Origin of the sequence: Campylobacter sp. VBCF_06 NA8, from assembly GCF_027737825.1 — a bacterium.
In the GTDB taxonomy this organism is placed as follows: Bacteria; Campylobacterota; Campylobacteria; order Campylobacterales; family Campylobacteraceae; genus Campylobacter_B.
In genome coordinates this window covers 1-57,671 of record NZ_JAOVUB010000007.1, presented here as the reverse complement: position 1 = coordinate 57,671, position 57,671 = coordinate 1, and the positions used below count along the sequence as shown (strand labels likewise).

Here is a 57,671-nt window from a genome sequence, read left to right as displayed (position 1 = left end):
ACAAGAAGATCCAAGCTTCCGCGTAGCAACTGACGAAGAGAGCGGTCAAACAATCATTAGCGGTATGGGTGAGCTTCACCTTGAAATCATTGTCGATCGTATGCTTCGCGAATTCAAAGTCGATGCAGAGGTTGGACAACCACAAGTTGCTTACCGCGAGACTATCCGCAAATCTGTCGAGCAAGAATACAAATACGCTAAACAATCAGGCGGTCGCGGTCAATACGGCCATGTATATTTGCGCTTAGAGCCATTAGAGCCGGGTAGCGGATATGAGTTTGTCAATGACATCAAAGGTGGTGCGATTCCAAAAGAATATATCCCAGCTGTCGATAAAGGCTGCCAAGAAGCTATGCAAAGCGGTGTTTTAGCTGGATATCCAGTAGAAGATGTCAAAGTTACCGTATATGACGGAAGCTACCACGAAGTCGATAGCTCTGAAATGGCGTTTAAACTAGCCGCTTCAATGGGCTTTAAAGAGGGCGCACGCAAAGCAGGCGCAGTTATCTTAGAGCCTATGATGAAAGTCGAAGTTGAAACCCCAGAAGAGTATATGGGCGATGTCATCGGCGATCTAAACAAACGCCGTGGCCAAGTAAATAATATGGGTGAGCGTGGCGGTAACAAAATCATCGACGCTTTCTGCCCGCTTTCAGAGATGTTTGGTTACTCAACTGACCTTCGTTCTCAAACACAAGGTCGCGCTACATACTCAATGGAATTTGACCACTACGATGAAGTTCCAAAAAATGTAAGCGAAGAAATCATCAAAAAACGCAACGGCTAAAATTTAGCCCGTTTGATACTTCACACAGGGATTTGGCGAATTTGCCAAACCCCTTTTTTATTTCTGTAAATTTACCCTTTGAAATTTTAAACTCGTAGATTAACTTCGCTTTCTACGAAAGTTAGCAATGACAAAAAATGTGTCATTGCGAGAAAACGAAGTTTTCGAAGCAATCCAGTAAAATTTAAAAGCGAATTTAAAATTTAAAATTTAAATTTTTATGCTTTCCATTGTCATTGCGAGGCGACGCAGTCGCCGTGGCAATCTACGAATTTAAAATTTAAAGTCAGTATTTTTGCAAATTTAAACAAAAAACAGGTAAAATTCGGCGAATTTTAAAAAAGGAAATTTTATGAGTTTCAAATTTAACGAGCCAGATATAAAAGCCTTAGATAGCGTTTTAAAGCCGTTTAGTAGCATAGGAAAAGAGTGGATGCTAGTTAGCAGCGGCACTAGCGAAAAATACCCACACTACAACACAATGACCGCTTCATGGGGCGGATTTGGCTATCTTTGGGAAAAGCCAGTGGCGCACATTTACATCCGCCCGCAACGCCACACCTTCAAATTCAGCGAAAAAGGCGAGCTTATGAGCCTTTCGTTTTTTGAGCCTGGACACAAAAAGGCTCTGGCGTATTGTGGCAAAATCAGTGGAAAAGACGAGGATAAGGCTACAAACTGCGGGTTAAAATCGGTTTTGTTAGAGCGGGATTTAATCGGTTTTGAAGAGGCAAATTTGATACTAAAATGCAAAAAACTCTACACTTCGTATTTTAAAGAAGAGAATTTCGTAAGCTCGCAAGAGCCTGAAATGTGGTACTCTAACAAGGATTTTCATAGAATTTACATTTGCGAAATTTTGGGATTTTACACAAAATAAATTTTAAAATTTAAAGCTAAAAGTGGCGAGATTTCGCCACTTTGATTAAAATTGCGCCACTAAATTTCGCGGCGCAGTATTTAAAAAGGCGCGCAAAATTTTAAAATTTCGCGGCGCAGTATCCCACAAACCAGATAAATTTACGCCAAATTTGGCTTTATTTGCTCCACCCATGCGCTAATTCTAGAATCCGTCAAATCGCTTTGGTTGTCGTTATCTAGGGCAAGGCCTACGAATTTGCCATCTTTTACGGCGTTGCTAGCGTCAAACTCATACCCCTCAGTGCTCACCGCGCCCACGATTACGGCGCCTTTTGCGACGAAATTTTCGTATAATTCCGCCATTGCGTTGCAGTAGGCGTCCGAGTAGCTAGCGCTATCGCCCATGCCAAAGATCGCCACGGTTTTGCCCGTAACTTCAAGAGCGCTAAAATCGAAGCTCGCCCAATCGTCCTGCAATTCGCCGTCGTTCCAAGTCGAGCTTCCTACGATGAGCGAGCTGTATTTGCCAAGCTCGCTAGGGGCGATATCGGCGACATTTACGACCTCATTTTCTATGCCAAGTTGTGCTGAAATCGCCTTTGCGGCGTCCTCTGTGTTGCCCATAGAGCTACCAAAAATAATTCCTACCATATTTTATCCTTTCAAAAAAATTTTATTATTTATGCTGTAAGGGACGAGTTTGAGAGTGAAATCCGGCGCGAAAGAGTGGGATTTGACCTCGATATGACGGCGAAAATGCTCGCTTCTAGGATAGACGAGATATAGCGTGTCTAGATTTAGGTGCGAATTTTGCGAGATTGCAAGGGCGATGTCGCTTTGAATACCTGCGCCGTTTGCGTCGCCAACCTGCCTAAAAAAGGGCAAAATTCCAAGACGAAATTCGCCCTTTTGTATGACGATAACCTCGCCATTTAGCGAGATTTGGCAGTTTTTGTTTTTGTATGAAATTTTGTCAAACACGAAATTTTTAAATCCGCTTGAAGCGTCGAAATTAATGCCAAATTCGCCGTTGTTTTGGAGTAGGGCGATGATTTTGGCGACTTTGAGTTTTGGCAAGCTCGCGCAAAGTGGAGCCTTTTTGCCCTGTAAAAATGAGTAAATGATTAAATTTGAAGTAAGGCAAAATTTGGTTGTTTTTTTGAAATTTAGGCTGTTTTTGGCGAGTGAAAATTTGATAAATTTATCAAAAATTTGACGAATTTTGGTGCAATTACGGCTAAATTTATGCGGGATTTGATAAGCACTACCAAGATTTGCGTTATACAGCGTCAAAAAAATTTGGCAAACTTGCTCTTTGCAAAATTCTTTAAAAATATCTGGCACGAAATCTTTGTTTCCAGCAAAGCCGAAAATTTCGCTATTTGGTGTGAAATTTTTCATCGCTAACCTTTTATATTTTGATATTTGATATTATTATAGTGGATTGTAGATTAAATTTAACTGATACCAAATATCATAAAAGCAAAAATTTCACACTAAATTTTGAAATTTCACGCAAATTTTAGAGTTTGACGACCTTGCTTCCAAAACCCCCTTCATTCGGGGCTCCGTCGCGGAAATCTTTCACGCTTGGGTGTGATTTGAGAAACTCTTTTACGGCGTAGGCTAGTTTGCCAGTGCCGATTCCATGCTTTACGATAACCTCGTCAAAGCCCATTACGAGGCTTTGGCTGATGAATTTATCAAGGCGCGTTATCGCCTCATCGGCGCGCAGTCCGTGCAAATCTAGCACGAGCGAGGCTTCGCGCGGTTTTTCGACCTTTATGCTGATTTTATTTGGCGCTGGGGCTGGTTGATTTCCGCTTAGTTTTAGCATATCGCGTGGCACACGAAGCCTTATTTCGTCGCTTTCAATCATCGCCATAGTTTTGTTTAGGCTTACGATTTCGCCCTTGATTTTGCCGTATTTTACGCGATCGCCGACCTTGAAATCCACAGGCTCGCTCACACTTATCTCAGGTTTAGAAATCGCCTTAACTAGCTCGTTTGCGTGGTTTATAGCGCGTTGCTTTTCTTTGGTATCATTTAGTCTAACTGTGCGTTTGGCCTCGTTTATAGCGTGGTAATACTCGTTTTCTAGCCTAGAAATCGTGGCAGCTAGCTCGTTTTGTGCGTTTTCTTTTTGCTCTTTTAGTGTGGCGGTTAGGGCGTCTAGTTTGCGCTCTTTTTGCTCGGTGGCGATTAGTTTTTGCTTTAATTCTAGCTCTAAATTTATCGCTTTTGAGATTGCTTCGTTTAAATTCTCTTTATTTTCGCCGTAATTTTGGCGCGCAGCTGCGACTAAATTTTGCGCTATGCCATATCGTAGTGCTGTCTCAAAAGCGTATGATTTGCCGATAATTCCCTTTAAAAATTCGTATTTTGGGACGCTGTTTTTCTCATCATATAGCGCGGCGATTAGTTCGACATTGGCGTCTTTTGCCAAAAGCATTGCGAGGCGTTTGTGGTGGGTGGTGATGACCATTTTGATATCGTTTTGCATGAGGCGCTCTATCATCGCACTATACAGGCTCGCAGCCTCCTCGAAATCAGTTCCAAGCTCGATTTCATCGACGCCTACAATCATATCTTTGCGCCCAAAAAGCTTGCTAAATGCGACCATACGCCCAGCAAATGTGGAGATATCGTTTTTGGCATTTTGCGGATCTTCCATGATTAGCTCAAATTCTTTAAACGAGCCAATCTTGCTCTTTTGGGCGCAAATTCGCATTGGAAGTAGGTATTTGCCTAGCAAGCACGCACTCATTATGCTTTTTAAAAGCATTGACTTTCCGCCGGCATTTACGCCAGTAATCAGCAAAATTTTGCCCCTAAATTCCACGCTGATTTTTTTAGGATTTTTTAGCGCAGGGTGGGCAAATTCGCTAATTACTATATCTTTTGAGCTATCAGCTAGCACGATTTCGTAGTCATTGGCTCTCATCATTTGCGCTCTTGCGATAAGTCCGTCAATCTCATCGAAAGCTAAGTTTATAAATTTCAAAAACGGCAAATTTTTGGTGAAATTTGAACTAATTATTTTACAATGCTCGAAAATGATTTCTTCTTTTTTATCTAAAATCGCACTTTGAGCCGATTTGAGCGCGGTTACAGCATCGGGTGCGACATAAAAATACCCATTGGCTGAGCGCCCCAAAACTGCGCCTTTTAGCGCGTGGTTAAATCCGCCTCGCACCAAAAGCGTCTCGCTGTCGTTGATATAGTGAATCTGCGTGTCGGCTAGGTAGGGCGAAATGGATTTTGTGTAGATTAACTTTTTTAGGGTTTGATTAATCTCTTCGCGCTTGATTTTGTAAGCCTCATTTAGCGCGATGAAACGCTCATCGACGCTGTCTTTGAAGGCGCCGTTTTCGTCAAAATAGTCTTTTATGGCTTTTATGCTATCTGGAATTTCGATTTTATCGAGATACGCGCGCAGTTTTCCTTCGAAATTTTGCCTTTTTAGATACAAAAAATATCGGATAATCTTGCTAAATTCGTAAATTTCGCTTATGTGAAGCACGGCGTGTTTGCCAAGGCGCATTAGCGCGTCATCGAGATTTGCGATAGTTTCGCAAGGATTTATGTCAAATTTAGCGAATTCATTTATTTTTTCGAAATTTATCTTGCTATCGCCGTGCAAAAATAGTGGTTTTTCGCGCGCCAAATATGAGTTAAATTTCGCCAAATACTCGCTTAAATCGAGTTTTTTAAACAGCTCGTCTATGTTCATAATTCGCACTCTTTAATCTCGTAAATTTTGCCGTTGTATGGGTGTGGGGCGTCTTTTTTGGCGATGAAGGAATTTAGCGAAAACGAGTAGGTAAAATGCGCGCTCTCCACGCTCTCGCCACGGCATTTCACGCTTTTTCCAGCGTTAAAGGCATTTACGATTTGCTGGGAATTTTTAGCAAAATTTGCGCTAAAATTTTCGTAAAAATAGGCGCTACCTCCCACGCATAAAATAATCGCAGTAAGCAAAATTTTAAATTTTGCATTTAAAATTTTATTATCCACGAAAAAAATCGCCACTATGAATAAAAAAGCAAAAATAAAAATCAAAAATCGCACAACTTTTCCTTAAAATTCGCCACGCAACTGATATGTGATATCGCCTGCGCCAAAGCCGATTACTAGGCCGTCATTGATGATATGGCGCACGCCAAAAATATCGCTGAATTCGATCTTTTCGCCGTTTCTAAATACTCTCTCGGCAAAAAGCGGATTAAGAGCTTTAAATTCCTCTTTTAAATCCACGCCGTTTGGGTTCTCGCCGGCTGCATACACGGGCAAAATCACCAAATCTACGCCTTCTCCAAAGCACTCTTTAAACCCGGCTAAATTTGCCTTTAACCTGCTGTATCTGTGTGGCTGGAAAATCGCCGTAATCTTGCTAATGCCTAGCAAGGCGGCGTATTCTTTCGCGCTTTTTAGCGTAGCGGCGATCTCTGTGGGGTGATGACCATAGTCGTCGATTAGGACGAAATTTGGATTAGCGCAGAGTATGTCGAAACGCTTTTTAATGCCTTTGTAGTTTAATAAATTTTGGCGTATGTTTTCTAGCCCCGTCTCGCACGCAGCGGCTAAAATTGCAAGCGATGCGTCGATTGCAATATGCTCGCCAATCCCAAAAACCTCGAATCTGCCAAGCTCTTTGAGATTGAAGCTAAGATAGGGTTGATTATCGCGTAAAACCATTTTTAGATCCGTGATATCGCGCGAAGGGTAGAGTTTAATCGCGCTTAAATTTAACGAGCCTAAAAATTCGTCCTCGGCGTTGATAACGCGAATTTTAGCCCTTTCTAAAAATCCGCGATATGCGGCGTGAAATTTGTCTAAATCATTATCATAATGATCCATGTGCTCTGGCTCAGCGTTGGTTACCACGGCGACATAGGGGTTGGAGTTAAGAAAGCTAGAATCGCTCTCGTCGGCTTCAAAAATGATATTTTCGCTGTTTTCGTATTTCATATTTGAGCCAAACTGCTTACTAATCGCGCCGATGATAACCGAGCCATTTATCAGCGATGAGGCAATCGCGCTCGTGGTGCTTTTGCCATGCGCCCCAGCCACGGCAAATACATGCTTGTCTTTTAGCACATAAGGCAGGGCTTCTTTGCGCGATAGGCATTTGATACCGCGTCTTTTGGCTTCTACTAGCTCGACATTATCCTCTTTGATGGCGGCTGAATACACAACGACCTCTTGATCTTTTATCGCCTCTGCGCTGTGTGGGGTGTTGATATCCATACCGCTTTCGCGTAGTTTTATCGTAGTGGGGCTTTCTGAAATATCAGAGCCTGAAATCGTGTAGTTTCGCTCCTGCAAAAATCTAGCCAGTGCGCTGATTCCGATACCGCCAATGCCTATGAAATGAACCTTTTTCACTATTTTTCCTTTTAAATTTATATATTCGTGCGCCCGTTGATTGCCTTCATAAGCGAAAGCATATCTATATTATCCAAACTTACGCCAGTTGGCACGCCTTGGGCAAGCTTGCTAAAACGCAAATTTAAATCAGAGAGTTTATCCTCGACATAGAGCATAATCCCGTCTGAATTTATACTAGGCGTTAGCGCAAAAATCAGCTCATTTGCGCCATTTTGGACTATCATGGCGCGAAGTTTGTCGATGATTTCTTCGCTAGCGTCTTCTAAGACAAAATATTTGCCATTAAAAATTTTATTACTCTCAAAGATAAAAATATCTTTCGGGCTTTCTACAATGGCGATTTTCTCGCTCTCTCGCTCCTCATCGGCGCAGTATTCGCAGATCTCGTCCTCGCAAATCGCACCGCAAATTTCACATTTTTTTAGTCCCCGCACAGCTTCTTCGATATTGTGAGCTAAATTTAGCCCGAGGGTTGAGTTTTGCACGCTGACATAATACGCAAAACGCAAAGCCGACTTTTTGCCCACGCCCGGGAGCTTTTCGAAGCTAGCAACTAGCTCTTCAAATTTATCATTTGCACTCATTTTTTACTGCCTGGATTGTTGAAAATTATAGAAAAATAATGTGTATTATCTGAATAATTATAAGTAAAACTAAATTTGTGAAGTTCGCAAATTTTATCTATGATATACAGCCCAAGCCCCATGCCAGTGGCCTTTTCGTTTTTGTTACGAATAAAGGCTTGTTTGTAGTGCTCGAAGGATTTTTCGAGCGCGGCTCCGTGGTTGGCTACGCTGATTTTATTCTCGTCGCAAATCACGCTGACATGGTGATCGCTGGAATATTTTAGGCCATTGTCGATTAAATTTTTAATCGCCAAGGCAAAAAGCCCAAAATCGACATTGATAATGGCGTCATCTTCGATATTTTCGGCAACTAAGCTATCCCATTTATCTAGCATTGACATATCGCGAACCTGCTCTAAAATCAGGCTGAAATGGTATTTTTGGTAATTTAGCGTGTAGCTTTTCGATAGTAGTTGCTCGATTTTTGCAAATTCATTAATCAAAATTTCAAGCCGCTCAAAAACAGCCACAAGGCGCGTCTTTTGCGTCTCGTCATCGAGCATTTCAGTGATTAGTCTGCCTTTGCCAATCGGGGTTTTTAGCTCGTGCATTATGGTGCGTAAAAACAGCTGTCGAGAGCGGATAAGCTCTTGAATTTTAATAATCGCGTTGTTAAATTCATGCGCTACTTGGCCGATTTCGTCCTCTCTGCGAATTTGTTTTAAATCTATTTCTAAATTTCCTAAGGAAAATTGTTTTATGTTTTTGCTAAGCTTTTTTAGTGGGGCAAAACTGCGTAAAATCGAGAGATACAGCGAAAACAAAACCACAATAGTAATCAAAAATCCCACCCAGAGCGGATCGTTTAAATTTTTGGTGCCAATGCTCTCAAAAACCACGACCATTGAGTTGTTTTTGATATTTAAAAACAGAGTGTTGTTATACTCGATCGAGCTAATCTCGCCTATGGCAGTTTCTTGCGCGAAGTATTTTTTGCCTGAAATTAGGACATTTTGGACTAAATTTTTATCCTTGACAAGCTCCAAGCCAAAATTTGAAAAATAGCTTTCGATATCTTGTGGCGGGTTGTTTCGTTTGTAGGATTCTAGCAGGTAATTTACGGCGTTGATTTGGTTTGCTTGCATGCTACCTAGGGCTTTGTTCATTTGAATTCGCCCAAATGTGATAAACAGCACGCAAACCAAAATTATCGCAGTTACGAAAAATATCGTAATTTTCGTGATTAAAGAGTGCTTCATCCGATGAGCTTATATCCGATTCCGCGAACTGAAAAAATATGTTTTGGTGATTTTGAGTTGTCTCCAATTTTGGTGCGAAGGCGACCGATGATGACATCAAGGCTCTTTGAGTCTTTGTCTTTTAGGCTCTTGCAGTGATAGACTAGCTGCTCGCGAGAAACTGAAAAGCTGTGTTGTTTGATGAGATATTCTAAAATTTCATATTCAGCCGGAGTTAGCACGAGTGCCTCTTCGCCAAAGTAAATTTCATGGCGTTTTTCATCTATGCGAAATACGCTATCAGCGACGGTTTCTTCTTTTTCGATTGTTTTTTTATAGCGGCGAATTAGGCTCATAATTCGTGCGTGCATTTCCTTTGGATCGTAAGGTTTAGGCAGATAATCATCTGCTCCGATTTGCAGACCCACGACCTTGTCGCTGACATCAGATCTGGCCGAGCTAATGATGATTGGAATATCATATTTTTCGCGGATTTCTTTGCACACTTCCAGTCCGTCCATGCCAGGAAGAGTTAAATCCAAAATTAGCAAATCATAGTTTTTGATTCCGGCACTTAGTCCGATATATGGGTCTTCGTAGTTTGTAACATTGATATTAAATTTAGCCAAATATTCACTTAGCAAAGTAGCAAATTCGCTATCGTCTTCGATCATAAGCACATTTACCATGACGCGTCCTTTATAAAAATTTTGAAATTTTGCATTATATTGTAAAATAGTTAAATCTTAACTTGCATTTTAGCAAATTTAGATAAAATTGAGCCTTTTTAGTTTAGGAGAGATAATGGAAGAAGATTATTATGATATTTTAGGCGTGGCGCGCGACGCGGACGCTGAAACGATAAAAAAGGCATTTCGCAAACTAGCCTTGCAGCACCACCCAGACCGCAACCAAGGCAACAAAGAGAGCGAAGAGCAGTTTAAGAAAATAAACGAAGCTTACCAAGTCCTAGGCGATGAAGAAAAACGCAAAATGTATGATAGATACGGCAAAGAGGGCTTATCTGGCGGATTTGGCGGTGGTGGCAACGCAGGAGATGCCTTTGGGTTTGGTTCGATGTTTAGCGACTTTTTCGAGCAAGCCTTTGGCGGAGGCGGTAGCAGAGCCAAACGAAGTGTCGATCCGTATGGCATAGATACAGAATTAGCCGTTACTTTGGAATTTAAAGAAGCTCTACGCGGCGTGCATAAAGATGTCAAATACAAAATCAAAAAGCCATGCCCTACCTGCGACGCAACAGGCTCAAAAGACAAGAAAAAACACACCTGCCAAACATGCGGTGGTTCTGGGCGGATTATGGCAAGACGCGGATATATGAGCTTTATTCAGACTTGTAGCGCGTGTGGTGGAAGTGGAGAGAGCATAAAAGAAAAATGCAAAGATTGCGGTGGCAAGGCATGTATCGAGGAGGAAATCAGCGTCAAATTTGACATACCAGCTGGCATTGATGATGGACAAAGAATTCGTCTAGCTGGTAAGGGAAATGTCTCTAAAACAGGCGAGGTCGGCGATGTGTATGTGCTAGTAAGGGTGCGCGCTGATAGCCATTTCGAGCGCGACGGCGATGATTTATATATCGAAGTGCCTGTGTTTTTCACCCAAGCGATTTTGGGCGAGAGTATCGAAGTGCCAACCCCTGAGGGCAAGACTGAGTTAAAATTAAAAGTAGGAAGCAAAGACAAAGATAGATTTGTAATTCCCGGTGAGGGCGCGCCAAATATCAGAACGAAGCAAAAAGGCGATTTAATCGTGCAAATCAGCGTCCAAACTCCAAAGAAACTAAACGACAAACAAACCGAGCTTTTGCGCGAATTGCAAGCTAGCTTTGGCGAAAATGACGAGGGAATTTTAAGCAAAATCAAAAATTTCTTTAAATAATGAAATTTATGGAGAATTTATGCAAAGGCTAAACGAGGTAAAAATCGGCGCAAGTGTCAAGGTGGTCAAAATCCACGGAGACGGCGCTTTGAGGCGTCGGATTATGGATATGGGGATTACAAAAGGCATTGAGATAAAGCTAAAAAAAGCAGCCCCCTTAGGCGATCCTTTGGAGCTAGGCGTGAGAGGATACGAGCTCTCACTACGCAAGGCCGACGCGTCATTGATAGAGGTCGAAAATTTATAAAATTTGCAAATTTAATGAGTAAAAATGATAAAAATCGCACTTGTAGGAAACCCAAATTGTGGCAAAACGACATTTTTTAACGCCCTAACTGGCGCAAATGCCTTTGTGGGCAACTGGCCGGGCGTAACGGTCGAGAAAAAAGAGGGCTGTTTAATCGGCAAAGAAAATATCATAATCACCGATTTGCCGGGCATTTACTCGCTCTCGCCATACACGCCAGAAGAGATTGTGGCGCGCAATTATTTATTGCATGAAAATCCAGATGTGATTTTAAATATCATCGACGGCACGAATTTAGAGCGAAATTTATACCTTAGCACGCAACTTTTGGAGCTTGAAATTCCAATGGTGATCGCTGTGAATATGACCGATATTTTGCGCAAAAGAGGCGATAAAATTGATTTAAAACTTCTTAGCAAAACCCTTGGCGCGCCGTGCGTGGAGATTTCTGCGCTTAAAAATATCGGCACGAATTTATGCGTGGAGCTAGCAATCGAGGCTAGCAAAAACCCTGCCCCGCACCCAAAACACGATTTTTGTGGCCCAGCCGAACACGCGCTAGCGCATATCGAAGACGCTGTTTTAAAGGGCGAAAAGGGCGATAGGTGGTATGCGGTTAAAATTTTTGAGCGCGATGAGAGCGTGCTAAAAGAGCTAAAAATCGAAAAAGCCAAATTTAGCCTAATCGAGGAAAAAATCAAATCCTGTGAAACCGAGCTAGATGACGATAGCGTGGGGATTATCGCAAACGAGCGATACAACTATATCGCGCGTGTAAAAGACGCCTGTTTTATCAAAAACACAGATTTTGTCGCCAATGCCAGCGAAAATATTGACAAGGTTTTGACGCATAGAATTTTCGCTTTGCCAATTTTTGCGGTGATTATGTTTATCGTGTATTACACTTCGGTTACAGGCGTGGGCGGGCTGATGACGGACACCGTAAATGACGGGATTTTTGGCGACGGATTTTTCGTGGGAAGTGGCGAAAAATACGAGCAAGCTCTTAGCGAGCATTTGCAAAGCAAAATTTGCACGAGCGAATTTGTGGGCGCACTAGATATGATAAATCCTGAATTTAGCGCAGTTAGCGAAAATCTCAAAACCGCTTGCAATGAAGGCGATTTTGGCGCATTTAGCGAAAATTTTGACGCACTAAGCGGTGAAATTTCGCAAATTTCAAACGAAAATTTAAAAGAGCAAATTTCACTAGCTAGTGCGAATTTAGAGGCCGAAATTTTACCAAATCCTAGCGAGTATGGGCTGTATCTGCGCGGTTTGCCTGTGGTAATGGACGAGTTTTTGGAGCGCATAAACTGCGCGCAGTGGCTAAAAAGCCTCATTATCGACGGCGTTATTAGTGGGGTTGGAGCGGTGCTTGGCTTCGTGCCACAAATGGCGGTGCTTTTTATCTTTTTAGCGTTTTTGGAGGCGTGCGGATATATGACGCGCGTGGCTTTTGTCTTAGACCGCGCATTTCGTAAATTTGGGCTTAGTGGCAAGTCTTTTATCCCTATGCTAATCGGCACGGGCTGTGGCGTGCCTGGCGTGCTAGCCACGCGCACGATAGAGAGCGAAAAAGACCGCAAAATGGGCATTATGACGACCACATTTATGCCGTGTTCGGCGAAAATGCCGATGATTGCGCTCATTTCCGCTGCGCTTTTTGGCGGAGTGTGGTGGGTGGCACCTAGTGCGTATTTTCTAGGGATTTGCGCGATTGTGATTTCTGGGCTAATGCTCAAAAAAACGCCGATGTTTGCGGGCAAACCTGCGCCTTTTGTCTTGGAGCTTCCGCCATATCACATGCCAACCCTCAAAAACATTTACCGAAGCGTCAAAGAGCGTGTGAGCTCGTTTATCAAAAACGCCGGAACGATAATTTTCATCTCATCGGTGCTGATTTGGTGCGGATCGAGGTTTGGCTTCGCGGAGGGGGGCTTTGTCTTTGACATAGAGCTTGATTTAAACGATAGCTTTATCGGCAAAATCGGCGCGTTTGTGGCGCCTGTGTTTGCGCCACTGGGCTTTGGCGACGCGAAGTCTGCAATCGCTACGCTTATGGGCTTAGTAGCCAAAGAAGAGGTCGTGGCGGTCTTTGGGATACTCGATTTTTCGGGGCTTGACACGCTTAGTGGATATGCGTTTTTGGCTTTTAACCTGCTTTGCGCGCCTTGCATAGCGGCAATGGCGACAATCGCAAAAGAGATGAGAAGTGCGCGCTGGACGGCGTTTGCGCTTGTGTATCAGACGCTGTTTTCTTACGCGGTCGCGCTTATGATTTATCAATTTGGCAGATTTTTTAGTGGCGCGCAAGGCGCGGGAGTGTGGTTTTTCGTGGCGTGTGCGTGCGCTGCGCTGATAATTTTAATGCTAGCAAAACCTTATAAAGAGAAAATTTGATATGCAAACTTTAACACAAAATATCGGAACAATCGCGGTTTTAGTGGTGCTTGGCGGGCTTTTGTTTTTGGCAGCAAGAAGCTTTGCGAAAAACAAAAATTCCTGCAACAAATGCGAGGGCTGCGGCTGCAACAACCCGCAAGAGTGCAAAAAAGACGAGTGAGGGTGGTTTTGCCTTTGCAAGGCGCGCTTGGCGCGAACCTATGAACCCTGCGCCGATTTGCCGTTGCGCGGTAATCAAAGTGCAAATTTTGCTAAATCTGTCATTGCGAGAAATGCGAAGCAAAAATTCGTGGCAATCTACGACTTTAAAATTCCAAAATGCAAATTTCGTGTCATTGCGAAATTTTAGTAATAAAATTGAAGCGATAAATTCGCTAATTGCTACCATAGAAGCAAAATCAGAGCTACAAGCTCACATACTAAAATCAAATTTCACACTTAAAAAGCTTGGCTTAATCGCAGAGCAGAGTAAGAAGTGTGAGTGAGGGAGAGATGATGAAAAATGCAAATTTAAATTTTACTAGTTGCTTGAATTTCAAAATTCAGAAGTAAGTTTAAATTTGTGAATTTAAAAATTTTAGTATCACAGATACTGACCGAGATTTTATAAAAAGGATTGAATTTGGAAAACAGAAATTTTAAAAACGATATTTTTAATAAAAATAAGAATTTGAGGGATTACGATAAAGAGCCGTTGATTTTGCGTGATTATAGCAAAGGAATAAAATTACACGGTGTTTTAAATTTAATATTTTTCTTTATTGCTTTTCTTTTCATTTCGGCAATACAAAGTCATATTGAATTTGGCGAATTTGATGAATTGATAAAAAAAATTTTTATTTTATGTTTTATTTTTGTAGGATTTTTAACTATCTCCTATATGATAACTATAAATTCAAAAGAACGCTATGTCTCACTAACATCTGACATGAAAGCAATATATTATGATAATGATTTACAAATACGCAAAATTTACAGCTTGTTGGGAAATAAAGAATTTTCATCGTTTTTATATCAAATAAATAGGCTTAAAAATATTTTTGGCTTTATATTGATAGGAATTTTTTTATTTACATTAGATGCAGAAATTATTTTTATTTTTATATTTGTTTCATTTTTAGCGGTCATATATGATATTTTATTTCGTATGTTTGTTTATAGAAAATCTAATAAAAATCTTACGAATTTTTGGAAATATTCGCAAAAATTTGTAATTGATATAGGTTGGATTGACGATATAAGATTTGTTACCGCTGGTGCAACAATTTGCTTTTTTAATCAAAAAGACCATGATTTGTTAAAAGAATATTTTCTTTCACTTTTTCATATAAATTTAGATACAGATATAAAAGGTATTGAAGCTATAAAAATTTTCTAATTTTGCACGCGTAGATTGCTTCGCTTTCTACGAAAGCTCGCAATGACAAATCAGAGATTAGTGAATTTCCCTGGATTGCTTCGCTACGCTCGCAATGACAACAGGGGTGCAAATTATCTATTTTTCACCAGCTTAATTCGCTCTTTGAAATCAGGCATAATCCCAGCTATGAAGTCGTAAAATTCGCGCCTGTGGTGGGCGTAGATGAGGTGAGTTAGCTCGTGAAGCACGACATAATGGACAAAGCGCAAATCTTTTTCGACCAATTTTAGCGACAAATTTATGTAGCCCTTCGCGCTGTTGCAGCTGCCCCAGCGAGTTTTCATATCGCGCACGACTAGGCGATTGACACTCTTTTGCACGAACGGCAAATAGAGTTTAATCAAATCTTTGTATAAATTTAACGCCAAAAATTTCTTAAATTTCGCAAATTCTATCTCGCTTACGCAGTAAATTTTACTCTCCAAAACGGCGATTTTGCCGTTAAATTTCGCCAAATTTTGCGCCAAAATTTCGTTTGGCGTGGCTGGCGTGGCTGGCGTGGCTGGCGTGGCGGACTGGGCGTTCGTGGAGTTCGTGTTTGGCGTGGCGCTAGGCGCAGTATCACTTATAAAATTTGCGTCAAATTTTAGCGCACTATCACTCGCGCCACTCTCACAAAATTTCGGCGCAGTATCGCCACCACTAAAATTTTGCGCACTAAATTTCGGCGCAGTATTCCACAAATCCGCGAATTTCTCGCCAAATTTCAGCTCATAAATTTGCCCTAAAATTTCACTCTCATTTTCTTTTAACGCCAAATTTTCGTATTTTTCTAAGGTTTTTTTAATCCAAATTTCATGCGAGGCGATAAATTCTCTGGCTCGCTCCACGCTCCAAAACCACGGCACGCTAGCGCGCACGGCGCAATCAGGGCTAATGCGAATTCTGGCGTATTTGACGCGCTTGAAACTAGCCAAAACGCAAAATTCGCCCAAATTTAGACTAATCGTTTGCTCTGCCATTTTTTGCTAATCCACCGCCAAGTATTCGCCCCGCCTCTGAGCCACTCATCGCACAAAAACCCAATCCAAACGCCCAAAATCCCGATTCCAAGCGAAATGCCTAAAAAATACCCCACCGGAAGCGACACACCCCACATAAAGATTAACCCCATTAAAAACGGAAATCTCGCATCGCCGCTGGCGCGTAGAGCATTTACGAAAACGATATTAAATGTGCGCCCAAGCTCTAAGATTATCGTTAGATAAAACAGCGGCCGCATGATTTCTTTGTGCGTTTCGCCTAGATTTAGCGCGCTCATGATTAGCTCGCGCGCGAAAAATACGACCGCGATGAAAAACGCCGTGACGATTAGACCGATTTTTAGCGCGTGAAAGGTGTGCGAATACGCGCGCTCTGGCTCTTTTGCGCCCACTAGGCGGCCTACGATGACCTCGTTTGCCATGCTAATGGCACTTCCGCCAAAGAAAATAAAGCTTGAAATCTGAAAATAAATCGTCTGCACCGTAAGACTTGCCTCGCCCATACTCGCCACAAAGGCAAAAGCGACTAGATATTGCGTGATCCAAAGCAGATTTTCCCCAGCGCTCGGCAGTCCTACGGATAAAATTTTGCGTAAAATTTCAAATTTTATTTTCAAAAACATTGAAAAATAAAATTTTAGTTTTATGATTTTTACGGCAATTAGCGCGAAAAGTATCACGCCCACAATCCGCCCGATAATCGTGCTAATTCCCACGCCAAAAAGCCCATAAAATGGCAGTCCAAAGGGTTGGAAGAGTGCGATAAAATTTCCCACTAGTGTGATGATATTCATCGTTACAGAGATGATGATTATGTAGTTTGCATAGCCATACACGCGGATTATCGCGCTAAAAACTATCGCCACAGCGTCGATTGCAAAGACAATGCTAATGATTTTTAGATAAATCGTGCTATCAGCGAGAAGTTCGCTTGGCACTTGTAAGGCACGGAGCAAAAGCGTGGCGCACGAAAATACAAAAACCCCGCTAAGTCCGCCGATTAGGGCGTTAAAGGTAATGCTAGTATGTATTGCGCGCAGGGCTAAAATTTTATTCCTTGCCCCCAGAGCTTGGGCGACCACGACCGAGCAACCCACAGCCAAAAACCCAAAAACCGTGATAAAAAGCAAAAATACCTGATTGCCAGCGCCCAACGCGCCTACGAGCCTGACATCGACAAGGCTTATCATGTAGGTGTTAATCAGCGCGGTAACTAGGCGCAAAAACATATCTGCATAGATTGCTAGGCTTAGTTTTGTTAGTGAAATTTCCTTCATTAATTCTCTTTTTTTAAAATAAGAGGTGCATTTTAGCGAAAAATTCATAGATTAAATTTAGAAATTATTCAAATTTAATATTTTTTTTACTACAATCGACAAATTTTATCTATAAAGGCAAATTTTGGCATTAGTTGATTTGATTGATGTAGTTAAAAAATTCGGTTCAAACACTGTCCTTGACGGCGTGAATTTCAGCCTGAGCTCTGGCGAGAGAGTAGCAATCATCGGCAAAAATGGCGGCGGAAAATCTACGCTGATGAAAATCATCGCTGGTGAGTATGAAATCGACGGCGGTAGGGTAATCACGCAAAATGGCATAAATATCCAAATGCTAGAACAAAGCCCGAAATTTGACGATAATCTCTCTGTCAAAGACGCCCTAAAACGCGAACTCAAAGAAATTTACGATGCCATTGATGAATACAACCAAATTTTAGAACAAATCTCAAACGACCCCCAAAACGAAGCACTTCTAACCCGCCAAAATGAGCTAAATAAATTTATCGACGCCAAAGACGGCTGGAATATCGACAATAAAATCGAGCGAATTTTGGAGCATTTTGGGCTTAAAATTTACGAAAACCGCTCGGCTTGCACGCTAAGTGGGGGCGAAATTCGCCGCGTGGCACTTGGTGCGCTAGTGCTTAAAAAGCCAGATATTTTGCTACTTGATGAGCCGACAAACCACCTTGATGTCTATATGGTGAGATTTTTGGAGGATATGCTTTTAAATTCGAAGCAAACCATACTTTTCATCTCGCACGATCGCTATTTCATCGACAAACTTGCGACCAGAAGTATCGAGATAGAGGAGGGCAAACTAAGCTTTTTTGATGGCGGATACGAAAACTATCTAAGGCGCAAACAAGAAATTTTAGCTAGCTTGCAAAAATCCCACGAAACGCTTTTAAAACAGCTAAAATACGAAGAAGAGTGGCTTCATCGTGGCGTAAAAGCTAGGCTCAAACGCGACGAGGGTCGCAAAGCCCGCGTGCTAGCCATGAGAGAAGAAGCCAAAAAAAATCCGGGCGTGATAAGGCGCGTGAAATTGGAGCTTGAAAGGGCTAGTAAGAGTTTTAATGGCACAGGTGGCGAGAACCGCAAAAAAATGCTTTTCGAGTGCAAAAATGTAAGTAAAATTTTAAATGGAAAAGACCTTTTTAAGGGCTTTTCGGCTAGGGTTTTACAAGGGGAAAGGATTGGCATAGTCGGCGCAAACGGCGCAGGTAAATCCACACTAATAAAAATGCTGATTGGTAAAACCCGCATTGACGGGGGCGAGATCAAAAGGGGCGATATTAAAATCGGCTATTTTGATCAGGCTAGGTCTGAAATTTCAGGCGATAAGAGTTTGATTGAGATTTTTTGCCCAAATGGTGGTGATCACATTATGGTGCGCGGACATTATATGCATGTTTATGGCTATCTTAAAAATTTCTTATTCCCAAAAGAATTTTTGGATAAACCAGTCAGCGTGCTAAGTGGTGGCGAGAAAAACCGCGTCGCCCTTGCCAAGCTTTTTACCGAGCAATACGACTGCCTTATTTTAGACGAGCCGACGAACGATTTGGATATCGCTACAATCAACATTTTGGAAGATTATTTGCTAAGTTTTGAGGGGGCTGTCATCATTGTAAGCCACGATAGATATTTCATCGACAAAATCACAAACAAGCTCTGGGCGTTTGAAAAGGGCAAAATCGAGCAGATTTACATACCATACAGCGAGTATTTGGAGTATGAAGACGAGATAAAAGACCTTGAAATTTATGAAAGCGAAGTCGCTTCTAGCGTGGGAAATACTGCGCCCGAAATCAAAGAAAATAAAAAAGAAAAAACCGCCACGACTAAACTTAGTTATAAACAAAATAAAATTTTAGAAGAATACCCAGCCAAAATCGAAGAGCTTGAAGCTCGCATTAAGGAGCTAAATCATGCGCTTTCGACCCCTGAAATTTACCAGCAAATCGGGCTTCAACCGCTTTTTGAAGAGCTCGAAGAGAAAAAGGGCGCACTAAATCAAATGGAAAACGAATATTTCGAGGTGCTCTCGCTGGCTGAAAATTTAAAATAGGAAAATTTATGCTTTATTTTTTGATAATCATTTATATAATTTACACGATTTATAAAATTTCATTAGCCCTTTTACAGCTAAATTTCATCAAGGAAAACGCCAAAAAACCAGCCGTGATTTTAAGCGAAGCAGACTATCAAAAGGCTGGAATTGTTAGCATTACAAATCTGAAATTTGAAATTTTTAGCCTTGCGTTTGGGCTTTTGGTCGCGATTTTTTGGATTTGTTATGGTGCGGGTGCGTTGCAGGAATTTATCTATGCTAAATTTGGAGTGGGCGGCGCAAATTTGGAGGGCGGCGCGAGTATCTTTATCCAAAGCGTTTTTGTTTTGGCTTTCATTATACTTGGCGGGGTGATTGATTTGCCGTTTGAAATTTACGCCACTTTTGTCAAAGACAAAAAATTAGGATTTTCCACAATCACGCCTAAAATTTTCATCGCTGATAAGCTAAAAGCCCTTGCGCTAACGCTAATTTTTGGCTTTTTAGTGGTTTTTGCGCTAGTTTTTTGCGTGCAAAATTTGGGGCAGTTTTGGTGGGTGTATGGGTTTGGCTTTTCGTTTGGGCTGATTTTGCTGATAAATTTGATTTATCCTACACTCATCGCGCCGCTGTTTAACAAAATGTCGCCACTAGCTGAGGGTGAATTAAAATCGCAAATCGAGATTTTGCTAGGCAAATGTGGCTTTAAAAGTAGTGGGGTTTTCGTCATCGACGCAGGCAAGCGCGATAATCGCTTAAATGCGTATTTTGGCGGACTTGGGGCGAGCAAAAAGGTCGTGCTTTTTGACACGCTGATAAAAAAGCTAAGCCAGAGCGAAATTTTGGCAGTTTTGGGGCATGAACTAGGGCATTTCAAACACGGCGACATACTCAAAAATATCGCGCTTGGGGCGTTTATGCTGATTGTGATTTTTGGCGTGTTTGGAAATCTGGCTACAAAAGGGGTTTTTGACGCGCTAAATTTGGTGCGCGACGGCGGTGCGACGCTGATTTTTATCATGCTGTTTTTGCCGATTTTGCAGAGTTTTTTGGAGCCAGTAATGTCGAAATTTAGCCGTATGCACGAGTTTGGCGCAGACAGGTTCGGCGCAGATAATGCGAGTAAAAATGATATGATTAGCGCACTTAAAAAACTTGGTAGCGAAAACAAAACTTTTCCGATTTCTCACCCGCTTTACAGCGCGATTTACCACTCGCACCCGAGCCTGTATGAGCGTATCAAGGAGCTAGAATGAAAATTTTCGAGGCGTTAAAATGGGCGCACGGCAGGACAAATTCTAGGTATGTTTCAAGGGAGCTTTTGAAATTTAGCGAAAATTTAAGCAACGAAGAGTTTGTAATGCTCTTTAACCACGCTATGCGAAATGAGGAAAAATTTCGCCAAAGTGTCGAAATTTACGCTTCTGGCGTGCCACTTGAATACATCACAAATAAGTGCAAATTTTTCGATTTTGAGTTTTTCGTCGATGAGCGGGTGCTAATACCGCGCTTCGAGACTGAAATTTTGGTCGATAAAGCTTTTAGCGTGGCTCATCTTTTCAAAACTCCGCGCATTTGCGAGGTCGGCACTGGAAGCGGGATAATCTCGATTTGCCTTAAAAAATTTTTCCCAGACGCGCAAATTACCGCCACTGATATCAGCGAAAGTGCGCTTGAAGTAGCGCGCAAAAACGCCCAAAATTTGGGCGTGGATATTGAATTTGTGCATTGTGAATACCTAAGCGGGGTGCAGGGGGATTTCGATATCGTCGTATCAAATCCGCCATATATCGCCTCCTCGTATAAGCTCGATGAGCGGGTGCTAAAAGAGCCAAATTTGGCGCTAATCGGCGGCGAGAAGGGCGATGAGAAGCTAAAAAAACTAATCTTTTTAAGCGAAAATCGCACGAAATATCTGCTTTGCGAAATGGGGTATGACCAAAAGCAAAGCATGCAAGAAACGCTAAGCGAGCATGGATTTGCCTTTGAATTTTACAAAGATTTAGCCGGGTTTGATCGTGGCTTTGTCGCAAGGAAAATGAATTAATGCAGGGCTCGAAACTTCATAGATTGCTTTGCTATAAGGCGTTTGGTTACAGGTATATCGACGCTGGAATCCTTGCTAGTGGCGAGAGATTTTTTAGCGATATTGATAGCCTTTCGCATAGCGTGCAAAATTGCGCGCTGTGCGAACTATCCAAAACACGCACCCACGCCATGGTGCCTTATGGCGATAAGAACGCCAAAATAATGGTAATCTCTCAGTGCCCAACGCACGCAGAAGATGAGAGCGGTGAGCCATTTAGCGGGAATTTGGGCGAGAAATTTAGGGTTAGTTTGAAGGAGCTTTGCGGTTTGGAAATCGGCGAAATTTACGCGTCGTATCTGATAAAATGCGCCCTAAATTTAAATAAAAAACTCACCTCTGAAATCATACTTAAATGCGCTCCCTACGCTATCGACGAGATTAAAATAATTCGCCCCAAAGTCGTGCTATGCCTTGGCGAGCTGTGCGCTAAAATTTTGCTTAAAAACAACAACCTCCCAGATATCAGGTTGATTCACGGCACGCCATTTCGCGAGGGCGGGATTACCTTTATACCGACATTTGATCTAAATTTCCTAAGCCAAAACCCAAGCCAAATTCCACTTTTTCACGATGATTTGCGCAAGATAAAGGAATTTTTGTGAGAGCGATTTTTGCGCTTTTAATCGCTGTTTTTTGCTTGGCGCACGATGACGAAAATATTTCGCTAAAAGATCTAAATTTTACGATAAGCGATGATGAAAATTCTAGCACCCAGATTTTGTTTGAGGGCGAGGATTTTATCCAAAAAAGCCTAGATGAGGGATACACACTCTGGGATCCAGACAGCGAGAAAGGCGAGGTGTATAATCTCGTGGCAAATGCGATGAGTGCGACGATTGAAAATTCGCAAAATTCGGGCTTTAAAGTGGGTGTTTTAATGGCGCAAAATATCCTTGGCTCGCGCGCCGATAGCATTGCAAATGCGCTTTTGGCATTTGTGAGCGAGAAAAATTTGCAGGCAAATTTGCGCTTTTATTACATAGGAAATGAGAGCGAGGAGGGCATTATAGCGGCACTTGAAGCTATGGAGCGCGATAATGTCGCCCTAATAATCGCTCCCTTAAATAGATCTGGCGTGGATATCGTAGATGAAAACTCGCAGTATAGTAGTATGGTTTTTGTGCCGACGCTAAATCAAAATTTAAGTGGGTTCGTGTCGAATAATATATATTTTGGCGGTATTGATTACAGCGAGCAAATGCAGTATCTGCTGGGGCGCTTCGCTGAAAATTTATACGCTATCGGCGATGAGAGCGCGCTGTCGCAGGTGCTAAACGATATGGCGTTTGATAGTCGCAATATCGAGGAGTTTTACACGATTAAAAGCAACCGAAATGCGGTTTTTGATTTTGAGGGCGAACTGCCACAAAATGCGAATTTTATCCTAAATTTGCCTAGTTCTAAAATACTCTCCGTAATCGGCGAAATTTCGCACAAAAAGCTAAACACGCAAAACCTGCTTGCTACGCAAGTGGGCTTTGACGGCGAGATTATCGGTGCGCTTCCAAGCGCGATTGGTGGGAAATTTTACCTTGCAAACTCCATTTCGCCGGTTTCAAACTCGCTTCTTCATCGCGCGCTTAGCCTTGGCGTGGATTTGCGCTACGAGTGGATTGCATACAGCGCGCTTAGCGGGTTTGACTATTTTTATTCAAATTTCGCTTTAAACCGCTATGAACGGGCATTTAGCGAGGAATTTTACGATAACGGCCTTAGGTTTGATACCAAAATTTACGAGGTCGGCGAGGGTAAATTTCAAAAATTAAATTAAAATTTCAAATTTTTTTTAGAAAGGAATTGCATGAAAAAGTATTTCAAAACACTTTTTTTAGGGCTTTCGTTTTTGTTTTTGCTCGCTGGTTGTGCGAGTAATCAACCCGCGTTAAACCAACCTACGCTAGATCAAATCAAATCTCGCGGAACTATCCTAGTGGGCGCTACTGGGGATTATAAACCGCTAAGTGTGCGCGAGCAAAACGGCACACTATGGGGATTTGACATCGATATCGCAAAAGCTATCGCCGAGCGTCTTGGCGTGGAACCTGAGTTCGTCGCTACTAGCTGGCCGAGCCTGAGCGATGATACTATGGCAGAGCGCTTCGATATCGCTACTACCGGCATTACGATTAACGAAACACGCAAAAAAACTATGCTAATGAGCGATGGCTACCTTGCTAGCGGTAAGACGATTTTGTGCCGAAAAGGCGACGCAGCGAAATTCACAAGCTTAGAGAGTATCGATAAAAAGGGCGTTCGCGTGATGATAAACCCGGGCGGAACGAACGAGAAATTCGCGAGGGCAAATTTCAAAAACGCTAAAATCATCGTCCATAAGAAAAACGCCGAGATCCCAGCGCAAATCGCAAAAGGCGCAGCCGATGTGATGATCACAGAGACTACTGAGGCGCCGTATTATGTGGCAAACAACCCTAAACTAGCCGCTCCGCTGCTAGAAAGTCCATTTACGCGCGATGAAATCGGGGCTTTGATGTCGCAAAACAAGGGCGATTTGCAAAGCTTCGTAAATAAAGTAATCGCCGAAATGAAGGCAAACGGCGAGTTGAAAAAAATCACTGAAAAATATGGATTAGTTTATTCGTATTAAAATTTTAAAATTTCGGTTGTGAAAACTGCTTTTGGTTTTCGCAACCGCTTTTGAAATTCCATGCTGAGGCAATCTTGGATACTGCGCCGAAATTTTAGTTGTAGTGTGGCAAGTTGCCTAGCGAAAATTTTGGTAACATTATGGTGGGCAAGGTGCCCACCCTACGATACTTTTTCATTTTTTCGTTTTTTTGGTTTTTTGTGTTGTGGTTCATTTGAAATGAATTTTTCAGGTATCAAAGCCCAAATTATCACAGCAAAAGTAGAAATCCAGCTAAAAATGCAAAGGTAAAAAAATATTCCATTACTTTCAAAAATTGTAAGACAAGTTAAAATTATAAGAGATATTAAAATAAGACTTCCCCATTTAAAAATTTCTTTCAATTTTTTTTGTTCTTTCAATTCATCTTTTAAACAATCAACACTTATACGCAAAACAAATAAAACATATAAATTATAAAAAATATAATGAAATAATGCAAAATCACGCCTTAAAGCTATATCTATAAAAGCGTTTATGATACTACTCATTATTGTTTTCCTTATTTTGTTTTAAGCACCGCAGGGCGGGTATCCTTGCCCGCCGAATTTTATATTTTTATCAAATTTTATTTTAGCCCCTTTAATTTTTTAAAATTTCAGACAGATAAAAGCAAGTTTTTAGATTTTAAATTTGCAAAATTTAGCCCTGCCAAACCTCACAACCCCTTGAAAAACTCCACGATTTCGTCACTGAATTTCACAGGTTTGCCGTTTTGCAGGTATGCGACTCTGACATCTTGGGCGAAGATTAGCTCGTCAAATTCGCGCCCATTTATATCTTTTAGTTTGTAGATTTTTTGCGTCAGCACCGCGCTTGCGTTTTTTAGCTCTTTGAGCGTGGTTTTGATTTCTAGCTCGTCGCCCAGCACCGCAGAGCGCAGGAATTTCGCCTGCAAATCGCTCACCACGAAATGCGAGTGCTCGCCAAAAAAACTCACGCCCGCACGCATTAGCGCCTCGCTTCTAGCCCGCTCGCAAAATTTTATGTAGTTTGCGTGATAGACGATGCCCTGTGCGTCGGTATCGTCGTAATAAATCCTAAATTTCATTGCCTCTGCCTATGCGCAAGTTCGGCACCATTTTTAGGAAAAACAGCACCGTTTGCGCGATTATCATTAGTTTGGCGCACCACTCGCTGGCTTTGTGGATTTGGGCGAATTCGGCTGTTTGCGTGCCTGCTTCGCCTAGCTTTTGCGCGTCAAGGATAAATTCCGTGAAATACAGCACGAAAAGTGTCGCTAAAATGAGGTTTATGAGCGCTAACATGAGGGTTGAGAGTTTTAGGTTGAAGGGCTGAGATTTGTTGTTGTTGAAATTCACCATTTCAAAAATTAGGCAAATTATCGAAAACGGCATTAAAATGGCGTTGTATTTGACAAAAATCGCGCTCATCATCTGACCGCTTTGGAAGTGGCTAAGCACGCCCTCGCCAATGAGGCTTTGCGGGTAAAAAATCGTCGGAGCCACAAGCGCGCCAAGGCTAAGCTCGATACCGATGAGCGCGCCAAGAGCGAGGATATAAATCGAAAAAATCGCTTTCATAAAAATCCTTAAATTTGTAAATTTCGTAAATTTTGTAATTTCGCGCCATTATACCCTAAAATTTGTCTTTATTTGGAAATTTTGTGTAAATTTGACTGAAATTTAGCCGAATTTTTCAAATTTTATCATTATTTAAGCAATGTTTAAATAAAATAATTTTTCTTTTTTCGTGGTTGGATAGCTCAGTCGGTAGAGCAGCAGACTGAAAATCTGCGTGTCGGCAGTTCGATTCTGCCTCTAACCACCACTTTTATTCAAATTTAAATCCCAAAATCAGTGAAATTTAGAAAGTGGTATTTCGGACACTTTCACACAAATCGCAAAATAAATCGTAAATTTAGCTGTCTTTATAATGAAATCGAAAAGATAAATTTGAAGACAAGGGCGAATTTTGTGCCGAAATTTGCGAATTTGCCAGGCAGGGTTACAGAGGCGATAGCGAAATTTTATGATGAGCCAAAATTTGCGGGTGAGTTTTTGCAAATTTTAGATAACGCCTGCAAAAACGGCGAAATTTCACGCGCGTGCAAAGATGAAATTTATCATAGATTTTTAGCTGAGGAATTTTAGGTTAAATCTGAAAATTTGGGAAAATTTGCGCAAATTTCATGCAAATTTTAAACTAAATTTGCCAAATTTCGCTCCAAAATTCACGCTAAATTTCCCCAAATTCACCCAAATTTTACCCTGCAAATTCCTCGTTTAAAAACTCCCCGGTATATGAGCGCGTTTTTTTGTAGTTTTTCGCCAGCTGTTTTGGTGTGCCTTGCGCTACGATTTTTCCGCCACCATCGCCACCCTCTGGCCCCATGTCGATGAGATAGTCGCAGTTTTTGATGATGTCCATATTATGCTCGATGACAAAGACCGAATTACCCAAATCCACGAGGTGATGAAGCACTTGCACCAGCCTATCGACATCGGCGAAGTGCAGGCCAGTGGTCGGCTCATCGAGGATATAAAGTGTATTGCCAGTATCCGTGCGACTAAGCTCTTTTGCGAGTTTGACGCGCTGAGCCTCGCCCCCGCTTAGCGTGGTTGCAGGCTGACCTAGCGCGATATAGCCAAGGCCGACATCTTGGAGGGTTTTTAGCTTTTGGTGTATTTTTGGCACAGCTTTGAAAAACTCCAACGCCTCGTCGATACTCATCGCCAAAACCTCGGCGATATTTTTGTTTTTGTAGTAAATTTCAAGCGTCTGGGCGTTGTAGCGCGAACCACCGCATGCGTCGCAAACTACGCTAATATCGGGCAAAAAGTGCATTTCGATTTTGATTTCGCCCTCTCCTGCGCATTTTTCGCAACGCCCGCCCTTGACATTGAAGCTAAATCGCCCGATTTTATACCCCCTCATCATCGCCTCTTTTGTCTGCGCAAAGAGCGCGCGGATCTCGTCCATGACGCCAGTGTAAGTGGCTGGATTGGAGCGTGGAGTGCGACCGATTGGGCTTTGGTCTAGGTAGATGACCTTGTCTAAATTTTGCAGGCCTGAAATTTTGGCGTTTTTTAGAATTTTAACATTTCTGGCGCGGTTAAGCTCCTCCAATGCCGCTGGTAGGATTGTTTGAAGCACGAGCGAGCTTTTGCCACTGCCACTAACTCCGGTAATTCCTACTAAATTTCGCAAAGGAAATTTTGCGCTTAGGCCGTGGATATTGTTGATTTCGACATTTTTTATGCTTAACCACTCTTTTTGCGGGCGGTTTTTTTGGTAATCAATCGTTTTGTGATTGTTCATATAAAGTGCAGTTTGCGTATCGCTTTTAAGCAGATTTTCCACACTTCCGCTAAATACGACCTCGCCGCCGTATTTACCAGCCCCAGGTCCGATATCTACGACGAAATCCGCTTGTTGTATGGTTTTTTTGTCGTGTTCGACGACGATTACGGAATTTCCCTTTTGCTGTAAATTTCTAAGTGTATTGATTAGCTTTTGTGTGTCGCGCTCGTGAAGCCCGATACTAGGCTCATCTAGGACATACATTACCCCACTTAGTCCGCTTCCAATCTGGCTTGCGATACGGATTCGTTGCGCTTCGCCACCGCTGATTGTGCGTGCATCGCGCCCGAGGGTCAGGTATCCAAGACCTACATCGTTTAAGAAAAATAGCCTTTCGTTGATTTCTTTTAAAATCGGCGCTGCGATTTGTGCCTCTTGTGTGCTAAAATGGGCGAAATTTTTCTCATTGCCAAAGAATTTGACATTTTCTTCTATGCTTGTCTTCACCACTTCGCCAAGCCCCTTGCTAGCGACTTTTACAGCTAGGCTTTGGGGTTTTAGACGCAGTCCGCCACAAGCAGAGCAGGTTTTTTCGCTCATATATTCGTCTAAATCGTTTTCGTTTTTTAGCAAATCATAGGCGTATTTTATCGCGCCCTCGAATTTACGCATTAGCTTGTGCGATTTCCAATAAAACGGCACCTCTTTCGCGCTTCCGTATAAAATGAGCTGTTTTTGCGCCTCGTCAAGCTCGGCGTATGGGACATCTGTGGGGATATCGTTTGCCGCGCAAAATCCGAGCAAAAATTTATAATAATAGCTTTTGTTAAACCCTGACATTACCTTAATCGCGCCGTTTTCGATAGAATTTGCCTCGTTTATGATTTTAGCTAAATCTAGGCTAAATTTAATCCCAAGCCCGTCGCATTCCTCGCACGCACCTTTGGGGCTGTTGAAGCTAAAAGTCAGCGGTTCGAGCGGAGTAAATGAAATTTTGCAATCAAAGCATGCCATGTGTTCGCTGTAATGGATATGATCGTGCGCAAGCCCTAATTCATCGGCATTTGCGATATCTATTTCGACCTCGCCAAAGCTAAGTTTTAAGGAATTTTCGATGTCGCTTGCGATTCGCGTGGCGTTTTCTTCGCTGATACTCACACGGTCGATGACGACTTTAATCGTGTGTTTTTTGGTTTTGGCTAGTTCGATTTCTTCGTCAAGTCTGACTAAAACGCCGTCAATCTGGGCTCTGACATAGCCTTTGTTTCGCATGTCTTCGATCAAATCAGCAAAAGTGCCCTTTTTTTCGCGCACGAGCGGGGCAGAAATTGAAATTTTCGCGCCATTTGGGAGTTTCATAACCTCGGCGATGATATCAGATGAGCTCATTTTTGAGATTGGTTTGCCGCATTGGTGGCAGTGTTGCACGCCCGTTCTAGCGTAAAGTAAGCGCAAATAATCGTAAATTTCAGTTATCGTGCCAACAGTCGAGCGCGGGTTTTTAGATGTGGTTTTTTGATCTATCGCGATCGCAGGAGTTAGGCCGTCGATTTTGTCGATATCTGGCTTGCCCACGCGGTCTAAAAACTGCCTAGCATACGCCGAAAGGCTCTCTACATAGCGTCTTTGCCCCTCGGCATAGAGTGTATCAAAGGCCAGCGTGGATTTGCCAGAGCCCGAAAGTCCAGTAAAAACGACTAATTTATTTTTTGGAATTTTCAAATTTATATTTTTTAGGTTGTGTTCTCTTGCGCCGATAATTGTGATTTTATCGTTCATTTTAGCCTCTTTTTTGTGAAAATTAACCTTTAATTATATCTTAAAATTCTTTGAAAGAGTTTGCAAAAACGCTTAAATTTCAGCCATGTTTGATATAATTTTGAAAAATCAAAATTTAATGGATAAAAATGAAAAAAGTTTTAATCATAGCAAGTGGCGATTTCGCGCGCCATTTTTTAAATAGAATTTACAAATCCAAAGATGTTATCCACGAATACTTCATTATCGCAAAAGACAGCTCCTGCGTGCCTGAGGGGATTTTGGGTATGCAAAATTTCAGCGTGGAGATTTTCGATCCCACAAGCATAGAAAGGCTAAAATTAGTAGTAAATCAGGGTGAATTCGATAGGTGTATAATGATAATGGACATTGAATTTGACGCTAGGGTGAGCCTGAATAATCTCAAAGAAATTGCGCCAAATTTGGAAATTTATCTCGCGGATTTTTGGGATTTGGTGCAAGAATACAAAGAAGAAAAGCATATTAAAATTTTAAATGTTTTATCGCTAAATTCATCTCGTTTTATGGGTTGTTTGCCAGATAGCCCGGTTTTTGCGCAGTATGTAGGACTTGGCAGGGGCGAGATAATGGAGGTAAAAATCCCTGTGGGAAGCTCGTTTGCGTATCGCAAGGTAGGCACTCTAAGCTCGAAGCGATACAAAATCCCGATGATTTATCGCCACAACACATACATAATCACCACGAAAAGCACGGTGATTTATCCAAACGATACGATTTTGGTCGTGGGCGAGCCAAGTGCCTTGCGCGCGGTTTTTGCGCAGGTCAAACAGCAAAACGGCCAGTTTCCATCGCCATTTGGGATAAATATTTATGCGCTAATTGATATGAAGGAAATGAGCGAGAGCTCGATTTATAAGACGCTAAGAGCGGTGGAGTATCTAGATAGCAGGCTCCAAAATCACAAAATTTGCATTAGGGTGGTAAATCCCAAAATTTCGCCTAGTTTCGAGGAGATTAAGGCCAAAAGCGATGATGAAAAATTTGAAATTTTAATTGATTATAAAGAGAAAAATATCTCGAATTTAAACGGCGATGTGAGCGAAAATAAGGCTGGTTTGGTCGTGTGTGTGAGAGAGATTTTCGAAAAAAACAAAGCCTATTTGCAAAGTCTTGGCGTGCCGATTTTAAGCCTAGGGCAGAGCGAGTTAGACGCGATAAAACGCAGTGTGGTGGTAAATGGCGGAGCGAATATGGACGAGGAATCAAGCGTGGTTTTTGATATCAGCTCGCAGCTTGGTATGAATATTCACCTGTATATTTTTAACGAAAACGGCGGCAAAGGTGGAGAGTTTGTGCAAAATTATCTAAATTTGTCAAAGCTTTTCTCAAAAGAGCTCATAATCCACGATGATATGAGCAAAAACCCATTAATCGAGCTTAGCTCAGAGAGTGATTTCTTGCAGTTTGTGCCATTTAGCGATAAAATTTTAGCCCCGAAATCGACAGCGATTTTCAAAAAAGACCTTGACAAAATGTATTTCAAACTAAGCCACAATCACCAAATTTTTCTTCCATGCGATATGGGGTAAAAAAATGCAAAATTTATGCTACAATAAGGCAAATAAAGGGGTTAGAATATGAAAATTGATATTGATTTGAAAGAGAAAAGTTACAGCGTTTTTATCGACGAATTAGCCAAAATTTCACTTCCTGGCAAGGTCGCAATCATCACAAACCCCAAGGTTAGCGGGCTTTGGCTCTCGTATTTGTTGGAGAGATTGGAGTGCGAGCAGAAATTTATCATCACAATTCCCGATGGCGAAGAGTATAAAAATCTATCCAGCGTCGAGCAAATTTTAGAGCAACTTTTTAGCTCCAAATTAGATCGCAAAAGCACGCTAATAGCACTTGGCGGTGGCGTGATTAGTGATATTACGGGGTTTTGCGCGAGTATTTATGAAAGAGGGATAAATTTTATAAATATCCCAACCACGCTTTTAGCCCAAGTAGATGCTAGTGTGGGCGGAAAAACAGGCGTGAATAACCGCTTCGGCAAAAATTTAATCGGCTCATTTTATCAACCACGCGCCGTGTATTGTGAGAGTAAATTTCTCTCAACCCTGCCAGCGCGCGAATTTGGCGCAGGTGTGGCGGAAGCTGTGAAAATGGCGGTAACATTTGATAAAGAGCTATTTGAGTATTTTTGCGAGCATGATTTGAAGAGTGATAGTGAAGTAGCCCATATCATCGCAAAATGCGTGGAAATAAAAGCTGGTGTCGTGGCGAGAGATGAGCGCGAAAACGGCGTGAGAGCGGTGCTAAACTACGGACACACCTTTGCGCATGTGATTGAGAATTTGACGAATTATTCTGTGTATTTGCACGGCGAGGCTGTGGCGATTGGCATGGTTATGGCAAATGATTTGGCTGTAAGACTTGGCAAATTAAGCGCAAACGAAGCGGAGAAAATTCGCGCAGTGCTCGCTAAATTCGGACTTCCGCTAAGTTATAAAATCCAAAGCGTAGATAAATTTTACGAAATGTTTTATCTGGATAAAAAAAGTGCCTCAGGCAAGATAAAATTCATCATGCCAAAGGGAATTGGTGATTTTTTCGTATCTGATGATATCGATGAAAATCTCGTAAAATCGACATTAAGAGCGTTTCAATGAATAGATTTTTAACTCTTTTTTTATTTTTTGTTTTTGCTTTTGGCGAGGGAAATTTAAGCGAAAATTTAGCAGAGCAAAATTTAAGCTTATTAGAGCAAAACGGCTCTGCCACTAGATTAAATAAAGAATATGTCAATTCGAGCGAAAGTGCCGATGTAGCGATGATTGCTCCGCTTGGTGAGCAGATTAGGGCGATTGATGAGGAGATTAAAAACAATCTTTGGGTTAGCAGATTTGCGAATTTCATCGGTTACCAAGAGCTTTTAAAACAGCAAAAAATCCTGCAAGATGAGCAAAAATCCCTAAGCGACGCGGACGAGATCAACGAAGTAGGCAAAAAACTTCGCGCCGTAAATGAGCAACTCTCGCTTTTAAAAGAGTATGAAAAAAGCCCATTTTTGGACATTGTCGCTATGCCAGAGACCCCGGAGCCAGAGCGTGTGAGCAATCCCTTTTCGATAATCACAGGTTTTTCGACGATTCGAAATTTGCAAGAGCAAAAATTAGAGCAAAAACGAAAAATCGAAAATTTAAAGGTTTTGATAGAAAAACTCGAAACCAAGGCCGAATTATACGCCAAAGTGGAGAAAATTTCACCAAATGATAAACTTATCAAAGATTACGAAAATTTAAAATATGAAATCGGCGAATTTAGCTCTGCTTACGAGCTTGCTGGGACGACTTATGATGTGTATGAGAAAAAAATCAACTCCCAAATCACCGCGCTAACTGCCGATATCACGGCGCAAATCAAGCGCGCTGGAAATATCCTTATATGGATTGGCGTAGTTTTGGCTTTGGCGTTTTTAGCCAAATTTATCGCCAAACGATATGTCATAAATGACGAAAATTTCTACCTTGTAAATAAAATCATAAATGTCATAAATTTCACCATTATCGTGCTTATTTTGCTATTTTCGTATATTGATAATATGACGCATTTTGTCACCGTGCTGGGCTTTGCTTCGGCTGGTTTGGCGATTGCGATGAAGGATATGTTTATGAGCTCGCTTGGTTGGCTTGTAATCGTATTTGGCGGCACATTTAGGGTAGGAGATCGCGTCAAAGTCTGCAAAAATGGCGTCGTGTATGTGGGCGATATCATCGATATTTCCGTGCTTAGAATGACGATTTTCGAAGATGTTACGATGACTACATGGCGAGAAAACAAACGCGCCGGCAGGGTTGTATTTATACCGAATAACTACATTTTTACAGATTTGCTGGCTAATTATACGCACTCTGGGTTAAAGACCGTTTGGGACGGCATTGATATCTTACTCACATTTGATAGCAATCACAAAAAAGCTATGTATATCATCAAAAACATAGTCAGAAAGTATTCGAAAGGCTACACCGATATCGCCAAAAAGCAAATGTCAAAACTCCGCTCTCAATACAGCATAAAAAACCCAAATGTCGAGCCTAGAATTTTTAGCTTTTTTGAGCCTTATGGTATTCAAATTTCGGTTTGGTATATGACGAATTCATACGCTACTTTGGGGCTTAGAAGCAATATTTCAAGTGAAATTTTAGAAAGCTTGCAAAAAGAAGATGATATCAAAATCGCTTACCCAGCTTACACACTTTACAACGGCAAAACTTACGGCGCAAACAAAGCGCCAAATTTCGAGCCAAACGAGCCACCTATGGGGGAAGTATAGGTGAGGGTGTATTTTAAGACCTTTGGGTGTCGCACGAACATTTACGATACTGAATTAATCAAAAAAATGGTGCAAAATGCCGAGATTGTGGGCAATGAGAGCGAAGCAGATATCATTGTGGTAAATTCATGCACCGTTACAAACGGCGCAGATAGCGATGTCAGAGGCTATATCTCGCGTATGAATAGGGCTGGAAAAAGGGTGATTTTAACAGGCTGTGGAGCCAAATCTCAGGGGCAAAATTTGCTAGCAAAAAATCAAATTTTTGGCGTTTTTGGTATGAGCCAAAAGGCCAAAATTGATGAGTATTTGCGCGCAGATACGAAATTTTACGATATCGGAGATTTGGAGTATAAAGAAAGTAGCGTGCTCGGCGATTTTGAGAATCACACGAAAGCCTTTATCAAAATCCAAGAGGGTTGCGATTTTTCGTGTGCTTACTGCATAATCCCCTCTGTAAGGGGGCGCGCGCGCTCTATCGATGAGAATTTGATTATAAATGAGGCGCGAAATTTAGCCCAAAATGGTTTTAGCGAAATCGTCCTAACTGGCACGAATATCGGAAGTTATGGCAAAGATAGCGCCACTTCGCTTGGGGCTTTGCTGCAAAGGCTTGGCAGCCTTTCAGGCATAAAGCGCATTAGGCTAGGTTCAATCGAGCCAAGTCAGATTGATGAGAGTTTTCGTGAAATTTTGGGCGAGAGCTTTTTGGAGCGACATTTGCATATCGCTTTGCAGCACACTTCGCAGACTATGCTTAGCATTATGCGTCGCAGAAACACGGCGTTTAGGGATTTGGAGCTGTTTTTGGAGCTAGGCGAGAGGGGCTTTGCGCTAGGCACTGATTTCATCGTCGCTCACCCCGGCGAGAGCGAGGAAGTCTGGGGCGAGGCGGTTGAGAATTTCAAAAAATTCCCGCTTACGCACCTGCACGCCTTTATTTTCTCTCCACGCCGGGGCACAGCTTCTGCTTCGATGAGCGGGAGGATTAATGGCGAAGTGGCGAAAGCTAGGCTTAAAATGCTTAAAAATATCGTAGCGTTAAATAATTTCGAGTTTCGCAAAGCTCGCAAATCGCCACTTTCGGTGCTAGTAGAGCGCAAAAATGGCGAATTTTTCGAAGGATACGATGAGTTTTATAATAAAATTTTGATAAAAAGCGAAAAAGATTTATCTAAAAAATGGGTAAGGATAGAAGATTATGAAGTCAAATTTGAGTCAAATGTGGCAGAAATTTAAGGCAAACAAGCTAAATTTAATCCTTGTGTTTTTGGGATTGCTTATTGTTTTGCTTAGTATTGTGTATTTCAAAGATGACGCGCAATATATCAGCGAGCGCGAATTTAGCGAGCTTATGCAAAGGGATTTGATCAAGCGAGCCCATATCGAGGACGGCGCGCTAAATTTCATTTACGAGGGCAAAAGATACCGCATTTTAGCCGATATCGTCGATCTCAAAGAGCTGGCAAATCACGCAGTTATCAGCAAATCGCACGGCAATAGTGGCGAAATGACAATCAGCGCGATTTTGGTGATTTTCACTTTTGCATTTTTTCTTTTTGTCTATTATTTCGAAACCGTGCTTTCACGCCGTAAAAAAGGGCAAAATTTAGCTTCGCAAGCCCAAAATACTGCGCCGCAAAATTTCGCACCAAACTCATTTGAACCAGTTAAAAGCGATGTGAAATTTAGCGATATCGCAGGCATTAGCGAGGTCAAAGACGAGCTAATCCAAATCGTAGATTTTCTAAAAAATCCGCTCAAATACCAAAAATTTGGCATAAAACTTCCAAAGGGCGTTTTGATGATTGGGGCTCCTGGTGTGGGAAAAACGCTAATTGCAAAGGCCGTAGCCGGCGAGGCTGGCGTGCCGTTTTTTTACCAAAGCGGGGCGAGTTTTGCTGAGATGTTTGTCGGAGTGGGCGCAAAGCGCGTCAGGGAGCTCTTTGCAAGGGCAAAATCCTGCGCGCCTGCGATTATTTTCATCGACGAAATCGACGCTGTGGGCGGTAAAAGGGGCGTTGGGCGAAACGACGAGAGAGAGGCTACACTCAATCAGCTTCTAACAGAAATGGACGGATTTGAAGAAAATAGCGGTGTAATGGTCATCGCCGCGACGAATAAAATTGATTTGATCGACGAGGCTCTGCTTCGCTCTGGCAGGTTTGATAGGCGCATTTTTATCTCACTCCCAAACTACAAAGACAGGATTGAAATTTTAAAAATTTACCTTGCAGATAAAAAATTTGATTTAAATATAACCAAAGTAAGTCGCCTTTGCGTGGGATTTAGTGGGGCAGGCGTGGCGACATTTGTCAATGAGGCTGCGATGAAGGCGTTGGAGAGAGGAAGCGATAAAATCGAGCTAATAGACTTCGAAAATGTGCGCACAAAGGTCTTTTATGGTGTGCAAAAAAGCCAAATTTTAACAGAAAACGAAAAAGAAATCCAAGCCTTTTATCAGGCTGCAAAGGCGCTAATCGCGTATTGGTATTCGATGAATTTCGATAAAATCGAGCTTTTAAACGATAAATTTTTAAACGATGATTTCGAAATCCGCTCCAAAACCCAAATGCTAAATCAAATCAAAGTCCTACTCAGCGGCACCGCAGCCCTTGCGATACACAAAAACGACGCCTTTACAAACGGCTCAAACGATGTCAAAGAGGCCACCGAGCTGGCGCAAAAAATGGTCTATGAATACGCTATGGGGGATAGTTTCGTGCCAAATCCAGCCAGCGTCAATGAGATATTAAATTCGTGCTTTGAGGATGTGGGCGAGACGCTTCGCACTATGCAAGAGGCGCTAAATTTGATAGCGAAGCAAATTTTTGTTTATGAGTACATCACTCACTCTGGCGTGCGCTCGATATTGCAACCAGAGCTTGATGAGGACGAGGAAAATTTGGGCGAAGAGCAGGGCGAAATTCAAGATGAAATTCATAGCGAAACACCTGCGCCTAGAAGTGATAGATTAAATTTCGATGATTAGGAAAAATATGCAAAAAAAGGTAAAAATAGGAATTTTAACCATTAGCGACCGCGCTTCAAGCGGGGTTTATGAAGACCTTGGCGGCCCAGAGATAAAGCGCATAATGAGCGAGTGGATAGAGGGCGAGGTGGAATTTGACTACCGCATAATCGCCGATGAGCGCGCGCTAATTGAGGGTAGTTTGCGAGAAATGTGTGGTAATGGGTGCGACGCTGTATTTACCACAGGCGGCACAGGTCCAGCCCTGCGCGATGTCACGCCAGAAGCTACCGAGGCAGTGTGTGAAAAAATGCTACCAGGTTTTGGCGAGTTAATGCGCGCTGTGAGCCTAAAATATGTCCCAACCGCCATTTTATCGAGGCAAACGGCCGGTATTTACAAAAACTCTCTTATCGTAAATTTGCCGGGTAATCCAAAGGCGATTTTGCAGTGTTTAGAGCCGATTTTCCCGGCGATTCCATACTGCATAGATTTAATCGGTGGCGCTTATATCGAGGTAAGCGATAAAATCACGGCCTTTCGCCCAAAAAAGAAGTAAAAATGCAAATTGAGAAAAACGATATTTTAAATTTCGCCAAATATTTTACCAAAATCGCTCACACAAGGGGGCGTTTGCGAATTCGTGTAAGCCCCAAGATTAGGGAGATTAGCGGGGTTAGCGAGGCGGAATTAAAGGCGAAAATCGCTAGTATTAGCGGGATAAAAGAGTATAAATTTAACCCGCTAATTGGCTCTTTAACGATCTTTTACGACAGCGAAATTTTTAAGCCCCAGCTGTGGGAGGAATTTTTGTCTGGGCAGATTTCGACTGAGTTAATTTCGCTTTTAAATTCTAAGGCTAATGATATTTGCTCTTAAAATTTTCATAATTAAATGAAAATCGTTTTTATAAATTCAGCTAATTTTATACAAAAATATTCTATTATTTCACACAAAAAATTTGATAAATTTATCGTTTAAAACGCCTTGAAAATTTGATTTTAAGGCGTTTTTGCGTAAAATCAAATTTTACTTTTTCTAATTATGATAGCAAAAATCATAAGTATGTAAATTTCAAAATTTTAAAAGGAGAAATTATGCCGATTAGATTTTTTTTAGGTTTAGTTTTTGGTGGGGCTGGTGTCTATGCGCTCACAAATCGCAAAAAAATCGCACAAGGTCTTAGCGAGCTTGCTAAAAGCGAGGGCGCAAAAAAGCTAAAAGATAAGGTAAAAAGTGCGAGCGATGGCGTCAAAACCACGCTAAATAGGGCAGGCGATGAGATTAGCGAGAAATTTAAAAACGCAAAAGGCGAGCTAGAAAAAACTGCTGGTGAGCCAAAAAAATCCGCGAGTAAAAAAAGCGCCGAAAAACCAGCGAAAAAACCGCGCGCGAAAAAATCAACCACCCCTAAACCACGCGCCAAACGCGCAGAGGGCGCGACTGAGACGCAAATTTAAGGTTAGGGTATGAATACCAAACTAACTCTATCTCGCTCGCCAATCGATAATGCCCTAAGTGGCGCGCTAGCTGGGGCGATTGCTGGGGCTGCGAGCGAGATTGCAAATGTCAAAAAAGGCAAAAACAAAAAGCAGGCCATGTATGATGGGCTAAATTCGGCGCTTCGTGGAGGTATCATCGCAGGTGGGGCGATTTATAGCGCAAACAAACTAGTCCAGGGCGAGTATTTGGGGGCGCTTGTGGGCGCAGTTTTGGCGACATGCGCGCTAGAAATGAGCGAAAATTTAATCACAAAGGAAGAAAAATGAGCAAAAAAAAGATTTCTAAAAAAGAGTTAAAACAAATTTTAAAATATTGTGAAAATAGCGCAAACGGCGAGCTTGGCGAGCTATCAAAATGGATAAATAGCACACTTGGTGGCAAAAAATCCAAAAACCTTTCAAATTTTGCCGGGCTAAATCAATTAGGCAAAAGCAAATTTTTTAAGAAAAATTCATTTTTAAATGGCGCAATTTTGGGCGCTGCGGTTGTGTATTTTTTCACTAACGAAAATGCGCAAACAAACCTTTTTAAATTTATCGCAAAGGGCTCGGAGCTCTTTGAAATGGGGATTGAGGAGATGAAGGAGCGTTTTTTGGACGCAAAAGCGCAAATGAGCGAAAATGAAATTTGAGATAAAACACGAGTGTGCGGGGCGAATCAGGCTTAAAATTTGCGCTTTTAAAAATTTAAATGAGGGCGAATTTTTAAAAGAAATTTCAAAATTTGGCGGTGTTAAAGAGTGCAGATTTAACGCTAAAATCGGCGCTTTGGTTATAAATTATGACAAAAATTTTACTAGGTTAGCTTTCAAAAATACTGCCCGCAAAGCCAAGGGCGAGAGTGAGGGCTCCCGCAAGAGCGCAAACTCTCGCAAGAGCGCAAATACTAGCACTCGCGACGAGCTGATAAAATACCTAGCGAATTTAGACTTAGCCAAATTTAAGCGCGCTAAAAAGCGCGAACGCTCACATGCCCCTAGCAAAAACGCTTTGATTGTCTCAGCCGCTGCGCTTGGGGCGAATTTTTTCTTTCGAAATTCGGCGTTTGTGCGACTTTTTAGCTTGATTGCTTGTTTGCCGTTGCTTAAAGAGGGGGCAAAAGAGAGCCTGGCGCATGGATTAACTTCTAAAACGCTTGAAGCTTTGGCTGTGGGGATTTCCTTTGGCAGGGCCGATACTTTCGCGGCAAATAGCACAAATACAATGCTAGCCCTTGGCGAGTATATGGAAGAAAGCACCGTTTATAAAAGCGATGATTTGATAAAAGAGCTAGCCAAACCTGATATTAGCGAGGCGTGGGTTGAGGTAGAGCAAAACGGCGAAAAAATTGAGATGAAAATCCCAGCCAAAGAGCTTAAAACAGGCGATATCGTCGTGGTAAGATCTGGCGATATCATCGGCGTAGATGGCCATATTTTAAGCGGAGAAGCCCTTATCAATCAATCATCCATGACAGGCGAAGCCTTGCCAGCGCGCAAAAGCAGGGGCGATATGGTGCTTAGTGGGACGATAGTCGCTGAGGGGGCGATTAGGATTTATGCCCAAAGTGTGGGCGATGAAACATCTGCGCACAGTATCAAAAAATACATCGCAAATGCACTCAAAGAGCGCTCGCAAATCGGCGCGCGTGCGATGAGGCTGGGCGATAAGCTAGTGCCTATTACCTTTGGGCTAGCTGGGGTTTCGTATCTGATAAATCGAAATTTCACTAGCGTTGCCTCTGTTTTGCAGGCTGATTATTCCTGTGCGCTCAAACTCCCAACGCCAGTTGCCTTTAAATCTAGCATTTCAAAGGCCGGCAAGGCTGGAATTCTCATAAAAGGGGCGAAAGCCTTAGAGAGCCTTGGAGCTAGCGATACCTTTGTCTTCGACAAAACAGGCACGCTCACACACGGGAATTTAGAGGTCGTAAAAATCATATCCTTTGATAAAAATTTCAGCGATAAAGACATTTTAAATTTGACAGCGAGCGCAGAGGAGCACTATTTCCACCCAGTCGCCCAGGCTATCGTTGAAGCAGCTAAAAAGCGAGGATTTATCCATGTCAGCCACGATGAGGTCGAATTCGTCGTAGCGCACGGGGTGAAAACAAACATAGAGGGCAAAATTTTAATCATTGGCTCGAAGCATTTTTTACAAGATGATGAGATGATAGATTTCTCGCCGTTTAAAAAACGGATTGAAAATTTAGAAAATCGCGGTCTTTCGCTACTTTTCATCGCATTTGACGGCAAGCTTTTGGGCGTGATTGGACTGCGTGATAGACTTCGTGATAATGCTAAATTTGTGATTTCCCAGCTTCGCAAAATAGGGGTCAAACAAATCATAATGCTAAGTGGCGATGTGAAGCAAAAAGCCGATGAAGTGGCGCGCGAGTTGGGGCTTGACGCGGCGTATGGGGAGCTTTTGCCGACGCAAAAAACCGAGATTATCAAAGATTTGCAATCGCGCGGGCATAAGGTTACATTTATAGGCGACGGCATAAACGACGCTCCTAGCCTAATGGCGGCAGATGTGGGGATAGGTATGCCTAGCTCAGCGCACATCGCAAAGGCAAGCGCGCAAATTTTGCTTTTGAAAAACGATATCGAGGGCGTGGCGAAAATCAAAGCCGCAGCAGATGATACACTAAGGCTGATTAGGCGGAATTTTAACGCCACCGTTGGGGTAAATTCGGCGATTTTGCTTTTGGCTACGCTTGGGATTTTAAGCCCGATATCCACGGCGATTTTGCATAATGGCACGACGATTGCTCTGCTTTTAAATTCGATAAAAGGGGCTAAATTTGAAAAGTAAGGATAAAATTTTGGATTTGCAATTTCAGCGAAAACTAGCCAAAAATAGCCTTGCAGTGAGTATGGGAATCTGCGCGTTTAGCGGGTTTAAAAAGGGTAAGGCATGGCGCAAAATTCATAAAATAAGCGGAATTAGTATGCTTGGCTTTGCGATTTGGCACGCAAGTCTGTATGGCACGAGATACAGCGAGTATTTAAGCGGACGCAAAAATTTCAAAAACTCTAAAAAAGGCAAAAACTTTGGTAAAATAGCGCAAAATTTACCAAAGGAAAATAATGAAATTTAAAATAGACGCAAAAGACGGCGCAGCGCGCGCCTGCACCCTAGAAATGGCGCACGGCGTGGTGCAAACGCCGATTTTTATGCCTGTTGGCACAGTGGGTGCTATCAAAGGCCTAGACGCGCACGATGCGAGCGAAATACTAGGCGCAAAGATAATTCTAGCAAACACCTATCACATGTATCTAAGACCAGGAGCTGGGGTCGTAGAAGAGTTTGGTGGGTTGCATGGATTTAGCAAATTTGGCGGAAATTTTCTAACAGATAGTGGCGGTTTTCAGGCATTTTCACTGCGTGCAAATACCAAAAACGACGAAAACGGCATAAAATTTAAAAGCCATATTGACGGAAGCACACATTATTTCACACCCCGCTCTGTGATACAGACGCAATACGCGCTAAATTCGGACATTATGATGATTTTAGATGATTTGGTCGATTTGCCACGCAATCCAAACGAGCTTGAAAGCGAGGCTAAAATCAGACTTAAAAAGCGCATTGATTTGAGCGTGAAACGCACGATAAAATGGGCAAAGGAAGCGGTGGAATTTCACTGCGAAAATAAATCGCGCGGATCTCACACTCACCAAAATATCTTTGGCATTATCCAAGGCGGCACGGATTATGAGGCGCGAAAAGAGTGCGCGCTCGCACTTTGCGAAATGGGCTTCGACGGGCTTGCAATCGGCGGATTGAGCGTAGGCGAGACAAACGAGCTAATGTATGATACGGTCGAGGGGGTAATGCCTTTTATTGATGAAAACAGACCGCGCTATTTAATGGGCGTGGGCACGCCGGAGGATTTGGTCGAAAATGTCGCGCGTGGCGTGGATATGTTTGATTGCGTAATGCCTACGCGAAATGCGCGCAATGGCACGATATTTACAAGCAGGGGCAAATTTAGCATTAAAAACGCCTGTTTCGTCCATGACCATGGACCACTTGATGATGAGTGCGATTGCTACACTTGCAAAAACTTTTCGCGCGGGTATTTAAACCACCTATTTCGCGCGCACGAGCTGACATTTTACCGCCTAGCAAGTATTCATAATCTGCATTATTATCTAAATTTAGTAAAACAAATGCGTGAAGCGATAATGCGGGGTGAATTTGCTAAATTTAGGCTAAATTTTTACGCCAAAAGAGCCAAATAAAACGCCTAAACAAGGCGTTTTATCAGCAAAAACGAAAGTATATAAAGTGGCGCGATAACCGCACATATTGCGACATGCTGCCACCAAATCAAATCAGGGTTAATAAAGCCAAAAAATCTGTTTAGCACATTTGCGCTAAATACAGCCACGAAATCCACAATCAGGGCTAAAATAAAGAGTTTGACCCCCGTTTTTTTGCTAAGATAAAAAAATGCCTTGGCTTTGTAAAAATATCCGCAAAAGCCTAGCACACCTAGCGCGCACAGCACGCCAAGGCCGTATTTTTGCAGGCCAAAGAAATTTTCCATTTCTGCAAGTGCGACAATCAAAGCTAGGATAAAAAATAGATTAAATGAGTTGATTTGGCGTTTGGCGTATAGATCGTGCGTGGCGACTGCAAGGCCGTTAAATGCGAAATTTAGTGGGATTAGATAGGCTAGAAGCCAGATAAAAACTATGGCTAAATCTACGCAAATCCCAACCGAAGCTGAACTTATAAAGTCCAAATTTCCGCTATTAACGAGCAAAAACGAGATGATTTTGATTTCGCCTTTGAAAAATATTAGCGCAGAAGCAAATATTAGTGGCAAAATGCACGAGAGAATTCCGTGTTTGCGTATGAAATTTGAATAAATTTTGCTCTCTAAATTTTCGTTTTGTTTAGGCTCGATTTCGACGAATTCGAAATTTACCTCTTTTTTGAGAAATGAAGTCTCGTCCTGTGGCTCTGGGCTTATGCCGTCTTTTATGTATTTGATAAAAACTGCCTTGTCTTTTTCAGCGATGAAGCTTACAAAATCGCCGATTTTTAAATTTTCGTCGTGGAAATCAAAGGTAGAGTAGCTGTATCTTTTGCCGTCGTCGCCTAAGATTACAGATTTGTTTAGAATTTGTCCTGCAAGTTTCATAAAAACCCCGTGAAAGTGAAATTTCACGGAATTTTATAAATTTAAAGTAAATAAATATTTAAAATTTATTCTACGGTTACACTTTTTGCCAAATTTCGTGGCATATCCACATCGTTGCCAAGGCGGACTGAAATTTCAAGCGCCAAAAGCTGTAAAATTATCATCATTTCGAAAAATTCAGCCATTGGGCTGGTTTGTTCGCTGGTTTTGATAAAATCGTCTGCTAGGTCAAATTCTTTTGGGCTAATCGCTAAAATATATGAATCCCTAGCGGCAAGTTCTTCGACATTGCTTTTGGTTTTCTCATACAGCAGGGATTGTGGCATTAGCGCGATTGTGAAAAGGTGTTCGTCTGCTAGCGCTATTGGGCCGTGTTTCATCTCGCCACTTGGGTATCCCTCAGCGTGGAGGTAGCTGATTTCTTTTAGTTTGAGCGCACCCTCTAATGCTAGCGGATAGAAAATATCCCGCCCGATAAAGAAAAATCCATGCCCGTGCAAATAGTGCTTGCTAAGGCGGTAAATTCGCTCTTGTAGGCGCGGATTTATTTTTAAAATTTGAGGAATTTTAAGCATTGTTGAAATTTGTTCGTTTTGCTCGTCTGTGCCGATAGTTTTGCGCAATCTTGCTGCATAGACGCTTAGCATCCATAGCACCATGACCTGCGTAGCAAAAGCCTTTGTGCTTGCTACGCCCTTTTCGATACCGGCGCGAGTTAGGATTACACTGCCTGCTAAGCGCACGATTGAGCTGTTATTGACATTGCAGATTGCTAGGGTTTTTAATCCTGCTTCTTTGGCGATTTTTAGGGCTTCTAGGGTGTCGGCTGTCTCGCCACTTTGGCTAATTACGATAAAAAGCGCGTTTGGGTTTAAAAACGGCTCTTTATAGCGAAATTCGCTAGCGATTTCGATTTTGGTGCGAATTTTGGCTAGTCTTTCAAAAAGATACGCGCTAACTAGCGCAGCATGGTAGCTCGTGCCACACGCACAAATCATAATTTCATCTACACCCTCAAACAAATCAGGCGAAATTTCATCAAATTTAATATCCCCAGCCTTTATCACGCGCCCCATCATGGTCTCTGTGATGACTTGGGATTGCTCGTAAATCTCTTTTTCCATGAAAAATCTATAACCCTCTTTTTGTGCGTAGCCCTTGTCTTTCGGAAGTTCGCCGTAGTTTGGAGAGATTTTTTTGCCGTTTTGATATACGCTGATTTCATCGCTATTAGCCACGCCATACACGCCGTCATCTAGGTAGGTAACATTGCTAGCTAGTCCGATTAATGGCGCATCTGATGAGCTAAACAAAACTTCACCGCTCTCGCCAAATCCCACGATTAGTGGGGCTGCGTTTTTGGCGAAAAATATCTTCCCTGGCGCTGCTTTTGTGATCAAAAGTGTCGCATAAGCCCCATGCAAGCGCGCAATCGTAGCCTCGTAAGCCTTAAATGCGTCGGCGTGAATTTTATAGTATTTTTCAAACAAATGCACGATGACCTCAGTGTCTGTTTGGCTCAAAAACACCACACCCTCGCTACTAAGCTCATCTTTTAGCTCTTGGTAATTCTCAATAATTCCATTATGCACGACAAAACTAAATTCGCCAAAATGCGGGTGAGCGTTTAGCTCGGTCGGCTTGCCATGAGTCGCCCACCTAGTATGCCCGATCGATACTCCAAAACACTCGCTGCTAAAATCAGCCATTTTTTCATCTAAATTTTTTAGTTTTCCAACAGCCTTAAAATATGTAATATTCGCATTTTCCTTGCCCTCCATAATAGCGATTCCAGCGCTATCATAGCCTCTGTATTCCAGCTCTCTTAGACCATTTAGGACGATATTTTTTTTCTCTTTATTTCCGATATATCCTACGATTCCGCACATTTTTAAATTTTATTCCTTTCAGCAAAATTCGCAAAATTATAGTAATTTTTCGTAAATCGTTAGAAAATTTTTAAAAAATTAGCTAGATTAAATTTTAAAACTATATAATTACGATTTAAATTTTAGGAAGTTTTATGGAAATATTAAAAAAATTAGAAAATAATGAAAGATTAAATTTCGATGAAGCGACCAAATTGTGGGACTTAGACCTTTTCGACCTAGCTAAATTTGCAAACGCAATCCGCGAGCAAAAAAACGGCAAAAAGGTGTTTTTCAACTCAAATCGTCATATAAATCCTTCAAATTTGTGCGCTGATACCTGTAAATTTTGCGCTTTTTCGGCTCATCGCAAAAACGAGAAGCAATCTTACACAATGAGCAAAGATGAAATTTTGGGCATTGTGGCTGATACTGTGGAGAGAGGCACCAAAGAGGTGCATATCGTAAGCTCGCATAATCCAAATTTAAAGCCTGAGTGGTTTTTTGATTTATTTAGCTCGATAAAAGCCAAATTTCCAAATTTGCATATCAAAGCAATGACCGCAGCCGAGGTGGATTTTTTCAAGAGAAAATGGAAAATGCCTTACGAAGAAACTTTGCAAAATATGATTGCTAGTGGCGTGGATAGCATGCCTGGTGGCGGTGCTGAGATATTTGATGAGGGCGTTAGAGAGCAGATTTGCAAAGGAAAGGTAAGCTCGAAAAATTGGCTTGAAATTCACCGAATTTGGCACAGACTTGGTCGCCAAAGCAATGCAACCATGCTTTTTGGCCATATCGAAAATTTTGCTCACCGCACAGACCACATTTTGCGAATTCGCGCGTTGCAAGAGCAATCCCTAAAAAACGGAAATGGCGGTGGATTTAACGCATTTATCCCGCTTGTGTATCAAAGAGAAAATAACTATTTGCAGACGCCTAAGGCTATGGGTTCGGCTGAGGTTTTAAAAACAATCGCGATTGCTCGAATTTTGCTGGATAATGTTACGCATATCAAGGCGTATTGGGCGACTTCGACGCTAAATTTAGCCTTAGTGGCGCAAGAATTCGGCGCAGATGATATCGACGGCACGATAGAGAACGAAAGTATCCAAAGCAGCGCAGGCGCGCAGAGCAAAAAGGGTGTGAATAAAAAAGATTTTATCGATTTAATTCAAACTGCCGGATTAATCCCAGTCGAGCGCGATAGTTTGTATAACGAACTTCAAATTTATGCGAGTTAAAAATGGAAATTTTACTAAGTAGCCTGAATTTATATATCATCGGTATCGGTGTTATACTTTTTATCAGTGTTTATGCTAGTAAAATTTCAGAAAAAATCGGGCTTCCGCTTCTGCTTGTGTTTTTGGGTTTTGGTATGCTACTTGGTAGTGAGGGCATTGTGGGCATCGAATTTGACAATCCGCATTTGGCACAAGCTGTGGGGACAATCGCTCTTGTTTTCATACTTTATAGTGGCGGATTAAATACCAAATTTGAACACATTAAAAGCGTTATGGTAAGCGGGGTTTTGCTTGCGACCATTGGTGTTTTGCTGACTGCTTTGATAATGGCGGTTTTTATACATTTGGTTTTGGGTTTTGCGCCACTTCACGCACTTTTACTTGGCTCGATTATATCTTCGACGGACGCAGCGGCTGTGTTTATGATTTTGCGAAGCCAAAAAATCAAGCTCAAAAATGGCTTAAATGAACTTTTGGAGCTAGAAAGCGGCAGCAACGACCCTATGGCGATTTTTTTGACAATCGCTATTTTAAATTTGATAGTTTTAGCCCAAGATACAACGATAGAAAAAATGCTAATGCACTTTTTCTTGCAGTTTGCAGTGGGCGGAGTTTTGGGCATTGCGTTTGGGTATTTGTTCCCTAGAATTTGCATAAATTTACGCCTTATGCAAACAGGACTTTACCCGCTAATTAGCATTGCGTGGCTACTTATAATGTTTGGGCTAAGCTCGCATTTGGGCGGTAATGGATATTTAAGCGTCTATATGGCTGGGGTTTTGGCGAACAAATACGCATTTCCAAACAAAGAAAATATCATAGCATTTCACGAAGTGATTGCGTGGATGATGCAAATCGTCGTATTTTTGACCCTTGGGCTTTTGGTTTTTCCATCAGACCTGCCTCAAATCGCGCACAATGCGATTATTTTGTCGCTGGTTTTGATTTTTATAGCTAGGCCAGCTAGCGTTTTTATCTCACTTATCAAAAGCAAATATTCCAAATTTGAAAAATTTTATATTTCGTGGGTAGGGCTAAGGGGTGCAGTTCCTATCATACTTGCGACATATCCTTATGTTTATCATTTAGAGGAATCTCATATTATTTTTAATATCGTTTTCTTTATGGTTTTAATCTCGGTTTTAATCCAAGGAACGACTATAAATTTTGCAGCAAAAAAACTAAATATCACTGAAAAGGACGGCGATGACTTCGTTATTTAAGTTAGAAGAGAACAAAACTTCTATCAAGCAAGAGTTGAATGCGGGAATTACCACATTTTTGGCTATGATTTACATAGTGCCTGTAAATGCTATCATTATGAGCCAAACAGGCATGCCATACGAGGCGCTAGTTACTGCAACTGCGCTAATTACGATATTAGCGACGCTTTTTAATGGCTTTTTTGCAAATACGCCTGTCGCACTTAGTGTGGGTATGGGCTTAAATGCGTATTTTACATTTGGGCTTTGTATGGGGGCACAAATTCCATGGCAAACAGCCCTTGGAATCGTGTTTTTGAGCGGATTTTTATTTACTGTTCTTTCATTTACAAATTTCCGAATTTGGGTTATCAAATCAATTCCGCTTGATTTGCGTCGCGCCATAAGTGCCGGTATTGGCGCATTTATCTGCTTTATCGGACTTAAACAAATGGGCATTATCGTAGCCGATCAAGCTACCCTTGTCGCTCTTGGCAATTTGCGCGATCCACTTGTTTTGCTTGGTCTTGGCGGACTTACTATCATGATTTTGCTTTTTGTTTTGCAGGTAAAAGCTTCGTTTATTTTGGCGATTTTGATTACCTCTGTGATTGCATGGGTGTTTGGGATCTCGCCTAAACCAGAGGGTATCGTCTCACTTCCTGCTTCAATCTCGCCGATTTTTGGACAGCTTGATATCATGGGCGCGCTAAAACTCGCGTTTTTGCCATTTATCATCACATTTTTTGTAACTCACCTTTTCGATAGTATTGGCACGCTAACTGGTGTCGGAAATAGGGCGAAAATTTTTAGCGACGAAGATCCTGAGGGTATGAAAAAACTAGCGCGAAATTTAACTGCCGACGCTGTTGGCTCAGTAGGTGGCGCGATAGTGGGCACTAGCACGGTTACAGCCTTTGCAGAAAGCGCAAGTGGTGTCGAGGCTGGTGGTCGCACTGGTCTAACTGCTGTATTTGCGGCGGTTTGCTTTATTTTGACGCTATTTATGCTTCCGCTTTTTAAAGCGATTCCAAGCAACGCGATTTATCCTGTGCTAGTAATGGTTGGAATTTTGATGTTTAGCGAGCTTGGCAAGCTTGATTACAGCGATATTGGAATTTTAATTCCGGCGTTTTTTATCGTTATGCTTATGCCTTTTACATATTCGATTACAAATGGTCTAAGCTTCGGATTTATTAGCTATTTGCTTGTGCGCTTGGTGCAAAGAAGGTTTAGCGATATAAATTTGGGCGTTTTGGTGCTAGCAGGAATTAGCGCGCTGGTATTTATTTTGCATTAATAAGGAGAAAATATGAAATTTTACAGCTTCGAAGAACTTGATAAAGATAGCAGAATCATCGCCAAGCAGGTGCGCGATAGCTTCGCGCCTGACGCGATTGTAGCGATTGCGCGTGGCGGGCTGACATTTGGTCATGCGCTAGCAAACGCCCTTGATATGAGGACGATTTTTTCGATCAACTCAATCCACTACGCAGATACGCAAAAGCTCGATACAATCGATGTTTTCAATATCCCTGATTTGGAACTTTATAAAAGAATTTTGCTAGTCGATGATATCATCGATAGTGGCGATAGTATGGTCGAAATCAAGCGTGTTTTGGAGGAAAAATACCCTAATGCCGAGATTAAAACGGCGGTGATTTTTTACAAAAGCAAGGCACTAATCCAGCCTGATTTTAAAATCAAAGAGACCGATGAGTGGATTAACTTTTTCTGGGAAAATTACAAAATAGAAGAGTAAATTTTAAAATTTAGAAGTGGGCTGTGAAGAATTTTAATTTTTTGATTTTATATTTTTGTGCGGTTTTAGCAATGTGCATTATGTATGCGCCACAGCCTCTGCAACCGCATTTCGAGCAAATTTTAGAAATTTCAAAATTTAAAGCCTCGCTTTTTACCACTGCGATTTTAGCCCCGCTTGCATTTGCTTCGATAATTTATGGCTATATTTTAGAAAAAGTTTCGATTAAAAATGTCCTAGTGGGGGTGTTTTTTGTATTTGGCGCGAGCGAAATTTGCTTTGCTTTGGCGGATAGTTATGAAATTTTGCTTACTATTCGCATAATCCAAGGCTTCATCGTCCCAGCGACTCTGACTGGGATAATGAGCTACATCTCCCAAAGCGCAAACAAACAAAACCTAGCCAGCGCAATCGGCGCGTATGTGGGTATGACGATAGCTGGGGGATTTATTGGGCGATTTTTGAGCGGATTTTTTACCGATTTGTTTGGGTGGAGATTTTTCTTTTTTGTGCTTGGAGTGCTTGCATTTGGCGTGAGCGCGCTACTTTATAAAATTTTGCCTGTGATTAAAATCAGCCTTGTAAAGCCTAAAATTCGCAACATAGTCCAAATTCTCTCAATTCCGCGAAATATCTATATTTTTTGCGCGATTTTTGGCATGTGCTTTGTCTTTCAAGCTACGCTAAATGTTTTGCCATTTGAGCTAAAAAGGCTTCTTGGCGAATTTAACGGCTCGAAAATCGGCTTTATGTATTTTGGCTATATCGTGGGAGTTTTTATTTCCTTTAATGTCGCGCGCATTGCAAATTTTTGCAAGGGTCCGACAAATGCGATTATGATAGGGTTTTTGATATATTTCATCGCGCTTTTGCTTTTGCATGTGGAGAGCTTCGGCGTGATTTTTGGTTCGATGATAGTGTTTTATTTCGGCTCGTTTATGGCGCACTCGGTCGCCACTGCGCATGTCAATAAAAAGGCCACCGCTCACAAGGGTATTACAAACGGCCTTTACATTAGCTTTTATTATTGTGGCGGGGCTTTGGGAAGTTTCGTGCCGGGGTTTTTGTATGATAGCTTTGGCTGGGGAGCCTTTTTAAGCGCGCTTTGCGTGGTGGTTATGGCGTCGATATTTTTTATATGGAAACTAAAACGATATGAGCTTAGAAAAATTCATTAAAAACGAAATTTTAATCCTAGCGATTTTGTTTTGTGCTGACGCGCTTTTTTTGATTTACGCCATATCAAATTTAAGCATAAGCTACTACGAGGCTGAAATTTTTTATAACCAAAACAGCCTAACTTCGCTCATAGCAAATGTTTCGTGCAAAATTTTCTCTCAAAATGATTACGCGCTAAGGGCGCCTTTTTTGATTTTGCATTTCATAAACTGCGCCTTGATTTATAAAATTTCAAAATTTACCCTAAAACGCAGATTTGATAGACTTGTCGCAACTGCGCTATTTATGGGGCTTCCTGCTTCGATGAGTAGCGCGATTTTGCTAAATCCAGCCGGCATTATTATCTTTGCTACGCTTTTGGCATACTATTTTGCCAAAACCAAAAACTGGGGCGCGTTAATCGCTGTTTTGGTGCTTAGCGCCTTTATTGATAGGGCGTTTTTTATGCTTTATATCGGTTTTGGAATTTGGGCTTTGAGATCTGGGAAGCGAGAAATTTTCGTGCTAAATTTGGCGCTTTTTGTATTTAGCATAATCTTTTACGATATCGACACGCAGGGCAAACCGCGCGGGTATTTCCTAGACGCTCTTGGCGTATTTGCAGGGGCGTTTTCGCCTTTTGTTTTTTTGTTTTTTGTCTATGCGATTTATCGAATTTGGATTAAAGAAAACAAAGATTTGCTCTGGTATATCGCTACTAGTGCGTTTTGTTTGGCGCTAATTTTTTCGCTTAGACAGCGTGTGGCTATGGAGATGATGCTTCCATACTGCGTGATTGCGACGCCACTAATCGTGCGGGTCGTGTTTAATTCATACAGAGTAAGGCTCCCTAGATTTCGCTCTTTTCACAAATTTGCGCTTGGCGTGAGTTTGTTTAGCTTAGTTTTTAGCTATTTTTCTGTGATTTTTAGTGACGCGATGTATGTGGTGTTTTTCAAAAATCGCCCTAGCAAACATTTCATTTATAAATTTGATGTGGCAAAAAATTTAGCCAATGAGTTAAAAAAGCGCGGGGTTGCAAGCGCGCTTTGCGATGATGAGCAAATGCAGCTACGGCTTAAATTTTATGGTATAAACAAAGGTTTTGACGCCATAATAGAGGAAAAAAATGAAAGAAATTTTGATCAAAGTATTGATATTTATAAACTAGGCGTTCAAATTGCGAAATTTTATGTTAAAATATAGCGAATTTTTATGAAAGGTAAAAATTATGAGAAAAGGTTTCACATTAATTGAACTTATTTTTATTGTAGTTATAGTTGGGATACTTGCAGCGGTTGCAGTTCCCCAAACAGAGCGAAATGCCCTAGTCGAAGCGAGCGATCAGCTCGTATCACACATACGCTATACGCAACAATTAGCGATGTATGATAATAAATTTGACGCAAATGATGTTAATTGGTATCAAAGAGCATGGAGAATTCAGTTTCATAACGCTGCCAAGGCCGGTCATGCTACTGGGTGGAGATACACCATTTTTACAGATACTTCTGCTGCTGCTGCTGATGGTAAATTGTCTGGTAATCCAAATTGTGGTGGTCCAGATTTTGTTTGTGTCGCCAGAGATCCACAAAATCCATCTAGACTTCTAACCTCTGGTTTTGCAGATCAAGCTTTTAACAACAGAGGTGATTTGATGAATAATAAGTTAAATTTACAAGGCAAATATGGCATTACAAATATCGCTTTTGCTGGCGGGTGTGCTGGCGTGCAGACAATTTCGTTTGATCATATCGGACGCCCAATGGGTGCATTACAAGCTTCTGCTACGCCGTATGATAGAGTGTTTGTCGAGGATTGTAATGTAACACTTACAAATGACGCTGGCGATAGCTCTGTCATCACCATACGCCCAGAAACTGGCTATGTTTCATATCAGCTAAGTGGCGCAGATATCAGCCAATAATATAAACCAAACCCAAGGAAAAAGATGAAAAAATACATACTAACGCCTATTTATTATGTCAATGATGTCCCGCATATCGGGCATGCTTATACTACGATTATCTGCGATACTATGGCTAGATTTTATCGTTTGCAAGGGCATGAGGTTATCTTTAAAACCGGCACCGACGAACATGGTCAAAAAATCGAAGAAGCCGCTGCCAAACGGGGCAAAACACCGCAACAATACGCAGATGAAATCAGTGCGAAATTCAAAGAATTATGGGATAAATTCGAAATTTCTTACGATATGTATTCAAGGACGACAGATAAAAACCACGAAATAGGCGTGCAAAATGTATTTCGCAAAATGTATGAAAACGGCGATATTTACAAGGGCGAATACGAGGGGAATTACTGCGTTAGTTGCGAGAGTTTTTTCCCGTCAAATCAGCTAATAGACGGCGAATACTGCCCTGATTGTGGCAAAAAAACTAGAATTTTAAAAGAAGAAAGCTATTTTTTCAAACTTAGCGCTTATGGCGATAGGCTTTTGAAATGGTATGAGAGCGATAAGTGTATTTTGCCTTTGGGTAAGAAAAATGAGGTTATAAGCTTTGTAAAAAGTGGCTTAAAAGACCTTTCTATCACACGCACAGGCTTTGATTGGGGGATTAAAATTCCAAGCGAACTAAAAGATGATAAACATGTGATTTATGTCTGGTTAGACGCGTTGATGGATTATCTCACTTCCATAGGTTATGGTGTAGATGACGCTAAAATGGACTTTTGGGGCGACACGCTTCATATAGTCGGCAAGGATATTTTGAGATTTCACGCTGTGTATTGGCCGGCGTTTTTGATGAGCCTAAACTTGCCTATGCCACGCACTATCGCAGCGCACGGTTGGTGGACTAGGGACGGACGCAAAATGAGCAAAAGCTTAGGCAATGTCGTAAATCCTGCCGAGGTGGCTGACGCTTATGGTTTGGAGCAGTTTAGATACTTTTTGCTCCGTGAGGTGCCGTTTGGTCAAGACGGCGATTTTTCGCAAAAAGCTATCATTAGTCGCATAAATTCAGAACTTGCAAACGAACTTGGAAATTTATTAAACCGCATTATCGGTATGAGCGCGAAGTATTCGGCAAATATCATAAACTCCAAAGATGTCTTAAAATACTACACAGACGAGATAAATGAGGCAAATGCTTTGATAAGCTCGGCGATTGCTCAACTTGAAGAAGTCGCGACAAATCGCTATTTAGAGGAGCTTTGGAAGGCTCTTGCGCTGGCAAATGGCGCGATTGCAAAATACGAGCCGTGGAATTTGATAAAAAATGGCGAGAGCGAAAAGGCAAATGCGCTTGTGGCGCTTGTAGCCAATATTTTGGCAAAAGTTGCTGTGCTTTTAAGCCCTGCAATGCCAAAAACTGCGGATAAAATCGCCTTTGCGCTGGGATTTAAAATTTCAACTGAAATTTACGAAAAACTCTGCCTTCGTGGCGAGTTATTGGATTATAGCGCGAGTGCGTGCGAGCCGCTGTTTGCGAAGGTAGAAAGTGAGCTTATGAGCAGACCAGAGGCGCTAGCTGAGTCTAAAAAAGATGAAGCTAGCCAGGCGCAGATTAAAATCGATGATTTTGCAAAATGCGTGATTAAAGTAGGCAAGGTCTTGGAGTGCGAAAATATCGAGGGTAGCGATAAATTGCTAAGATTTATGATTGATTTAGGCGAGGAAGCTCCGCGCCAAATCATCAGCGGTATCGCTAAATTTTATAATCCAAAAGAACTAATTGGCAAACAAGTCTGCGTCCTAGCAAACCTAAAACCAGCCAAAATTTTCGGCCATATTAGCCAAGGTATGATTTTAAGCGCGGAAGACGGCAAACTTACGCTTCTTGGCACACATGGCGAAGTAAAAAACGGCGCGCGAGTAGGGTAGGTTTGTGCTGTTTATCTCCCAAATTTCGGCACAAATTTTGCTAAAATTTAGCGCGAATTTACGCATTTTGGCGATTAAACAATGACAAATTTAGCCAATCTAGTCCGCATTGTAAATGGAAAAATGCTAAACCGCCCGAGTGTTTCGGCGGTGGAGAGTTTTTCTATTTGTGCGCATAAAATTCACAAAAAAGCAGCCTTCATAGCGGTAAATGCGAGCGCAAAAGATGTCGAGACGGCTATTGCAAACGGCGCTTATGCTGTGATTTTTGATAGCGATTTTAAGGTTAGCAACGACGAGGTCGCCTTTATCAAGGTCGAAAATTTAAATGTCGCCTTGCTTAGAATGATTAAATTTTTAGGCGATATTTGGCGCCACCAATTCGTGCTAATTGATGAAATCCAAGCCTCGATTTTGCGCTTCATCAGCGTGCCAAAAAACCTGATTTTCGCCCCAAACACGCTTCACGAGCTTTTTATTCATCTAATCAGCCACGAGCAAAAGCACATTTATTTCACCAAAAATAGGGAGTTTTTACAGCTTTTGGAGATTAGCTATCAAAAAATCGAAAAAGATGAAAATTTAAGCGAAACTTACAGCGGGTCGATATTTTATTCGAGTTTTATTTATGATGAAATTTATTATTCAAATTTAGTTTTTCCGCAAATTTTCCTGCCCGATTTGTGTGGAATTTTGAAATTTTTGGGGCGCAAAAATATCGAATTTAGACTTCAAAATTTCAGCGCTCTAAGCCATTTTGAGCCGATTTTCGTGGATAAATTTTTAAATATCACCCCTTTTGGCGAGAGTTACCGCGCCTTTATCATCGAAAGCGATAAAGAGCTTTTTGTGCGCGCGGCGCAGTATTTGCGGGCTAAATTTAGGGATAAAATTTTAATTTGCGCGAGCTGGGACGATGAGTTTGGCGAAACCGCAATCGATTTTAGATTTTCAAAACTAGAAATCCTAAAAACAATCCCAGAGTTTCACTATGCCCTGATTTACGGCAACCGCGCCGATATAGTGAGTTTTTTGAGCCAAAAACCACGCGAGAAAAATCTGTTTTTTTAAATTTAGGAGGCGTGAATGAAAAGTGTAGAAAATATAGAAAATCTCATTACAAGCAATCCTTGGATTCACAAACTCCACAAGGCTGGGCTTTTGCGCATTATCGCTGAGCCTTGCGATATAGATTTAGAAATCGCTCATATCAGCTATATCGAGGTTAAAAAGCCAAATTCGCAAGCTCTGCTTTTTTTAAATCCGACAAATTCATCTGGGGCGAAATTTGCGCCGGTGCTGACAAATGTTTTTGGGAGTTTCGAGGCGCTAAATTTGATTTTAGGCCGTGAAGTAGAGGAAATCGCAGGCGAAATCGAAGCGCTTTTAAAGCCAAAAAAGCCAAAGAATTTTAAAGAAAAAATCGATTTTCTCTCGTATTTAGTATCGCTTCGCAAGGTTTTTACAAAAAGAAAAAAAGTGCGGGGCGAGTGTCAGGGGGTGGTGCATACTGGCGCGGATGTCGATTTGGGCGCGCTTCCTATCCTAAAAACTTGGAAAAACGACGGTGGAGCGTTTATCACTATGGGGCAGGTTTATACGAAAGATTTAAATGGCGATACCCAAAATTTGGGCATGTATCGCTTGCAAGTCTATGATAAAAACCGCCTTGGCATGCACTGGCAAATCCACAAAGACGGCGCGCATCTCTACCACGAATACGCGCGCGCTGGGCGCAAAATGCCAGTATCAGTGGCAATCGGTGGCGATCCGCTGTATATCTGGTGCGGTCAAGCGCCACTGCCAAAGGGCGTTTTCGAGCTTTTGCTTTATGGATTTATCCGCAAAGAGCCAGCCTGCCTAGTCAAATCTATCACAAACGATATTTATGTCCCGCATGACGCGGATTTCGTGATAGAGGGCTTCGTGGAGCCTGGCGAGATGTGCGATGAGGGGCCATTTGGCGATCATACGGGCTTTTATACGCCGATTTTGCCGTTTCCGGTGATGAGAGTGGAGGCTATCACGCACAAGACAAATCCGATTTTTGCCGCCACGGTCGTGGGCAAACCGCCACTAGAAGATAAATTTATGGGATACGCCACAGAGCGCATTTTCTTGCCACTTTTTCGCACGAGCGCGCCTGATTTGATTGATTATCGTATGCCTGAAAATGGGGTTTTCCATAACCTAATTTTGGCTAAATTTCACTCTCGCTACCCAGCGCACGCTAAACAGCTTATGCACGCATTTTGGGGTGTGGGGCAGATGAGCTTCGTAAAACACGCGATTTTTGTGGGTGAAGATGCGCCAAATTTGGGCGATTACAGGGCGCTAGCAAAATTTATCCTTGATAGGATTTCGCCTAGATCGCTCACATTTAGCGAGGGTGTGTGCGACCAGCTAGATCACGCTAGCCCAAATGCGTGCTTTGGCGGGAAGCTTGGTATTGATGTTTCGCAGCCTAGCGCGAGTCCTGCGCCACAGGTGCTTAGCGATGAGGATTTGTTGGAGAGCTTTCATAGTGTCAAAAAAGATGTAGTCTCCCTAGCGCAGCACTTTACCGAGTGCAAAAATCCCTTTGTGCTTGTGAATTTGAAAAAATCTTCGAGTGTGAGGGAGACCTTTGAACTGCTTTGCAAGGAAGCTGGGGCGAATTTTAAAATTTTGATTTTCACAGATGAGAAAAACAACCCAAACAACCTGTATATGAGCCTTTGGCGTGTGGTGAATAATATCGACGCTCTGCGCGATGTTTTTATAAATGGCGAGCATATCGGAATCGACGCTACTAGCAAGGGCGCACAGGACGGGTATGATAGGCAGTGGCCGGGCGAGACGCTGTGTTCGCGCGAAGTGCTAGAAACTCTGGTAGCTAGGGGGCTTATCGAGCGCGACGAAGAGTTTTGGCATAAATTTGAGATAGTTTAAATTTGGAGATTGGAAATGTTTGAGAGCATACAGGGATTTTTTAATTCACAGATTACTTCGCTTTTGTTAGAAGCGACGCGAGATACGCTGTATATGACCTTCGTATCGACATTTTTGGCGTTTTTGCTAGGTAGCGTGCTAGCTATCGTGCTGGTGCTCACGCGTGCTGGTGGGCTATACGAAAACCGCTCGCTATACGCGGTGCTTGATATCGTGGTGAATATCTTGCGAAGTTTTCCGTTTATTATCCTGCTAATCGTGCTGTTTCCATTTACGAAAATGCTCGTAGGCACGAGTATCGGCACCACGGCGGCGATCGTGCCTCTAACAATCGGCTCTGCGCCATTTATCGCGCGTCTAATCGAAAGTGCGCTAGTCGAGGTCGATCCCGGCGTAATCGAGGCCGCGAAGAGCTTCGGGGCGAGTAAGTCGCAGATAATCTTCCGCGTGATGTTCGTCGAGGCACTGCCTGCGATAATAAACGCTATTACGCTTACTTTGATTGTGATTATCGGATTTACGGCTATGGCTGGCACGGTCGGTGGCGGCGGACTTGGCGATGTGGCGATTAGGTATGGATTTCAGCGTTTTCGCCCAGACATTATGGCTTATACGGTCGTGATTTTGATAGTAGTCGTGCAGATTATCCAAAGCGTGGGAAATCTGCTATATAAAATCACGAAAAAATAGGGAAGTTGCGTTAAGTTTGCTTGTAGAATTTGAAATTGTGAATTTGAAATTGTGAATTTGAAATTGTGAATTTGAAATTGTGAATTTGAAATTGTGAATTTGAAATTGTGAATTTGAAATTGTGAATTTGAAATTGTGAATTTGAAATTGTG

Annotated in this window: 55 protein-coding genes and 1 tRNA gene (1 of these 56 running past the window's edge); 40 read left to right on the top strand and 16 right to left on the bottom strand. The window is 42.0% G+C overall.

What is annotated here, in order from left to right; genetic code table 11:
• Together fusA and OFO10_RS08035 are read left to right on the top strand one after the other, a co-directional pair.
• On the top strand, positions 1–787 hold the 3' portion of the coding sequence (gene fusA, locus OFO10_RS08040; RefSeq protein ID WP_270859210.1) for an elongation factor G. The gene continues 1,289 nt to the left of window position 1, outside the view; only the last 787 of its 2,076 coding nucleotides appear in the window; the start codon falls outside the window, past its left edge; the stop codon is at positions 785–787.
• A gap of 352 nt (positions 788–1,139) precedes the next feature.
• Entirely contained in the window at positions 1,140–1,667 is a 528-nt protein-coding gene (locus OFO10_RS08035) for a hypothetical protein (RefSeq protein ID WP_270866790.1), read from the top strand.
• A 140-nt stretch (positions 1,668–1,807) separates the two neighbouring features.
• Here the strand turns inward: OFO10_RS08035 and fldA are convergent, their stop codons facing one another.
• The 8 genes from fldA to OFO10_RS07995 all read right to left on the bottom strand — a co-directional run bounded on the left by fldA (position 1,808) and on the right by OFO10_RS07995 (position 9,532).
• Positions 1,808–2,299 (bottom strand): flavodoxin FldA, encoded by a 492-nt coding sequence (gene fldA, locus OFO10_RS08030; protein WP_270866789.1) that lies wholly within the window; start codon positions 2,297–2,299, stop codon positions 1,808–1,810.
• A gap of 3 nt (positions 2,300–2,302) precedes the next feature.
• Positions 2,303–3,049, bottom strand: a complete 747-nt coding sequence (locus tag OFO10_RS08025; RefSeq protein WP_270866788.1) for a hypothetical protein — start codon at positions 3,047–3,049, stop codon at positions 2,303–2,305.
• Positions 3,050–3,170: 121 nt separating this feature from the next.
• Complete coding sequence (locus OFO10_RS08020; RefSeq protein ID WP_270866787.1) at positions 3,171–5,381, bottom strand: endonuclease MutS2; 2,211 nt, start codon at positions 5,379–5,381, stop codon at positions 3,171–3,173.
• Positions 5,378–5,719: a hypothetical protein gene (locus tag OFO10_RS08015; RefSeq protein ID WP_270859204.1), complete on the bottom strand. Its 342-nt coding sequence runs from the start codon at positions 5,717–5,719 to the stop codon at positions 5,378–5,380. The genes OFO10_RS08020 and OFO10_RS08015 overlap by 4 nt, the downstream gene beginning before the upstream one ends.
• 9 nt (positions 5,720–5,728) lie before the next feature.
• On the bottom strand, positions 5,729–7,036 hold the full coding sequence (gene murC / locus OFO10_RS08010; protein ID WP_270865497.1) for a UDP-N-acetylmuramate--L-alanine ligase: 1,308 nt from the start codon (positions 7,034–7,036) through the stop codon (positions 5,729–5,731).
• Between the two features lie 17 nt (positions 7,037–7,053).
• The gene (gene recR, locus OFO10_RS08005; protein WP_270866786.1) at positions 7,054–7,623 is read right to left on the bottom strand and encodes a recombination mediator RecR; all 570 of its coding nucleotides are present in this window, start codon (positions 7,621–7,623) and stop codon (positions 7,054–7,056) included.
• The gene (locus OFO10_RS08000; protein WP_270859201.1) at positions 7,620–8,864 is read right to left on the bottom strand and encodes an ArsS family sensor histidine kinase; all 1,245 of its coding nucleotides are present in this window, start codon (positions 8,862–8,864) and stop codon (positions 7,620–7,622) included. Before OFO10_RS08000 ends, recR begins: the two co-directional genes overlap by 4 nt.
• The gene (locus OFO10_RS07995; RefSeq protein WP_270866785.1) at positions 8,861–9,532 is read right to left on the bottom strand and encodes a response regulator transcription factor; all 672 of its coding nucleotides are present in this window, start codon (positions 9,530–9,532) and stop codon (positions 8,861–8,863) included. The genes OFO10_RS08000 and OFO10_RS07995 overlap by 4 nt, the downstream gene beginning before the upstream one ends.
• 115 nt (positions 9,533–9,647) lie before the next feature.
• Here OFO10_RS07995 and dnaJ point away from each other — a divergent pair, with 115 nt between their 5' ends.
• The 6 genes from dnaJ (at position 9,648) to OFO10_RS07965 (ending at position 14,773) form a co-directional block, all read left to right on the top strand.
• A complete protein-coding gene (dnaJ, locus tag OFO10_RS07990; RefSeq protein WP_270866784.1) occupies positions 9,648–10,742 on the top strand; it encodes a molecular chaperone DnaJ in 1,095 nt (364 codons plus the stop codon).
• Between the two features lie 19 nt (positions 10,743–10,761).
• Positions 10,762–10,989 (top strand): FeoA family protein, encoded by a 228-nt coding sequence (locus OFO10_RS07985; RefSeq protein WP_270859198.1) that lies wholly within the window; start codon positions 10,762–10,764, stop codon positions 10,987–10,989.
• A gap of 24 nt (positions 10,990–11,013) precedes the next feature.
• Positions 11,014–13,392 carry a ferrous iron transporter B gene (gene feoB / locus OFO10_RS07980; RefSeq protein WP_270866783.1) on the top strand — a complete coding sequence of 793 codons (2,379 nt, stop codon included), beginning with the start codon at positions 11,014–11,016 and terminating at the stop codon, positions 13,390–13,392.
• Position 13,393: 1 nt separating this feature from the next.
• Positions 13,394–13,555 carry a FeoB-associated Cys-rich membrane protein gene (locus OFO10_RS07975; protein WP_270859196.1) on the top strand — a complete coding sequence of 54 codons (162 nt, stop codon included), beginning with the start codon at positions 13,394–13,396 and terminating at the stop codon, positions 13,553–13,555.
• A 40-nt stretch (positions 13,556–13,595) separates the two neighbouring features.
• Positions 13,596–13,880 (top strand): hypothetical protein, encoded by a 285-nt coding sequence (locus OFO10_RS07970; protein ID WP_270866782.1) that lies wholly within the window; start codon positions 13,596–13,598, stop codon positions 13,878–13,880.
• Between the two features lie 137 nt (positions 13,881–14,017).
• On the top strand, positions 14,018–14,773 hold the full coding sequence (locus tag OFO10_RS07965; protein ID WP_270866781.1) for a hypothetical protein: 756 nt from the start codon (positions 14,018–14,020) through the stop codon (positions 14,771–14,773).
• A gap of 113 nt (positions 14,774–14,886) precedes the next feature.
• Here the strand turns inward: OFO10_RS07965 and OFO10_RS07960 are convergent, their stop codons facing one another.
• Together OFO10_RS07960 and OFO10_RS07955 are read right to left on the bottom strand one after the other, a co-directional pair.
• On the bottom strand, positions 14,887–15,777 hold the full coding sequence (locus tag OFO10_RS07960) for a YgjP-like metallopeptidase domain-containing protein (protein ID WP_270866780.1): 891 nt from the start codon (positions 15,775–15,777) through the stop codon (positions 14,887–14,889).
• Positions 15,753–17,075, bottom strand: coding sequence for an MATE family efflux transporter (locus OFO10_RS07955; RefSeq protein ID WP_270866779.1), 1,323 nt, complete (start codon positions 17,073–17,075; stop codon positions 15,753–15,755). Before OFO10_RS07955 ends, OFO10_RS07960 begins: the two co-directional genes overlap by 25 nt.
• A 124-nt stretch (positions 17,076–17,199) precedes the next feature.
• Here OFO10_RS07955 and abc-f point away from each other — a divergent pair, with 124 nt between their 5' ends.
• From abc-f to OFO10_RS07925, 6 genes are read left to right on the top strand one after another with little or no spacing between them, the layout of a single operon-like run.
• Positions 17,200–19,152 (top strand): ribosomal protection-like ABC-F family protein, encoded by a 1,953-nt coding sequence (abc-f, locus tag OFO10_RS07950; RefSeq protein ID WP_270866778.1) that lies wholly within the window; start codon positions 17,200–17,202, stop codon positions 19,150–19,152.
• An 8-nt stretch (positions 19,153–19,160) separates the two neighbouring features.
• Positions 19,161–20,390 carry a M48 family metallopeptidase gene (locus OFO10_RS07945; protein WP_270866777.1) on the top strand — a complete coding sequence of 410 codons (1,230 nt, stop codon included), beginning with the start codon at positions 19,161–19,163 and terminating at the stop codon, positions 20,388–20,390.
• The gene (gene prmC / locus OFO10_RS07940) at positions 20,387–21,181 is read left to right on the top strand and encodes a peptide chain release factor N(5)-glutamine methyltransferase (protein ID WP_270862343.1); all 795 of its coding nucleotides are present in this window, start codon (positions 20,387–20,389) and stop codon (positions 21,179–21,181) included. Before OFO10_RS07945 ends, prmC begins: the two co-directional genes overlap by 4 nt.
• Complete coding sequence (locus tag OFO10_RS07935) at positions 21,181–21,825, top strand: uracil-DNA glycosylase (protein WP_270859188.1); 645 nt, start codon at positions 21,181–21,183, stop codon at positions 21,823–21,825. Before prmC ends, OFO10_RS07935 begins: the two co-directional genes overlap by 1 nt.
• A complete protein-coding gene (locus OFO10_RS07930) occupies positions 21,822–22,994 on the top strand; it encodes a hypothetical protein (protein ID WP_270866776.1) in 1,173 nt (390 codons plus the stop codon). Before OFO10_RS07935 ends, OFO10_RS07930 begins: the two co-directional genes overlap by 4 nt.
• Before the next feature lie 30 nt (positions 22,995–23,024).
• Positions 23,025–23,828, top strand: a complete 804-nt coding sequence (locus OFO10_RS07925) for a transporter substrate-binding domain-containing protein (RefSeq protein WP_270866775.1) — start codon at positions 23,025–23,027, stop codon at positions 23,826–23,828.
• A gap of 161 nt (positions 23,829–23,989) precedes the next feature.
• On the opposite strand, the gene OFO10_RS07920 is transcribed toward OFO10_RS07925, so the two are convergent.
• The 3 genes from OFO10_RS07920 to OFO10_RS07910 form a co-directional block, all read right to left on the bottom strand.
• Positions 23,990–24,358, bottom strand: coding sequence for a hypothetical protein (locus OFO10_RS07920; RefSeq protein WP_270866774.1), 369 nt, complete (start codon positions 24,356–24,358; stop codon positions 23,990–23,992).
• A 167-nt stretch (positions 24,359–24,525) separates the two neighbouring features.
• On the bottom strand, positions 24,526–24,918 hold the full coding sequence (locus OFO10_RS07915) for a YbgC/FadM family acyl-CoA thioesterase (RefSeq protein ID WP_270865513.1): 393 nt from the start codon (positions 24,916–24,918) through the stop codon (positions 24,526–24,528).
• Positions 24,908–25,411, bottom strand: coding sequence for a DUF4149 domain-containing protein (locus OFO10_RS07910; RefSeq protein ID WP_270866773.1), 504 nt, complete (start codon positions 25,409–25,411; stop codon positions 24,908–24,910). Before OFO10_RS07910 ends, OFO10_RS07915 begins: the two co-directional genes overlap by 11 nt.
• Before the next feature lie 171 nt (positions 25,412–25,582).
• On the opposite strand from OFO10_RS07910, the gene OFO10_RS07905 reads away from it, so the two are divergent.
• Both OFO10_RS07905 and OFO10_RS07900 read left to right on the top strand, forming a co-directional pair.
• A tRNA-Phe gene (locus OFO10_RS07905) sits at positions 25,583–25,658 on the top strand.
• Positions 25,659–25,687: 29 nt separating this feature from the next.
• Positions 25,688–25,981 carry a hypothetical protein gene (locus OFO10_RS07900; protein WP_270866772.1) on the top strand — a complete coding sequence of 98 codons (294 nt, stop codon included), beginning with the start codon at positions 25,688–25,690 and terminating at the stop codon, positions 25,979–25,981.
• A gap of 112 nt (positions 25,982–26,093) precedes the next feature.
• Here OFO10_RS07900 and uvrA read toward each other — a convergent pair whose 3' ends face one another.
• On the bottom strand, positions 26,094–28,910 hold the full coding sequence (uvrA, locus tag OFO10_RS07895; protein WP_270866771.1) for an excinuclease ABC subunit UvrA: 2,817 nt from the start codon (positions 28,908–28,910) through the stop codon (positions 26,094–26,096).
• A 128-nt stretch (positions 28,911–29,038) separates the two neighbouring features.
• Here uvrA and OFO10_RS07890 point away from each other — a divergent pair, with 128 nt between their 5' ends.
• The 13 genes from OFO10_RS07890 to tgt all read left to right on the top strand — a co-directional run bounded on the left by OFO10_RS07890 (position 29,039) and on the right by tgt (position 41,909).
• Positions 29,039–30,460 (top strand): TrkA C-terminal domain-containing protein, encoded by a 1,422-nt coding sequence (locus OFO10_RS07890; protein ID WP_270866770.1) that lies wholly within the window; start codon positions 29,039–29,041, stop codon positions 30,458–30,460.
• A gap of 48 nt (positions 30,461–30,508) precedes the next feature.
• Positions 30,509–31,543 carry a 3-dehydroquinate synthase gene (gene aroB / locus OFO10_RS07885; RefSeq protein ID WP_270866769.1) on the top strand — a complete coding sequence of 345 codons (1,035 nt, stop codon included), beginning with the start codon at positions 30,509–30,511 and terminating at the stop codon, positions 31,541–31,543.
• Positions 31,540–33,207 carry a mechanosensitive ion channel family protein gene (locus OFO10_RS07880; protein WP_270866768.1) on the top strand — a complete coding sequence of 556 codons (1,668 nt, stop codon included), beginning with the start codon at positions 31,540–31,542 and terminating at the stop codon, positions 33,205–33,207. The genes aroB and OFO10_RS07880 overlap by 4 nt, the downstream gene beginning before the upstream one ends.
• Positions 33,208–34,446, top strand: a complete 1,239-nt coding sequence (gene mtaB / locus OFO10_RS07875) for a tRNA (N(6)-L-threonylcarbamoyladenosine(37)-C(2))-methylthiotransferase MtaB (RefSeq protein ID WP_270866767.1) — start codon at positions 33,208–33,210, stop codon at positions 34,444–34,446.
• Positions 34,409–36,199, top strand: a complete 1,791-nt coding sequence (locus tag OFO10_RS07870) for an AAA family ATPase (RefSeq protein WP_270866766.1) — start codon at positions 34,409–34,411, stop codon at positions 36,197–36,199. The genes mtaB and OFO10_RS07870 overlap by 38 nt, the downstream gene beginning before the upstream one ends.
• Positions 36,200–36,206: 7 nt before the next feature.
• Positions 36,207–36,737 carry a molybdopterin adenylyltransferase gene (gene mog, locus OFO10_RS07865; protein ID WP_270866765.1) on the top strand — a complete coding sequence of 177 codons (531 nt, stop codon included), beginning with the start codon at positions 36,207–36,209 and terminating at the stop codon, positions 36,735–36,737.
• A 2-nt stretch (positions 36,738–36,739) separates the two neighbouring features.
• Positions 36,740–37,057 carry an HMA2 domain-containing protein gene (locus OFO10_RS07860; protein ID WP_270866764.1) on the top strand — a complete coding sequence of 106 codons (318 nt, stop codon included), beginning with the start codon at positions 36,740–36,742 and terminating at the stop codon, positions 37,055–37,057.
• A 218-nt stretch (positions 37,058–37,275) separates the two neighbouring features.
• Positions 37,276–37,638 carry a hypothetical protein gene (locus tag OFO10_RS07855; protein ID WP_270866763.1) on the top strand — a complete coding sequence of 121 codons (363 nt, stop codon included), beginning with the start codon at positions 37,276–37,278 and terminating at the stop codon, positions 37,636–37,638.
• Positions 37,639–37,647: 9 nt separating this feature from the next.
• Entirely contained in the window at positions 37,648–37,947 is a 300-nt protein-coding gene (locus OFO10_RS07850) for a Cys/Met metabolism pyridoxal-phosphate-dependent enzyme (protein ID WP_270866762.1), read from the top strand.
• Complete coding sequence (locus OFO10_RS07845) at positions 37,944–38,312, top strand: YtxH domain-containing protein (protein WP_270866761.1); 369 nt, start codon at positions 37,944–37,946, stop codon at positions 38,310–38,312. Before OFO10_RS07850 ends, OFO10_RS07845 begins: the two co-directional genes overlap by 4 nt.
• Positions 38,302–40,476 carry a heavy metal translocating P-type ATPase gene (locus OFO10_RS07840; RefSeq protein ID WP_270866760.1) on the top strand — a complete coding sequence of 725 codons (2,175 nt, stop codon included), beginning with the start codon at positions 38,302–38,304 and terminating at the stop codon, positions 40,474–40,476. The genes OFO10_RS07845 and OFO10_RS07840 overlap by 11 nt, the downstream gene beginning before the upstream one ends.
• Entirely contained in the window at positions 40,466–40,762 is a 297-nt protein-coding gene (locus tag OFO10_RS07835) for a hypothetical protein (RefSeq protein ID WP_270862364.1), read from the top strand. The genes OFO10_RS07840 and OFO10_RS07835 overlap by 11 nt, the downstream gene beginning before the upstream one ends.
• Positions 40,752–41,909 carry a tRNA guanosine(34) transglycosylase Tgt gene (gene tgt / locus OFO10_RS07830; protein WP_270866759.1) on the top strand — a complete coding sequence of 386 codons (1,158 nt, stop codon included), beginning with the start codon at positions 40,752–40,754 and terminating at the stop codon, positions 41,907–41,909. Before OFO10_RS07835 ends, tgt begins: the two co-directional genes overlap by 11 nt.
• Before the next feature lie 5 nt (positions 41,910–41,914).
• On the opposite strand, the gene OFO10_RS07825 is transcribed toward tgt, so the two are convergent.
• On the bottom strand, positions 41,915–42,817 hold the full coding sequence (locus tag OFO10_RS07825) for a hypothetical protein (protein WP_270866758.1): 903 nt from the start codon (positions 42,815–42,817) through the stop codon (positions 41,915–41,917).
• A gap of 65 nt (positions 42,818–42,882) precedes the next feature.
• Positions 42,883–44,706, bottom strand: coding sequence for a glutamine--fructose-6-phosphate transaminase (isomerizing) (glmS, locus tag OFO10_RS07820; RefSeq protein ID WP_270866757.1), 1,824 nt, complete (start codon positions 44,704–44,706; stop codon positions 42,883–42,885).
• A gap of 134 nt (positions 44,707–44,840) precedes the next feature.
• On the opposite strand from glmS, the gene mqnE reads away from it, so the two are divergent.
• The 11 genes from mqnE (at position 44,841) to OFO10_RS07765 (ending at position 57,519) form a co-directional block, all read left to right on the top strand.
• On the top strand, positions 44,841–45,929 hold the full coding sequence (gene mqnE, locus OFO10_RS07815) for an aminofutalosine synthase MqnE (protein WP_270866756.1): 1,089 nt from the start codon (positions 44,841–44,843) through the stop codon (positions 45,927–45,929).
• A gap of 2 nt (positions 45,930–45,931) precedes the next feature.
• Positions 45,932–47,152 (top strand): potassium/proton antiporter, encoded by a 1,221-nt coding sequence (locus OFO10_RS07810; RefSeq protein WP_270866755.1) that lies wholly within the window; start codon positions 45,932–45,934, stop codon positions 47,150–47,152.
• Positions 47,136–48,431: an NCS2 family permease gene (locus tag OFO10_RS07805; protein WP_270866754.1), complete on the top strand. Its 1,296-nt coding sequence runs from the start codon at positions 47,136–47,138 to the stop codon at positions 48,429–48,431. Before OFO10_RS07810 ends, OFO10_RS07805 begins: the two co-directional genes overlap by 17 nt.
• Positions 48,432–48,443: 12 nt before the next feature.
• Entirely contained in the window at positions 48,444–48,893 is a 450-nt protein-coding gene (locus OFO10_RS07800; RefSeq protein ID WP_270859160.1) for a phosphoribosyltransferase, read from the top strand.
• 23 nt (positions 48,894–48,916) lie between these two features.
• The gene (locus OFO10_RS07795; RefSeq protein WP_270866753.1) at positions 48,917–50,071 is read left to right on the top strand and encodes an MFS transporter; all 1,155 of its coding nucleotides are present in this window, start codon (positions 48,917–48,919) and stop codon (positions 50,069–50,071) included.
• Positions 50,049–51,257 (top strand): hypothetical protein, encoded by a 1,209-nt coding sequence (locus OFO10_RS07790; protein WP_270866752.1) that lies wholly within the window; start codon positions 50,049–50,051, stop codon positions 51,255–51,257. Before OFO10_RS07795 ends, OFO10_RS07790 begins: the two co-directional genes overlap by 23 nt.
• Positions 51,258–51,282: 25 nt before the next feature.
• Positions 51,283–51,978 carry a type II secretion system protein gene (locus OFO10_RS07785; RefSeq protein ID WP_270866751.1) on the top strand — a complete coding sequence of 232 codons (696 nt, stop codon included), beginning with the start codon at positions 51,283–51,285 and terminating at the stop codon, positions 51,976–51,978.
• Between the two features lie 24 nt (positions 51,979–52,002).
• Positions 52,003–53,898 (top strand): methionine--tRNA ligase, encoded by a 1,896-nt coding sequence (metG, locus tag OFO10_RS07780; RefSeq protein ID WP_270866750.1) that lies wholly within the window; start codon positions 52,003–52,005, stop codon positions 53,896–53,898.
• An 81-nt stretch (positions 53,899–53,979) separates the two neighbouring features.
• On the top strand, positions 53,980–54,969 hold the full coding sequence (locus OFO10_RS07775; protein WP_270862374.1) for a hypothetical protein: 990 nt from the start codon (positions 53,980–53,982) through the stop codon (positions 54,967–54,969).
• Between the two features lie 15 nt (positions 54,970–54,984).
• Complete coding sequence (locus OFO10_RS07770; protein WP_270866749.1) at positions 54,985–56,829, top strand: menaquinone biosynthesis decarboxylase; 1,845 nt, start codon at positions 54,985–54,987, stop codon at positions 56,827–56,829.
• A 15-nt stretch (positions 56,830–56,844) separates the two neighbouring features.
• Complete coding sequence (locus tag OFO10_RS07765; protein ID WP_270859153.1) at positions 56,845–57,519, top strand: methionine ABC transporter permease; 675 nt, start codon at positions 56,845–56,847, stop codon at positions 57,517–57,519.
• Positions 57,520–57,671: the final 152 nt, after the last annotated feature.

Bases quoted from the DNA above. Each gene is read 5' to 3' on its own strand.
- OFO10_RS08035 (WP_270866790.1), top strand. From the start codon at position 1,140: ATGAGTTTCAAATTTAACGAGCCAGATATAAAAGCCTTAGATAGCGTT.
- fldA (WP_270866789.1), bottom strand. From the start codon at position 2,299: ATGGTAGGAATTATTTTTGGTAGCTCTATGGGCAACACAGAGGACGCC.
- OFO10_RS08025 (WP_270866788.1), bottom strand. From the start codon at position 3,049: ATGAAAAATTTCACACCAAATAGCGAAATTTTCGGCTTTGCTGGAAAC.
- OFO10_RS08020 (WP_270866787.1), bottom strand. From the start codon at position 5,381: ATGAACATAGACGAGCTGTTTAAAAAACTCGATTTAAGCGAGTATTTG.
- recR (WP_270866786.1), bottom strand. From the start codon at position 7,623: ATGAGTGCAAATGATAAATTTGAAGAGCTAGTTGCTAGCTTCGAAAAG.
- OFO10_RS08000 (WP_270859201.1), bottom strand. From the start codon at position 8,864: ATGAAGCACTCTTTAATCACGAAAATTACGATATTTTTCGTAACTGCG.
- OFO10_RS07995 (WP_270866785.1), bottom strand. From the start codon at position 9,532: ATGGTAAATGTGCTTATGATCGAAGACGATAGCGAATTTGCTACTTTG.
- dnaJ (WP_270866784.1), top strand. From the start codon at position 9,648: ATGGAAGAAGATTATTATGATATTTTAGGCGTGGCGCGCGACGCGGAC.
- OFO10_RS07985 (WP_270859198.1), top strand. From the start codon at position 10,762: ATGCAAAGGCTAAACGAGGTAAAAATCGGCGCAAGTGTCAAGGTGGTC.
- feoB (WP_270866783.1), top strand. From the start codon at position 11,014: ATGATAAAAATCGCACTTGTAGGAAACCCAAATTGTGGCAAAACGACA.
- OFO10_RS07975 (WP_270859196.1), top strand. From the start codon at position 13,394: ATGCAAACTTTAACACAAAATATCGGAACAATCGCGGTTTTAGTGGTG.
- OFO10_RS07970 (WP_270866782.1), top strand. From the start codon at position 13,596: ATGAACCCTGCGCCGATTTGCCGTTGCGCGGTAATCAAAGTGCAAATT.
- OFO10_RS07960 (WP_270866780.1), bottom strand. From the start codon at position 15,777: ATGGCAGAGCAAACGATTAGTCTAAATTTGGGCGAATTTTGCGTTTTG.
- OFO10_RS07955 (WP_270866779.1), bottom strand. From the start codon at position 17,075: ATGAAGGAAATTTCACTAACAAAACTAAGCCTAGCAATCTATGCAGAT.
- OFO10_RS07945 (WP_270866777.1), top strand. From the start codon at position 19,161: ATGCTTTATTTTTTGATAATCATTTATATAATTTACACGATTTATAAA.
- prmC (WP_270862343.1), top strand. From the start codon at position 20,387: ATGAAAATTTTCGAGGCGTTAAAATGGGCGCACGGCAGGACAAATTCT.
- OFO10_RS07935 (WP_270859188.1), top strand. From the start codon at position 21,181: ATGCAGGGCTCGAAACTTCATAGATTGCTTTGCTATAAGGCGTTTGGT.
- OFO10_RS07925 (WP_270866775.1), top strand. From the start codon at position 23,025: ATGAAAAAGTATTTCAAAACACTTTTTTTAGGGCTTTCGTTTTTGTTT.
- OFO10_RS07920 (WP_270866774.1), bottom strand. From the start codon at position 24,358: ATGAGTAGTATCATAAACGCTTTTATAGATATAGCTTTAAGGCGTGAT.
- OFO10_RS07915 (WP_270865513.1), bottom strand. From the start codon at position 24,918: ATGAAATTTAGGATTTATTACGACGATACCGACGCACAGGGCATCGTC.
- OFO10_RS07910 (WP_270866773.1), bottom strand. From the start codon at position 25,411: ATGAAAGCGATTTTTTCGATTTATATCCTCGCTCTTGGCGCGCTCATC.
- uvrA (WP_270866771.1), bottom strand. From the start codon at position 28,910: ATGAACGATAAAATCACAATTATCGGCGCAAGAGAACACAACCTAAAA.
- OFO10_RS07890 (WP_270866770.1), top strand. From the start codon at position 29,039: ATGAAAAAAGTTTTAATCATAGCAAGTGGCGATTTCGCGCGCCATTTT.
- aroB (WP_270866769.1), top strand. From the start codon at position 30,509: ATGAAAATTGATATTGATTTGAAAGAGAAAAGTTACAGCGTTTTTATC.
- OFO10_RS07880 (WP_270866768.1), top strand. From the start codon at position 31,540: ATGAATAGATTTTTAACTCTTTTTTTATTTTTTGTTTTTGCTTTTGGC.
- OFO10_RS07870 (WP_270866766.1), top strand. From the start codon at position 34,409: ATGAAGTCAAATTTGAGTCAAATGTGGCAGAAATTTAAGGCAAACAAG.
- mog (WP_270866765.1), top strand. From the start codon at position 36,207: ATGCAAAAAAAGGTAAAAATAGGAATTTTAACCATTAGCGACCGCGCT.
- OFO10_RS07860 (WP_270866764.1), top strand. From the start codon at position 36,740: ATGCAAATTGAGAAAAACGATATTTTAAATTTCGCCAAATATTTTACC.
- OFO10_RS07855 (WP_270866763.1), top strand. From the start codon at position 37,276: ATGCCGATTAGATTTTTTTTAGGTTTAGTTTTTGGTGGGGCTGGTGTC.
- OFO10_RS07850 (WP_270866762.1), top strand. From the start codon at position 37,648: ATGAATACCAAACTAACTCTATCTCGCTCGCCAATCGATAATGCCCTA.
- OFO10_RS07845 (WP_270866761.1), top strand. From the start codon at position 37,944: ATGAGCAAAAAAAAGATTTCTAAAAAAGAGTTAAAACAAATTTTAAAA.
- OFO10_RS07840 (WP_270866760.1), top strand. From the start codon at position 38,302: ATGAAATTTGAGATAAAACACGAGTGTGCGGGGCGAATCAGGCTTAAA.
- tgt (WP_270866759.1), top strand. From the start codon at position 40,752: ATGAAATTTAAAATAGACGCAAAAGACGGCGCAGCGCGCGCCTGCACC.
- OFO10_RS07825 (WP_270866758.1), bottom strand. From the start codon at position 42,817: ATGAAACTTGCAGGACAAATTCTAAACAAATCTGTAATCTTAGGCGAC.
- glmS (WP_270866757.1), bottom strand. From the start codon at position 44,706: ATGTGCGGAATCGTAGGATATATCGGAAATAAAGAGAAAAAAAATATC.
- mqnE (WP_270866756.1), top strand. From the start codon at position 44,841: ATGGAAATATTAAAAAAATTAGAAAATAATGAAAGATTAAATTTCGAT.
- OFO10_RS07810 (WP_270866755.1), top strand. From the start codon at position 45,932: ATGGAAATTTTACTAAGTAGCCTGAATTTATATATCATCGGTATCGGT.
- OFO10_RS07805 (WP_270866754.1), top strand. From the start codon at position 47,136: ATGACTTCGTTATTTAAGTTAGAAGAGAACAAAACTTCTATCAAGCAA.
- OFO10_RS07800 (WP_270859160.1), top strand. From the start codon at position 48,444: ATGAAATTTTACAGCTTCGAAGAACTTGATAAAGATAGCAGAATCATC.
- OFO10_RS07790 (WP_270866752.1), top strand. From the start codon at position 50,049: ATGAGCTTAGAAAAATTCATTAAAAACGAAATTTTAATCCTAGCGATT.
- OFO10_RS07785 (WP_270866751.1), top strand. From the start codon at position 51,283: ATGAGAAAAGGTTTCACATTAATTGAACTTATTTTTATTGTAGTTATA.
- metG (WP_270866750.1), top strand. From the start codon at position 52,003: ATGAAAAAATACATACTAACGCCTATTTATTATGTCAATGATGTCCCG.
- OFO10_RS07775 (WP_270862374.1), top strand. From the start codon at position 53,980: ATGACAAATTTAGCCAATCTAGTCCGCATTGTAAATGGAAAAATGCTA.
- OFO10_RS07770 (WP_270866749.1), top strand. From the start codon at position 54,985: ATGAAAAGTGTAGAAAATATAGAAAATCTCATTACAAGCAATCCTTGG.
- OFO10_RS07765 (WP_270859153.1), top strand. From the start codon at position 56,845: ATGTTTGAGAGCATACAGGGATTTTTTAATTCACAGATTACTTCGCTT.